The organism is Enterococcus sp. AZ194, assembly GCF_051713825.1.
Classification (GTDB): domain Bacteria; phylum Bacillota; class Bacilli; order Lactobacillales; family Enterococcaceae; genus Enterococcus_K.
This window is the reverse complement of sequence record NZ_JBIOQR010000001.1, coordinates 3935172-3992842: the sequence shown is the minus strand read 5'-3', so window position 1 is coordinate 3992842 and position 57671 is coordinate 3935172. Positions and strand designations below refer to the sequence as shown.

Annotated in this window: 36 protein-coding genes, 1 pseudogene and 1 riboswitch (2 of these 38 cut by a window edge); of the genes and pseudogenes, 26 read left to right on the top strand and 11 right to left on the bottom strand. The window is 38.9% G+C overall.

The window, feature by feature from the left end:
* From yfmH to recA, 5 genes are all read left to right on the top strand, one after another.
* Positions 1–620: the end of an EF-P 5-aminopentanol modification-associated protein YfmH gene (gene yfmH / locus IGI37_RS18510; protein WP_438763529.1), read on the top strand. It extends 673 nt beyond the left edge of the window; only the last 620 of its 1293 coding nucleotides appear in the window; its start codon lies beyond the left edge, outside the window; it ends in the stop codon at positions 618–620.
* 560 nt (positions 621–1180) lie between these two features.
* A complete protein-coding gene (locus tag IGI37_RS18505; protein WP_438763528.1) occupies positions 1181–2095 on the top strand; it encodes a RodZ domain-containing protein in 915 nt (304 codons plus the stop codon).
* Between the two features lie 135 nt (positions 2096–2230).
* Positions 2231–2809 (top strand): CDP-diacylglycerol--glycerol-3-phosphate 3-phosphatidyltransferase, encoded by a 579-nt coding sequence (gene pgsA, locus IGI37_RS18500; RefSeq protein WP_438763527.1) that lies wholly within the window; start codon positions 2231–2233, stop codon positions 2807–2809.
* A 290-nt stretch (positions 2810–3099) separates the two neighbouring features.
* Positions 3100–4347 carry a competence/damage-inducible protein A gene (locus tag IGI37_RS18495; RefSeq protein WP_438763526.1) on the top strand — a complete coding sequence of 416 codons (1248 nt, stop codon included), beginning with the start codon at positions 3100–3102 and terminating at the stop codon, positions 4345–4347.
* A gap of 111 nt (positions 4348–4458) precedes the next feature.
* Positions 4459–5502, top strand: coding sequence for a recombinase RecA (recA, locus tag IGI37_RS18490; RefSeq protein WP_438763525.1), 1044 nt, complete (start codon positions 4459–4461; stop codon positions 5500–5502).
* Positions 5503–5786: 284 nt separating this feature from the next.
* On the opposite strand, the gene IGI37_RS18485 is transcribed toward recA, so the two are convergent.
* The 3 genes from IGI37_RS18485 to IGI37_RS18475 all read right to left on the bottom strand — a co-directional run bounded on the left by IGI37_RS18485 (position 5787) and on the right by IGI37_RS18475 (position 10454).
* The gene (locus IGI37_RS18485) at positions 5787–6626 is read right to left on the bottom strand and encodes a class II fructose-bisphosphate aldolase (RefSeq protein ID WP_438763524.1); all 840 of its coding nucleotides are present in this window, start codon (positions 6624–6626) and stop codon (positions 5787–5789) included.
* Positions 6610–8523, bottom strand: a complete 1914-nt coding sequence (locus tag IGI37_RS18480; protein WP_438763523.1) for a PTS fructose transporter subunit IIABC — start codon at positions 8521–8523, stop codon at positions 6610–6612. Before IGI37_RS18480 ends, IGI37_RS18485 begins: the two co-directional genes overlap by 17 nt.
* Positions 8524–8591: 68 nt before the next feature.
* Positions 8592–10454: a BglG family transcription antiterminator gene (locus tag IGI37_RS18475; protein WP_438763521.1), complete on the bottom strand. Its 1863-nt coding sequence runs from the start codon at positions 10452–10454 to the stop codon at positions 8592–8594.
* Positions 10455–11173: 719 nt separating this feature from the next.
* On the opposite strand from IGI37_RS18475, the gene rny reads away from it, so the two are divergent.
* The gene (gene rny / locus IGI37_RS18470; protein ID WP_438763520.1) at positions 11174–12730 is read left to right on the top strand and encodes a ribonuclease Y; all 1557 of its coding nucleotides are present in this window, start codon (positions 11174–11176) and stop codon (positions 12728–12730) included.
* A gap of 126 nt (positions 12731–12856) precedes the next feature.
* On the opposite strand, the gene IGI37_RS18465 is transcribed toward rny, so the two are convergent.
* The 4 genes from IGI37_RS18465 to IGI37_RS18450 form a co-directional block, all read right to left on the bottom strand.
* Positions 12857–13183, bottom strand: coding sequence for a cupin domain-containing protein (locus tag IGI37_RS18465; RefSeq protein WP_438763519.1), 327 nt, complete (start codon positions 13181–13183; stop codon positions 12857–12859).
* Positions 13184–13199: 16 nt separating this feature from the next.
* Complete coding sequence (locus tag IGI37_RS18460) at positions 13200–15149, bottom strand: heparinase II/III domain-containing protein (RefSeq protein WP_438763518.1); 1950 nt, start codon at positions 15147–15149, stop codon at positions 13200–13202.
* 14 nt (positions 15150–15163) lie between these two features.
* A complete protein-coding gene (locus IGI37_RS18455; protein WP_438763516.1) occupies positions 15164–16474 on the bottom strand; it encodes a PTS sugar transporter subunit IIC in 1311 nt (436 codons plus the stop codon).
* Positions 16475–16797: 323 nt separating this feature from the next.
* On the bottom strand, positions 16798–17817 hold the full coding sequence (locus IGI37_RS18450) for a LacI family DNA-binding transcriptional regulator (protein WP_438763515.1): 1020 nt from the start codon (positions 17815–17817) through the stop codon (positions 16798–16800).
* Positions 17818–18085: 268 nt separating this feature from the next.
* On the opposite strand from IGI37_RS18450, the gene mprF reads away from it, so the two are divergent.
* The gene (gene mprF / locus IGI37_RS18445) at positions 18086–20668 is read left to right on the top strand and encodes a bifunctional lysylphosphatidylglycerol flippase/synthetase MprF (protein ID WP_438763514.1); all 2583 of its coding nucleotides are present in this window, start codon (positions 18086–18088) and stop codon (positions 20666–20668) included.
* A 502-nt stretch (positions 20669–21170) separates the two neighbouring features.
* Here mprF and IGI37_RS18440 read toward each other — a convergent pair.
* The gene (locus IGI37_RS18440; protein ID WP_438763513.1) at positions 21171–21989 is read right to left on the bottom strand and encodes a glycosyltransferase family 8 protein; all 819 of its coding nucleotides are present in this window, start codon (positions 21987–21989) and stop codon (positions 21171–21173) included.
* Positions 21990–22528: 539 nt separating this feature from the next.
* Between IGI37_RS18440 and IGI37_RS18435 the strand changes: the two genes are divergently transcribed.
* Genes IGI37_RS18435 through IGI37_RS18425 form a run of 3 tightly spaced genes read left to right on the top strand, consistent with a single transcriptional unit; the run spans position 22529 to position 25006 of the window.
* Positions 22529–23485, top strand: a complete 957-nt coding sequence (locus IGI37_RS18435; protein ID WP_438763512.1) for an ABC transporter substrate-binding protein — start codon at positions 22529–22531, stop codon at positions 23483–23485.
* On the top strand, positions 23469–24254 hold the full coding sequence (locus tag IGI37_RS18430; RefSeq protein ID WP_438763511.1) for an ABC transporter ATP-binding protein: 786 nt from the start codon (positions 23469–23471) through the stop codon (positions 24252–24254). Before IGI37_RS18435 ends, IGI37_RS18430 begins: the two co-directional genes overlap by 17 nt.
* The gene (locus IGI37_RS18425; RefSeq protein ID WP_438763510.1) at positions 24251–25006 is read left to right on the top strand and encodes an ABC transporter permease; all 756 of its coding nucleotides are present in this window, start codon (positions 24251–24253) and stop codon (positions 25004–25006) included. Before IGI37_RS18430 ends, IGI37_RS18425 begins: the two co-directional genes overlap by 4 nt.
* A 103-nt stretch (positions 25007–25109) precedes the next feature.
* On the opposite strand, the gene IGI37_RS18420 is transcribed toward IGI37_RS18425, so the two are convergent.
* On the bottom strand, positions 25110–25793 hold the full coding sequence (locus IGI37_RS18420; protein WP_438763509.1) for a YoaK family protein: 684 nt from the start codon (positions 25791–25793) through the stop codon (positions 25110–25112).
* Positions 25794–26203: 410 nt separating this feature from the next.
* On the opposite strand from IGI37_RS18420, the gene ispE reads away from it, so the two are divergent.
* The 9 genes from ispE to thiT all read left to right on the top strand — a co-directional run bounded on the left by ispE (position 26204) and on the right by thiT (position 36003).
* On the top strand, positions 26204–27055 hold the full coding sequence (gene ispE / locus IGI37_RS18415; protein ID WP_438763508.1) for a 4-(cytidine 5'-diphospho)-2-C-methyl-D-erythritol kinase: 852 nt from the start codon (positions 26204–26206) through the stop codon (positions 27053–27055).
* Positions 27056–27473: 418 nt separating this feature from the next.
* Positions 27474–28397 carry a DUF7916 family protein gene (locus IGI37_RS18410; RefSeq protein ID WP_438763507.1) on the top strand — a complete coding sequence of 308 codons (924 nt, stop codon included), beginning with the start codon at positions 27474–27476 and terminating at the stop codon, positions 28395–28397.
* A gap of 372 nt (positions 28398–28769) precedes the next feature.
* Positions 28770–29741 carry a metal ABC transporter substrate-binding protein gene (locus tag IGI37_RS18405; protein WP_438763506.1) on the top strand — a complete coding sequence of 324 codons (972 nt, stop codon included), beginning with the start codon at positions 28770–28772 and terminating at the stop codon, positions 29739–29741.
* A 39-nt stretch (positions 29742–29780) separates the two neighbouring features.
* Positions 29781–30461: a metal ABC transporter ATP-binding protein gene (locus IGI37_RS18400; RefSeq protein ID WP_438763505.1), complete on the top strand. Its 681-nt coding sequence runs from the start codon at positions 29781–29783 to the stop codon at positions 30459–30461.
* Positions 30434–31282: a metal ABC transporter permease gene (locus IGI37_RS18395; RefSeq protein ID WP_438763503.1), complete on the top strand. Its 849-nt coding sequence runs from the start codon at positions 30434–30436 to the stop codon at positions 31280–31282. Before IGI37_RS18400 ends, IGI37_RS18395 begins: the two co-directional genes overlap by 28 nt.
* Before the next feature lie 143 nt (positions 31283–31425).
* On the top strand, positions 31426–32250 hold the full coding sequence (gene purR, locus IGI37_RS18390; RefSeq protein WP_438763502.1) for a pur operon repressor: 825 nt from the start codon (positions 31426–31428) through the stop codon (positions 32248–32250).
* Positions 32251–32588: 338 nt separating this feature from the next.
* A complete protein-coding gene (gene glmU, locus IGI37_RS18385; RefSeq protein ID WP_438763501.1) occupies positions 32589–33962 on the top strand; it encodes a bifunctional UDP-N-acetylglucosamine diphosphorylase/glucosamine-1-phosphate N-acetyltransferase GlmU in 1374 nt (457 codons plus the stop codon).
* Between the two features lie 138 nt (positions 33963–34100).
* Positions 34101–35072: a ribose-phosphate diphosphokinase gene (locus tag IGI37_RS18380; protein WP_438763500.1), complete on the top strand. Its 972-nt coding sequence runs from the start codon at positions 34101–34103 to the stop codon at positions 35070–35072.
* A 188-nt stretch (positions 35073–35260) separates the two neighbouring features.
* Positions 35261–35361, top strand: a riboswitch (TPP riboswitch).
* A 102-nt stretch (positions 35362–35463) separates the two neighbouring features.
* Positions 35464–36003 (top strand): energy-coupled thiamine transporter ThiT, encoded by a 540-nt coding sequence (gene thiT, locus IGI37_RS18375; protein ID WP_438763692.1) that lies wholly within the window; start codon positions 35464–35466, stop codon positions 36001–36003.
* 250 nt (positions 36004–36253) lie between these two features.
* On the opposite strand, the gene IGI37_RS18370 is transcribed toward thiT, so the two are convergent.
* Positions 36254–37033, bottom strand: coding sequence for a hypothetical protein (locus tag IGI37_RS18370; RefSeq protein ID WP_438763499.1), 780 nt, complete (start codon positions 37031–37033; stop codon positions 36254–36256).
* 311 nt (positions 37034–37344) lie between these two features.
* Positions 37345–37584, bottom strand: a complete 240-nt coding sequence (relB, locus tag IGI37_RS18365) for a type II toxin-antitoxin system RelB family antitoxin (RefSeq protein ID WP_438763498.1) — start codon at positions 37582–37584, stop codon at positions 37345–37347.
* Positions 37585–37852: 268 nt separating this feature from the next.
* On the opposite strand from relB, the gene IGI37_RS18360 reads away from it, so the two are divergent.
* The 7 genes and pseudogenes from IGI37_RS18360 to IGI37_RS18330 form a co-directional block, all read left to right on the top strand.
* Entirely contained in the window at positions 37853–38593 is a 741-nt protein-coding gene (locus IGI37_RS18360) for a class A sortase (RefSeq protein ID WP_438763497.1), read from the top strand.
* Between the two features lie 561 nt (positions 38594–39154).
* Positions 39155–40252 (top strand): tyrosine-type recombinase/integrase, encoded by a 1098-nt coding sequence (locus IGI37_RS18355; RefSeq protein ID WP_438763496.1) that lies wholly within the window; start codon positions 39155–39157, stop codon positions 40250–40252.
* An 815-nt stretch (positions 40253–41067) separates the two neighbouring features.
* Positions 41068–51573 (top strand): Cna B-type domain-containing protein, encoded by a 10506-nt coding sequence (locus tag IGI37_RS18350; protein WP_438763495.1) that lies wholly within the window; start codon positions 41068–41070, stop codon positions 51571–51573.
* A gap of 104 nt (positions 51574–51677) precedes the next feature.
* Complete coding sequence (locus IGI37_RS18345) at positions 51678–55325, top strand: LPXTG cell wall anchor domain-containing protein (protein ID WP_438763494.1); 3648 nt, start codon at positions 51678–51680, stop codon at positions 55323–55325.
* 186 nt (positions 55326–55511) lie between these two features.
* Positions 55512–55835 (top strand): annotated as a pseudogene (locus IGI37_RS18340) (DUF7006 family protein); the annotation flags it as partial.
* Between the two features lie 6 nt (positions 55836–55841).
* Positions 55842–56357, top strand: a complete 516-nt coding sequence (locus IGI37_RS18335) for a TetR/AcrR family transcriptional regulator (protein ID WP_438763493.1) — start codon at positions 55842–55844, stop codon at positions 56355–56357.
* A gap of 252 nt (positions 56358–56609) precedes the next feature.
* A protein-coding gene (locus IGI37_RS18330) for a patatin-like phospholipase family protein (RefSeq protein ID WP_438763492.1) crosses the window boundary here: on the top strand, positions 56610–57671 show its 5' portion. It continues 651 nt past the right edge of the window; 1062 of the gene's 1713 nt are visible here — the first part of the coding sequence; its start codon is at positions 56610–56612; its stop codon lies beyond the right edge, outside the window.

Here is a 57671-nt window from a genome sequence, read left to right as displayed (position 1 = left end):
AGTTTGCGCCAGCCAAAGAAATTGTCCGACATTTTCCAGAAGAAGGCTCAGCTGATCTAATCAAAGAAAGTCAGTTAACTATGGCGGTGACACGTCCTAAATTTATTTTGGGGGTGAAAGGAACCGCGCCACTACCTACTGAGGGCCGCGAACTATTACGCATGAAGCTTTCAATGAGTCTCTTTATGCAATTGGTGTTGGGCAATACTTCGCAAAGTTATTTAAACCTTTATAATTCTGGGATTATTGATGATTCGTTTGGGTTTGAGTTTAATTTAGATCGCAGTTTTTACTTCGCAGATTTTAGCGGAGATGTGGAACAGCCAAAAGAAGCAGCCGATAAAGTTGAAGAGATTTTGTTAGGTTTTAAAGAAAATTCTGAGATTAACCAAGAAAACTTAACTCTTTTGAAGAAAAAAATGTTAGGGAAATATTTCCAATCCTTAAACTCATTGGAGTATATTGCCAATCAGTTTACGCAAAGCTTATTTGGGGATACGACGTTATTTGATATGCCAGAAGTAATTCAATCCATTGAGCTTTCTGATGTTGTAAATGTCGCTAACTCGTTTATTCAGCCAGAAAACTTTAGCCGCTTTTACATGTATCCAAAGGGGTAGAAAAGTTATTTACCTAGGTAAAATGAGTAGGTAAACAAAGAGATTGGAACAAAAGGAGACGCGCTAGGTAAGGATTGAAAAATAGAGAAGGCGTTCTATCAGATAATCACTGAGCGCCCTCTTTTTTATCCTTTTTAGTAGCGAGCTAGAGTGTCTTTATTTTTAAATAATTTGTAGGCTCCTGACCATTTTTTCTATAGATTCTTACAAACAACAAAAAAATGATTAAGTTTCGTTTTAGACTTGTAGAAAACCTATCCTCAGGTTGAATATTTTGTGGTATTCTTAGAGAGGTCGGAAATTAGTTCAGACCTTTTCGACACGTATAAAAAAGGCCTGTGCCTATGTGTCGCTAAATTTGTAGATCAGCGCGTATAATGGGGATAGAAACCCGAAAGCATGTGTGAATGACAGATATTCTATTATGCGCATTTTTATAAATAAGCTCGATAAATAACTGATTCAAAGCGATGAATCAGTAAAAGTATGAGCCAAAAAGTAAATGACAAACGTTGCCTTAAGTAAATATGCAATAAATTCAGACTGGAGAAGATGAGCGAGTGGCCAATGGATATATAGGAGATAAATTGCGGCAAGCCCGTTTAGATAAAAATATTTCGTTAGATGAGCTTCAACAAATGACGAAGATTCAAAAACGCTATTTAGAAGCGATTGAATCAGATAATTATGATACCTTGCCTGGTACTTTTTACGTACGTGCATTTATTCGGCAATATGCGAATGCGGTGGGCGAAGATGGCGAACATTTAGTCGCTGTATTTAATGGTGATGAGGATTTATACCCCGTAGAACGAATTAAACGCCCAGAACCTGAACTAGCGAATGGTTCCAGGAAAGACCTCTATGAAGAAGAACATACACCAAGTCGTTTTATCAGAAGTTTACCTGCAATCGCCTTAGGGTTAGTGGCATTAGCCATTTTGATTGTGGTCTTTTATTATACGTGGCAAAATCGTCAATCAGAGCCGATTATTGGTAGCCCTAGTTCTTCAATGAGTGTGGATAATGAAGTGAGTCAGACAACAGAGAGCTCAAGTCAGCCAGAGAATTCTTCTACTGAAAGCTCATCTAGCTCTTCAGAAAGTAGCACGCAAGAGTCTTCGACAAAAGAATCTGAGGAACCAAAGATGAAGGTTTCATTGGATAGTGAAGCAGGAACTGAAGTAAACATGAGTGTAACTGAAGCAAAAGGACCAATCAAACTGGATCTTGAAGGGCAAAATGCTGCTTGTTGGATTGGGGTTATGATTGATGGCGCTTATGTGTACCAATATACTTTACAGCCTGGTGAGAAACAGTCAACGACTTTACCAGAAAATGTATCGAATGCTACGTTAATTGTTGGTGCAGGCGCAAATGTAAAAATAAACGCAAATAATGAAGAAGTAAACTTTAATCCAACAAAGGCCGCGGTCAGAAAAAACGTTAACTTAACGATTACGTATCAGCAGTAAAACAATCGGGAAAAGTTAGGTGAAATTGCCTAACTTTTCTTACGTTTTGATTGAAATAAGAAAGTTTAAACGGCTTTAGTGGAAAGTTTTTGTTTCCTCACGTAAAATATAGGAAAGCATGAGAGGAGTATTTTTGTGAATTTACCAAATAAATTAACGGTTTTACGGATTTTTATGATTCCAGTGTTTATCTTGATTTTAGTTCTTAATTTGGATTGGGGAAGTCTAACAGTAGGCGACGTTTCTTTATCTGTGACCCATTTAGTCGCCGCCATTATTTTTGCGGTTGCCAGCATTACAGACTGGTTGGATGGGAAGATTGCTCGCTCACAAGGATTAGTTACAAACTTTGGGAAATTTGCGGATCCTTTAGCTGATAAAATGCTTGTTATGACGGCGTTTATTATGTTAGTTGAAGAAGGCAAAGCACCTGGTTGGGTTGTGGCAATTATTGTTTGTCGAGAATTAGCAGTGACAGGCTTACGTCTACTATTAGTAGAAGGCGGCGAGGTGATGGCGGCTGCCTTACCAGGGAAAATTAAAACGGCGACACAAATGGTAGCCATCATTTTATTGTTGATTGAAAATGTACCGTTTAACCTAATTGGTGTGCCGGTTGCAGATATCATGTTATATATCTGTCTATTATTTACCATTTATTCTGGCGTAGACTACTTTGTTAAAAACAGTGAGGTCTTTAAAGGCTCCATGTAGCAGACAAATGAGGTTTTGAGACGGTAAAATATACTTACCACCAGCAGAGAAAAAGGGGAGCATGGGACATAACTCAAAAAGTTATGTCCCATGCTCCTATTCAAACGGTGGGCACAGAAGCAACTCCTTCGGAAATAAGCTGAAATTCACAAAAATTTGAAGAGCAATTTTCGTGAATTCCTTCTTATTTCTCGGAGTTAGACACTCCTGTCCCAACCTCTTCTTTTTTTGGTAAAATAAAAGAAACAAGTTTAAAAGGCGTATATTACTTTGTGGAAGAAGGAAGACAAATGAAGGCAGAGATTATTGCAGTAGGAACAGAATTATTGTTAGGCCAAGTGGTCAATACAAACGCAACATTTTTATCTGAGCAGCTAGCAGGTCTAGGCATAGATGTGTACTATCAAACAGTGGTTGGAGATAACAGAGGGCGTATTGAGGAGCTGTTAGTTCTAGCAGATCAGAGAAGTGATTTAATCGTTTTATGTGGTGGTTTAGGGCCAACAGAGGATGATCTAACCAAAGAAGTTGTCGCCAATCATGTGGGCAAATCGCTTGTTCAAGATCCAGAAGGGTACGCACTTCTTCTAGAATTTTTCAAAAAAGTAAATCGTCCGATGACTGACAATAATTTACAACAAGCATTGACGATAGAAGACAGCATTACTTTGCAGAATCCCAATGGTTTGGCAGTCGGCTCGTTATACCAAGGAGACCATAGTACGTATTTATTATTACCAGGACCTCCTAGTGAACTAAAACCAATGTTTCGTCAAAGTGCCGTTCCTCAATTAGAAAAGGTCTTTCCAGCAACAGAGAAGCTTTATTCGACCGTTCTACGTTTCTATGGTATTGGGGAATCTCAGTTAGTGACCGACTTAGCGGATTTGATTGACGAACAGACCAATCCAACGATTGCACCGTATGCTAAAGAAAACGAAGTCACTTTAAGAATTACCGTAAAAACAGCAGATGAGTCGAAAGGGGCTCGTTTGCTCAAAGAAACCGAAGAAAAGATTATCGCTAGAGTGGGTGAGTTTTTCTACGGATATGGCGATGAGAATAGCCTCGCTGAAGTTGTAGTGGATCTGCTACGGAGCACGGGGAAAACCGTTACGGCAGCAGAAAGTTTGACGGCAGGTTTGTTCCAATCAACTTTAGGTGGGGTGCCAGGTGTCTCTGAAGTCTTCCCAGGAGGTATGGTGACCTACTCACCTCAAGCAAAGGTGACAACACTTGGCGTCAAAAAAGAAACGATTGAAAAACATGGGATGGTCAGTGAAGCCTGTGCCAAAGAGATGGCTCAAGGAATTTTGGCACTTGAACAGACGGATTTTGCCCTATCATTCACTGGTGTGGCAGGTCCGGATGAGTTAGAAGGACAGCCAGCAGGAACCGTCTGGATTGGCCTTGCCAAAAAAGACGGTTCAGTAGAAGCTCGTTGTTATCAGTTTAATCGAAACCGCGCATATGTTCAAAAAAGCGCAGTGATGAGAGGTTTAGATACAATCCGGCGAGCACTTTTAGCTGAAAAATAAAAATGCGAATATTTGTTCGGTTTTTCTTGATTTTTTGAAAAAAAAAAGCTATGATTGTTTTATCGAAAAGAAACGTAAACGTTATGTTTAACTATAAGGAGGATTATCCGATTGGCAGATGATCGTAAAGCAGCCTTAGATGCTGCACTAAAAAGAATAGAAAAGAATTATGGTAAAGGCTCTATTATGAAGCTGGGTGAAAAGATTGACCAACAGATTTCAGTGATTCCAAGTGGCTCACTAGCACTTGATGTGGCTTTAGGTGTGGGTGGTTACCCTCGAGGAAGAATTATTGAAGTTTATGGACCAGAAAGTTCTGGTAAAACAACAGTTGCGCTTCATGCGATTGCAGAAGTGCAAAAAAATGGCGGAACAGCAGCCTTTATTGATGCGGAACATGCTCTAGACCCTCAGTATGCTCAAAAACTGGGCGTAAATATTGATGAATTGCTTCTTTCTCAACCAGATACAGGTGAACAAGGGTTAGAAATCGCTGACGCACTTGTTTCAAGTGGGGCCGTTGATATTGTCGTTATTGACTCGGTGGCAGCGCTAGTTCCTCGTGCAGAGATTGATGGAGAAATGGGTGACAGTCACGTTGGGCTTCAAGCACGTTTGATGTCACAAGCATTACGTAAACTATCAGGTTCAATCAACAAGACGAAGACAATTGCTATCTTTATCAACCAAATTCGTGAAAAAGTTGGTGTAATGTTCGGGAACCCAGAGATTACTCCGGGGGGACGTGCGTTAAAATTTTACGCAACGATTCGTTTAGAAGTTCGTCGTGCAGAACAATTAAAACAAGGAACAGACATCGTCGGAAACCGTACAAAAATTAAAGTCGTAAAAAATAAAGTTGCGCCACCATTCAAAGTCGCTGAAGTGGATATGATGTATGGTCTAGGAATTTCTCAAGAAGGCGAGCTGTTAGATATGGCCGTTGAGAAGGATATCGTGGACAAGAGTGGCGCATGGTACTCTTATAAAGAAGACCGTATTGGCCAAGGGCGTGAGAACGTTAAGATCTATATGGCAGCCCATCCAGAGATGATGGCTGAAGTTTCAGCTCGTGTCCGTGAAGCTTATGGCATTGGCGATGGTTCAACACTTGTTGAAGAAGGACAAGAAGAACTACCGTTAGACGAGGAGTAGAAGGTAAGATCAATAAGCTACAGAGATAACTTTTAAAGCGATAATATTAACAGGCTGATTCACAAAAATCGTTAACGATTTTTGTGAATCAGCCTGTTTTGCTCTATAAAAATTGGCTCAATAAACTTCGCAAGCTTTCTTAAAAGGGTATTTGTAACAAGTAACGGTTTTTCGAGACCCAATAGTTTTGCTTTCTCATCGATAGCTTTTATTGCACCTTGCTCGAGAGAATTCAAACGAGGCCTTAAAAAATAGTAATTGATGTAGACATAAAATTTCCCAAATTAATCTAGATACTTGGCTGTTTGAAATACACTGAAATAATGAGTTAAGCATTTTCTCATTCCTTCATTAGCGGCTAGCTTCACGTCTAAATAGTTAGTTGGTTCAGTGCGTTTGATTTCATCCATAGCTGCATTGACTAAGTCAGAAAAGATATTTATTTTGCTGATTCCTTCTGAGGCACAACGGTTTAAGTTATCATCACCAGAAGAAGAGCCACCATGAAGGACTAAAGGTGTTTTTACGATAGCCGAGATTTCTTTCAAACGGTCAAAGTTTATTTCTGGCGTCCCTTTATACATTCCGTGAGCTGTTCCTATAGAAATAGCTAATGAATCAACATTTGTGGCTTTAATAAAATTGACTGCATCTTCAACGGTTGTATATTTTGAATCTGTCTGTTCATGGTTTTCATAATTTACGCCAGAACCAACATGGCCGATTTCAGCCTCTACCACCACACCTTTAGGATGGGCATAGGCAACAATTTCTTTTGTTTTTTCAACATTTACTTCAAAGCTATCCTGAGAAGCATCAATCATTACAGATGAGAAACCTAGATCAATCGCCCGTTTGATTATACTTGGTGTCATCCCATGATCTAAATGTAAAATTACAGGTACAGATGCCTGTTCGGCTAATCGTTTTCCGTTTAGAGCGGCTTCCTCTAATGAAATGAGATTTAAATGAGATTCTGCTAGAGCAATAAGAACAGGCAAACCAAGCTCTTCAGCTACTTCAACATAGACCTTCATTGATTCTACATCGATAAAATTGGGGGCGGGGATTGCATAACCATTTTCTCTTGCTTGTTTAAATAATTCTTTAGATGTTACTAACATTATTTATTCCTCCAGTTTGTTTATTTTCTATTATTGTTTTTTTTGTGAGTCCTACGATTAAAGCCATCACCATGCTACCAGCTAAAATGCAACCAATATATATAATTGGGTGGTTTATGGCGATTGGAATAACGAATAATCCACCATGAGGCGCCGTTAATTCGATTCCTAAAGCCATAGAAAGTCCACCGCCAACTGCTGCACCGATAATGTTTGCTGGAATCACTCGTAATGGGTCTGCAGCAGCAAATGGGATAACCCCTTCTGTAATAAAGCAAGCACCTAGTATGTAGGCTACTTTTCCAGTTTCTCTTTCTTGTGCCGTAAATTTATTTCTAAAAATGGTTGTTGCCAAACCGATTCCAATCGGAGGAATCATTCCACCGCACATTAAGGCAGCCATTGGACCATAGACGCCACTGGTAATCATTTGAATACCAAATGCATACGCAATTTTATTCAAAGGACCTCCCATGTCACTGACTAAGATTCCCCCTAAGAGAGCCCCTACTAAAATGGCATTCGAACCACTCATGTCGCTTAGCCAATTCGTTAATAAATTATTCATATTACTTACGGGTGTATTAATAACATAATGAATGACTAGAGTAGTTGCTAATGTACCTAGTACAGGGAAGAGAAGAACAGGATTAAGACCGTGTAAAGACTTGGGGAATTTTACCAAGATTTTTTTTAGTAATAGAACAGTGTAACCGGCTAAAAATCCGGCAATCAAGCCACCAAGAAAGCCTGAGCCACCAGTATAAGCGATCATACCACCTATAGCACCTGGAGCCAATCCTGGACGGTCGGCAATACTAAAAGCTACATAACCAGCAAAAATAGGAACCATTAATCCGAAAGCTGCAGTTCCTCCAACTGAATTTAGAAAAGCAGCAAATTCATTATATTGATTTGAGTCTGGGTTTGATGAATTCACACCAAACATGAATGAAATAGCAATTAATATTCCGCCAGCTACAACAAAAGGCAACATAAATGAAACGCCATTCATTAAATGTTTATAGATATCAAAAGGACTGCTTTTATCGCTATTACTATCGTCAGAGGAAGTAGCTGACGTATCACCAGACGCATAAACACTGGTTTTGTTTAAGACCTCTTCGATTAATTTGTCGGGCTCATTAATTCCTTTTTTTGTTGAGGTTTTTACGAGTTTTTTTCCATTAAATCTTGACAAATCGAGTCCGCGATCAGCGGCAATAATAACCCCTGCAGCACGTTCAATTTCTTGAGCTGTTAACATGTTTTCAGTTCCACTGGAGCCATCTGTTTGAACCTTCATTTCGATTCCTTTTTTTGCAGCTGCATCTCGTAAGGCTTGCGCTGACATATAGGTATGAGCAATTCCCGCGGTACAGGCAGTGACACCAACTAAAAAAGTTTTTTCATTATCAGGAGCGCTTGAGACATACTTATCCTCAATCTCTTCTTGTTCTTTTTCATTGATTGCTTCAAGAACCTCCTCAGCAGTGCTGGCCAAAATGAGCTTCGCACGAAATACCTCATCCATTAAGAAAGTGGATAATCGTGACAATGTTTGCAAATGTTCGTTAGAGGCTTTTTCACCAGCTGCAATCATAAAGAATAAATTGCAACGTTCATTATCATAAATAAAGCCCTCGAGACTTCTGCCAAAAGCAATCCCAGGTTTACTTACGGCGCTTGATTTTGCATGGGGTATGGCTATACCTGATCCGACCTCTGTAGAGATCATATTTTCTCTATCCCAAATATCTTCTTGATAGTTAGCTAAATCAGTCAAATTACCATTTTTTTCCAATAGTAAAGATAGTTCGTCAATCACATCTACTTTATTTTTTGCCTGTAACTTCAGTTGTATGGTTTCTTTGGTTAACATATCTGAAATGTTCATTATTTTCATCTCCTTATAGTAACAGTTGCGTAGGGTAATGCCGGCTTATTCTTTCTTACGAGAGGAACTTAAGACTCTAAAAAGGTGTCTAGCTCTTCTTTTGTTTTGATATTTGCTAAGAGTTTCAAATATTCCTTGTTAATAACGATTCGATGAATTTCCTCCATTAATTGGCTCATCTCAGCCTGTTTATCTTTTCCGGGTATCACGAGAAAGACAAGATTCACCTCGTCACTTCCCCAAAAAACAGGCTTTTCTAAAATCAAAATGCCGATTCTCATTTGACTTTGATTACTGGGACTTAATGGGTGGGGGATAGCTACACCATTTCCGACTTCAGTTGTTGATAAACGTTCTCTTTCAATCAGACTTTCATATAGATGCTCTATATTCATTTCTTGGAGCATATATTTTAAAACGCTTTCCTTTTTATTTAATGAAGTTCGATTAAAGTAATTTACTTTTAGAAGCTTTTTAGATAGTAACTTATTAACTAATTCTTTTAGATTATGAATATCTTTTTCGGTAGCTAGCTCGCAAACTTGTATAGTAGGAATAGTTGTTACTTCATTTAATTCTATAGGAGAAATTAGTAGTTGAGTTTCACTAGACAAAAAAGATATTTCTTCGAATGTGATAATATTCGAAATCTGTAAGCCGGCTACTTTTTGTTCAAGCTCTCTTTTTAATAAAACAGAGGCGGGCTTGTTGCGTCCTGAAACAATCATTGCTTGAATAACATTTTTGTTTTTTCTTTCGATAAATGAGGCAAAATGTAAGGCTAAATAGCCAATCTCATTTTCAGGTATGTTAATTTCTAACTTCTGGCTGATAAGATGGGCAAAACTGACGGAAATATAATAAGCTTGAATATATTCTTGTTTAATTGTTGTGACAAACGAATTTTCAATGTAAAAATTGAATAATAAGGGATAGATATCCCGTGATAGATGGAGAATTAAACCAGAAGATAGCTGACTGTCATTTGAAAAATCCATATGATATTCTTTTTCCAATTGAACAAGAGCCTCTGTAATATTTCGTTTGATTTCCTCCGGTATATGTGGTTCATTATCCTTTGTCGCCTCAAAAAGGAGACGTTGACTCATCAAATAGAAACTTAGATAGATTATTTCTGCTTCTGGAATATTAATGCTTCGTTGTTTCGCAATTCCATGTAGTAATTTTTTAGAAATCGAATATTCTTTTGTTTGAGTGATGTCATACTTATCAAGTAAGTGGGAAGCATCATCAATAGAATGTAACGCTTCAATTCGTTTGAGACAAATAACTAAATAAGAAATAATCGGCAGCAAATTTTCATCATTCGAGGGAATTTTTAGCTGATCAACATTTTGCTCAATATAGGAAACATAATCATTCAGTTCTTTTACCGTAGTCCAGTTTTTGAAATAGTGCGAAAGTGATTTAATAAAATTTGAGTTTGTAAGAGCAGGTGGATTAGATAAACTATCTAAAAATAAACGTTTATCTATCTCACTTCCTACGAGTTTTATTCCCTGAAAAATGATACTTTCAACTTTAATATCACGTAATTGATCATCCATTAATTGCTGAATCTTTAAGACGTCATTCCGAATAGTTTGGCTAGAAAAAAGCAAATCTTCAGCAATTTCTTCATAAGTTACCCAATCATTTTTTTCCATTAGATATTTAATAATGAAAAAAGCCCGCTCTTCAAATTCAATCTGTTGTGATCGCCGAATCTCTTTAATTTCACCAGTTAGAATATAGCCTTTATTTTTGTTATTCTTTATTTTGGCATCAATCAAGTAGTTTTCATTCAAATCTCGGATGTAACTGCGAATCGTTCGATCAGATACACGTAGTTTTTGAGCTAATTCACTTCCTTTGACAAACCCCCTTTTTTCTTGCAAAGAAACGATTAACTTTACATATTTTTCTCTCATTTTAATCACATCTCCTACTTCTTGAGCTTAGTGCATTTTAAAAACCTTTGCTATAATGAACTTCTTCCTATGTAAGCGGAAACTTTTTTGAAAGATAGAATCAGTTAATGGAAAAATTTGCTACATTTTGCTGTTTTTATTTTTTTTAATGGCTGAATCGTTTTATGTTAAGGAGTAACAATTGTAAAGAGGGGAGCTAACATAGGTATAATTATTCTAGCATGATTTAAATATATCTATCGATAGGTTGGGGAAACTGTCATCTGCCTATTTGGAATATCTAGGTAAATGAAGGGGAAAGAAAAGTATATAGAAATCATAGCCTTAATTAATAAGTAATAAATAATGAGTCAGGTGTTTTAAGAGGATACTCGGTCTGCTACTTATTAATTGAATTTACTTGTTTTTTCTGATAGCGGTTAACAAAATTGTTTAAATAACAAAAAAGTGGAAATAAATCAGTAAATGGCGACAAAAATAACATGCCTAATCGTTTGATGAGAAAAATATCTATCGTTGAACCTCTTTCTATGGAGTTGAGAGGAAAAACGGATAAGACTCTCTGTAATTAAAGTTGACACTCACCCTCACAAACATTAGAATAAAGTAGTGTGTAACCACACATATGCAAGTAGGCATATTGATAATTAAAAATAGTTTATCAAAAAACTACATTAATAGTTAAAATGAAAAAGAAAGATAGTATGGAGGTGGATTCAATGGGATTTTATATTCTCCTCGCTATCATCGGTTTAATTGTCGGCCTTGTTTTAGGTCTTTTCATCGAAAAATCTCGTCATGCAAAAGAGATTGACGGTGCAAATAATTCTGCAGCAGGTATCTTAGAAGGTGCACGCAAAGAAGCAGAAACCCTAAAAAAAGAGGCTTTGTTGGAAGCTAAGGAAGAGAACCAAAAGTATCGGTCAGAAATCGAAAGTGAGCTGAAAGAGAGCAAATTAGAAGTTAAAGCACAAGAAAATCGTTTGCTGCAAAGAGAACAATCTTTGGATCGTAAAGATGATTCTATCGGAAAACGCGAAAACTCACTGGAAGACAAAGAAGAAAAACTTGGTGCCAGACAGCAATTAATTGACGAGCGAGAACAAGAAGTTGAAAAATTAATTGAAGAACAAAAACATGAATTAGAACGAATTGCTGGGTTATCTAAGGATGACGCAAAAGAAGTCATCATGAAAGAAACAGAAGAGGAATTGAATCATGAATTAACGGTCATGGTTAAAGAATCTGAGCAACGAGCAAAAGAAGAAGCAGATCGTAAAGCGAAAAACTTACTTTCTCTAGCTATTCAACGTTGTGCAGCCGATCAAGTATCTGAAACGACAGTATCGGTGGTCACTTTACCAAATGACGAGATGAAGGGCCGTATTATTGGTCGTGAAGGTCGAAATATCCGCACCCTTGAAACATTGACAGGAATTGATTTGATTATCGATGATACGCCAGAAGCGGTAGTATTATCTGGATTTGATCCAATTCGTCGTGAAATTGCACGTATGACTTTAGAAAAATTAATTCAAGACGGGCGTATTCATCCAGCTCGTATTGAAGAGATGGTTGAGAAATCTCGTAAAGAAATGGATGAACGAATTCGTGAGTATGGAGAGCAAGCTGCTTTTGAAGTAGGCGCTCATACTTTACATCCAGATTTAATTAAGATTTTGGGTCGTTTACGTTTCCGTACAAGTTATGGTCAAAATGTCTTAAATCACTCAATCGAAGTCGCCAAGTTAACAGGTGTTTTGGCTGCTGAATTAGGCGAAGACATTCAATTAGCGAAGCGCGCTGGTTTATTGCATGATATTGGTAAGGCGTTAGACCACGAGATTGAAGGCTCTCACGTTGAGATTGGTGCTGAGCTTGCTGCGAAATACAAAGAAAACTCAGTGGTTATTAATGCCATTGCTTCTCACCATGGAGATACTGAAGCAACTTCAGTTATTTCTGTATTGGTTGCAGCCGCAGATGCCCTATCAGCTGCAAGACCAGGTGCTAGAAGCGAATCACTAGAAAACTATATTCGTCGTTTAGAAAACTTAGAGAATATTTCAAATGGGTTTGAAGGCGTTGAATCAAGTTTTGCCGTACAGGCTGGGCGTGAAGTTCGTGTGATGGTCAAACCAGATGAAATTTCAGATTTAGACACAGTACGTTTGGTGAGAGATATCCGTAAGAAAATTGAAGATGATTTGGATTACCCAGGTCATATCAAAGTTATTGTAATTCGTGAGACACGCGTCACTGATTACGCTAAATAGTCATGTGAAACAGAAGCCTTAGTAATCGGGCTTCTGTTTTTTTGGTTCATCAAATAATGAAAGAGGCTGGGACATAACTCCACAAGTTATGTCCCAACCTCAGACTGTAGGGAACATTTAGCCATATTATAAGAAGTCTTTACGGATAGGAGCAAAGGTATCTAATAATTCTGAGTGATCCTCTAAAGCAATACAACCATGTGTTTGATGACTTTCAAATCTCAAGATATCCCCCACTGTCACAATATAGACTTGCTCTTCAATCCAGAATTTAAAGGAACCTTTTAGAATATAAGTGACTTGCTCTTCTTTATGACTATGCAAATCAGGCGTTTCCGTTTTTTTAGGGAAGCGGACAATCACGCTCATAAGTTCATCTCCATAGGTAACAACGCATCGTTCAGTAGTTGAATTAATAGACTCAAAAATCATATCTTCTTTTTTTATTAACATTTGGTAGTAACTCCTTTTAATCTGAGTAGCTCATCTTTACGTGAGCAGATGGTTTATTTTTAAAACGAAAGACAAGTGTATAGCGAGACTCCTGACTAGGGTTTCCGATTGTGCGCATTAAATAAAGCGTACAAGGATCAGAAACATCAAAATTTAAAGACCCATTGTCAGGTAAATAGGCAATAAACTCTCGCTCGATTTTTAATAAATTGATTTCTTGGACAATTTTATTTGTCAGCTGTGCAGCATAAAAATCATTAGGTAAATCAATTTTTGTTCCTTCTATAGAGAAATGCACTTGAGGAAGGTCAATATGTTGAACAAAATCAATGGTAGTAGCATCTTCACAGATAGCAAATGACTCTACAGCAAATGAGTCGTCATTTAATGCGATAGAGCGGATAATCTCACTAGCAGGATAAATGTCGTTACTTTTTACAGAAAATTGCTGCTCATTTTTAGTAATGATTTCTGATTGATACAAGATATTATTGAGTTGCTCATTTACAATGACTGAGTTATGTCCTAATGGCGTGTTATACCATTGGCGAACAAGCTCACTGCCATAGCCTACGTTTGAGATATCTTTACTGACTAGCTGATTAGCTATGGTAAATTCAATCGTTAAAGGATCATAATGTGCATGAGACAAAGTTTTTACACCATATTTTAAAAATAGATTGAATTTTTTATTCCGTAGCACAATCAGTTTTGTATCCAAAAAATACTTCGAAGGCTTGTGGTTGTTCTTGGCTGAATGTGGCGTATCAGTTAAAATTAGTGCGCCTGTTGCTGAACATTTTTCAAAAAACAGTTCATCCTCTATAGGAAGTGCCACTCTATTTATAGGAAGATTAAATAATTCTTGGTAGATAGATTGAATCTCATTTTTTTTTGGGTAGCTTGCGGTTAGTAGTTCAAAAACATTTAGATAGGTTTTTAAATTAACGTTTGGCCATCCATCATTCGGATTAGGAAATACACCATTTTGGAAAGCTAGCTCATAACTAAACGTCATCATTTTCGTACAGGCCGCTTCAAGCTGGTCATCTTGGTACCCAGACCAATTCAAAAATAGCGATAAATACCCTAATGCTTCCATTACATAGTGATGATAGTGTATGGAACCTTCATACCAAAAACCATCTGTTGTTAAACCATTTGTCAGATGTTCATAAATACCATAAGGTCGTTTAAAGTCATCTTGGTTAAAAGTGCCTGAAACTAATCGCATGATTTGAATAGCCACTTCTCGCCAAAGTGTAATATTATGATCAATGAATTGTTGTTTATTTAAGAATTCAACTGCAGGAAGAAGCAGCTGTTCGTTTATTAGGATTTTCTCCTCTTCTGTGAAGTGCTCATTTAAAATGGTGTAGATAAACATCATTTTGATAAGCGCTACAGCTTCGGAAAGGCCCTGAGCCATAATTTTACCGGGGCCTTGGAAATTGATTTGGTAATCCTTAAAAGTCCAGTCACTGTCTTTCGGATCAAAATATACCTTGTTTGCTTTTAGGTCTTTTTGGACACGTTCATATTCAGACATATCTGGTAGAATAGTATTTTTGATATGAATCTCAAATGAACGATAGTTTTTCGCATAAAATAGGAGAAGCTTTTTTACGAATGCGAGGTAATGGTTCTCACCAGTTTTTAAATAAAGGATAGCTGCATTCTTCATCACAGTGAGTGAGTGGTTTCTAGTAATCGTCACCCAAGTGCCATTTTTTTTATCATCTGTATAGATTGTTCCGCAAGTAGAGCATCTATGTTCAAAGGGTTTCTGTTTATCATAAGCTAAAAATGTGCCATCTTGGTCACAGAAGTAATAATGTCGCCACCCGGAAAGCCAAGCTGGGTCATCTTTCCAAGTCTCAATAAAGGAATCGGTTGTTTCTTTTAATTCTGCAAACGAAATCTCTTTATTCTGAATATTTTTTTTAAAGTAATCTGTTTTTAACATAGTCAACTCTCTTTCTATTCCTCTTTAGTGTATTGTTTTTGAGCAATTAGATCACTTATTTTTAAGAATGGTAAGTAAATTAGTGTACCTAATGTGATTAGACAGATCTGAATAATTACTGCTCGCCAATCGCCACCTGTTGCTAGATAACCACTGACCAATGGCGGTGTCATCCAAGGAATAAAGACAACCGTTTTCGCTACCCAACCAATAGAGGTTAAGACGTAGCCAATGATTGAAAACAGGAAGGGAATCCCCACAAATGGAATCATCATTGGTAAGTTGAAGACGATAGGGAAACCATAAATTAGGGGTTCATTAATATTAAATAATCCAGGTGCCAAAGCCAGTTGTCCCATTTTTCGGCTAGCTTGATACTTAGAGAATACTAAAATAGCAATCAATAATGAAAGGGTACAGCCGGTTCCACCCATTTGAGTAAAGACCGTTACGAATGGTTTCGTTAAAATATGAGGTGGAACTTGTCCATTTGATAATGCTAAGGCATTGTCATTGATATTGGCAATCAAAAGAGGTTCAAGAACGGTTCCGAAAATCACAGCTTGATGAATCCCAAATGTAAATAATAAGTTTCCAAGGGTAAAAATTAGTAAGAACCCTGGTAAGCTAGTGTTTATTTTACGTAGGGGTTCCTGAATAGTCGTTGCAATCAAAGTAATGAGATCTTTCTCTAAAAGAACAATAAGTAGAGCAGAAATCAAGGCACAACCAGCGATAGTTAAAATAGTGGGAATCATTGCTTCAAAAGATTTTGCAACTTGCGGCGGAACATTTTCTCCCATTGAGATTTGCATTTTTTTAATATTGGCTAACTTCATAAAAATTTCGGTAACAACTAACCCAACAATTACACCAGCGAACATACTTTGAGTGCCCAGATTTTTAAATAAAACGATCCCTTGTACAGCTACGGCTTCTTCCATATTAACAGGAATAATCATATTTGTAATAGGCATGAAAGTGAATAGGGCAGAAATTGACACAGCAGCGGCCCCGATAGCATTGCTAAAGTTTTTATGACGTGCCAGAGTGTATGCACAGATAGGCGCCACCAGCAAACCACAAATATTTAGCGTAGAGTTATTTAATAAGGCTCCCCAAGATTGTATTTTGGTTAAATTGTCTCCGGAAAAGATATAAGGGAATAATACACTATTTAGTAGAGTCCCCAAACCAGCTAATACGAAAAATGGCATTAAGATGGAAAATGTGTCACGCAGTGCTTGTAAATGGATTTCACCACCAATCCTACCCGCAATTTCTGCAAATTTATCCCCAAACTGACTTTTACTTTTTGTCTTCATTTTCTTTCCTCCTAAAATATTTGCATTTGATAACTCGGTTTACTAAACCGGTTTATCAAATGGTAAAATTATCTTACTCGATAAATAATAAAAAAGCAAGAGAATTTTTGAAAGCGGTAACTAAAAAATGATGAAGAGTTTTAGAGTAGATGAGCATTAGAAATAGCTAGTTGCAAAGGAATGTGTGTGTCTGCAGTTCAGCGTTAGTCGCTGAGGAATCGTTGAAAGGAAAAGAAGAGGAAAAAAATAAAGCATGTAACAGCAGTTAGTAGGAACTTTTATTACACGCTTATCTACCATGGTCTAACAAATTTTTCTGAAAGTTAGTCTATTTGTTTAATTGATTCTCGTAAATTCAATAGAGGTTCATAAACAGTATTTGTTGGTTTTGCATTTTTTTTCTCATTATTTATTTTGTTCAATAAAAGTTCGGCGGCAGAAGTTCCCATCTCTGTAACGGGTTGTTCAACAGTCGAAATCGAGGGTGAAAAGAAATGAGCGAAAGAGACATCATCAATCCCGACTAAGGAGAGTGTATCAGGAAGTAAAATATCATTTTGTTTCGACCAAATCAAGGTTTGTTCTAAGAGCATATCATTAGTTAAAACCAGTGCAGTGGGTGGGGTAGGAAGTGCTAATAATGAATTTAGTTGACTATTCACGCTTTTTCGGTCCGTCTGAATAATGTAGTCGGAGTTAATCGCTATATTCTGCTGCGTTAAAGCAGCAATGTACCCGTTTAAGCGGTCTCTTCGGTTGGCGATACTTTCGTTTGTACCTAATGGAAAGGTCAGAATGGCTATATTTTGATGATTTTTCGTTAGGAGCGCATTAGTTGCACAAAAACCAGCTTGAAAGTTATTTAAAGTAACAGAATCAACTGCTACATTTTCAATTTTTCTATCCACAAAAACAATGGGGTACTGCTCGTCAACTAGTTTTACATAAAAATCACGGTTTTCAATTGTAGGAAAGACGATCACGCCATCGACTTGCCGAGCTTTTAGGGACTCAACGTAGTTTCGTTCTTTTTTTGAATTGTCATCGGTACTTGCTACAATGACATCGACTCCTTTTTCAGAAAAAAACTTTTCGATTGCACTAACTAGTTCGGTTGTAAATCGAGAAGAAAGGGTTGCAGCAACCACAGCAACGACATTTGTTTTCTTTTGCTTTAAACTACGTGCAATTTGATTCGGGGTATATTTTAGTTCCGAAATACTGTTTGCTATTCTTGTTTTTGTTTCCTCACTCATATATTGAAAACGATTGTTCAAATACTGTGATACGGTACTTTTCGATACCCCAGCATGTTCAGCAACATCCTTCATAGTAACTGCCATGATATTGTCTGCCTCCTACATTTTTCTGTCATTTTAAACATATCATGTTCAAAAGTAAATGGCAAAATTTTTTCAAGTATGTATGGGTAGTTTGTATCAATGAGGTGCGTGTTAAATGATGATTCTTTTGAAGTTGTAGAGCGATGGAGATAGATTGTCTTTTGTCATAATCAGTGGAAAATCTGAGTAAAGTGAGCTACTATTAAGAAATAGAAAAGGTATGTATGGAAAATATCTATATGAAAAACCTGTAAAGGGAGTCCGCGTTGTGAGAAAAAGAATGCAACAAGTTTATCAACTAGCAAAAAAACATAGTCTCCTCCTCAAGTTAATCTTTTTTGGTTCTATTTTGATTTTTGTTTCAAGCCAAGTGGCAAATATTGCCCATGGGATGAGCTGGAATGACGTTTTTGCTACCATGAAGCAACAAGATAGATTCAATTTATTTGTGATGACATTGACCGGTTTAATTGGGGTTTTACCGATGCTTTTATACGATTGGGTAACGGTCCGAGTGTTAGAAAATGAGGGGAAACCCAAGATGCCACGTAAAGACTGGTTTGTTGCAGCTTGGACGACGAATACGATTAACAATTTAGCCGGGTTTGGTGGAGTGATTGGTGCGAGTTTACGAGCAAAGTTTTATGGTGTGGGAACGGATCGTAAAAAAGTTTTAGCGACGGTTTCAAAAGTGGCGTTGTTTATGTTATCTGGGCTATCTATATGGGCGTTTCTGACCTTTTTTGATAGTTTATTTATCCATAAAAATTCCCTTTTTTTAAATTATTGGTTCTGGCTTTTAGGTGGCAGCTTGGTGACGCCAGTTTTGCTACTATTCGTTTACTTGAAACGGAAAACTTTATTTAAAGAGTTTGTTCCAAAAGGGATTATTGGGTTAGTTAGTGCTTCGTTTGGGCAATGGTCGGGTGCCCTCTTTGTCTTTTTGGTGATTGGGCATTTGATGGCAGTTCCTATTCAAATGGTCGAAATTTACCCAATGTTTATTATTGCTACGCTGATTGGGATGTTGACAATGGTCCCTGGTGGAATGGGGACGTTTGACGTTTTAATGATTTTAGGAATGAGTCAGTTAGGAATCACTCAAGGGACTGCAGTTGTTTGGTTATTATACTATCGATTGTTTTATTATCTAGTGCCTTTTTTATCAGGAATTATTTTATTTATTACACAAGCGGGGGTCAAAGTTAATCGCTTCTTTGATAATTTACCACGCTTATATTCACAAAAAGTGGCGCACAGCATCATGGTGGCAGCTGTCTACTTTGCGGGAATCATGATGGTTTTATTATCGACAATCACCAATCTATCGGCAATTAGTAAAGTTTTTCAATTCTTGTTACCGTTCTCGTTTAACTTCTTAGATCAGACCTTGAATTTATTAGTCGGGTTCTTGTTATTGGGACTAGCTAGAGGTCTTTCAATGAAGGTCAAAAAGGCGTTCTGGCCAACGATTCTTTTATTGAGCTTTGGAATTGTTAATACTATCATGCGTACAACTTCTATCCGTTTGATAGTTGTTTATCTACTAATTGTTCTAGTGGTTTTTGTTTCGAGAAAAGAATTTTATCGTGAGAAGTTCGTTTATTCTTGGGAAGCGATTATGGTGGATGGTTTTCTTTTTGGCTTTTTATTTATTGCCTATGCTATTGCTGGCTATTTCAGTAATAAAGGCTCTGGTTTTTCTGGAAAGTTGATTTCGAATAAATTTTTTCTATTTCCTGCAGATGACATTTGGTTTTCTGGGTTAATTGGATTGGCCGTTTCTTTATTGGCTTTGGTGACCTTGTACCAGTATTTAGCTACGACTGATTATTCACTAGGAGAGGGATTAGACGAAGGGCGTTTTCACAGGCTTCTTAAACGATATGGTGGGACGAATGCGAGTCATTACCTAGAGTTACCTGGGTATTTTTATTTCTATTATCAAGAAGATGGATTAGATGAAGTGGTCTTTGGTTATCAGATGAAGGGTAATAAATGTTTCATTTTAGGTAATCCAATAGGGAATCAAGAGAAGTGGAAAGAAGCGACTCTTTCCTTCATGACACAGGCAGATAAGTTAGGTTATCAATTGGCTTTTTATAAAATCTCAGAACAGTATATTGTTGCCTTACATGATTTAGGCTTCCACTTTGTCAAAGTCGGTGAAGCTGGAATCGTTGATTTACAAACAGCCAATCGTTCTTTATTTACTGAGACATTTGAATTGAAAAAATTAGCGAATGAGGGGATTCAATTTACGTTTTACCCAGAATTACCTAGTGAAATTTATAAAGAATTGATTGGCATATCAGAGGAATGGTTGGACGGTCAGTCGGAAAAATTCTTCTCGGTAGGGCGCTTTGAAGAAGCTTATCTGAAAAAAAGTGGTATCGGTGTTGCACGGGATCCTGAGAACAAAATTATTGGGTTTATTACCCAGCAGCCAATCAATAATCAATTCGCTTCATATGATCTTCTACGCGTAGCAAAAGGGCAACCTGCGACACTACCCGATTTTCTTATTGCTCATTTAATGGATGTGTACAAAAAACTGGGGGAAGAAAAGGTTGATTTGGGCATGGCCCCACTTGTTCATGTGGGTGATACGCCGTTTTCTTTCTTTGAAGAAAAAGTCATGCATATTATCTATAACTATGGCACTTCTTTTTATGGCTTCCAAGATAATTATGAAGCAAAGAATACGTATGTCGATGAGTGGCAGGGTCGTTACTTTGCGTATATGAAGGATAGTCGTTTTCTGTTAACAGCCGCTCAATTGCTTTTATTGATTGGTCGTGGCAAAACAAAAGGAGCCACGGTTGCCGAAGAAGCAATGATTGAGTTATAACTCACAGATAGTGTTGTGATCTATAATAAAAATAAACTTTCCCTCATTTGGAAAAGTTTATTTTTATAGAGCTTGGTATAGAGAAAAAGGACAGGACAAAGGTTGTTTTATGTTAGACTCGGTTCTCGCAACTTGCCCAAGAGGCGATGATTATTCTGTTTGAAAAATTGGTCATGTTAGTTGTTGCTCCGTTGTTTGTGAGCATCATCAGTGTACTGATTTCTCATTGGTTAGATGGGAAAGACTAAACCTTAGTTGCTTTTCTAACTCACACGCTTAATTATTTTAATAAGTGAAAAGAACCCCCAGCCTATTAGAGTAGGTTGGGGGTTGTGTTATTCTGCAAAAGCTGGTCATGTTCTGCATTTACATAGTAGCACAGTTTTCACCTTAAACCAAGCAGTTTGAGCTTTGAATCAGGTTACTCCTAAAAGACAGAAATTAATTTGTTTTAAATGAATATTTAGTTAGTTTTTAAAATCAGAAATGGGTTCGGATACTCTTATTGATCGAACAAATTACTATAGGAAAGGTAGAGTGCGGTGAACCGAGTATCATTTTTTTTATCCCATGGTTTTGGTCGTCCACAAAAATGAAGAATAGCTGTATGTTTCATGACCCAGTGAATGTCATGTTTTCCTAAGCTTCGAGTGAAATAGCTCGCGTACATTCGGGCATCGTAGTTCCATTGTTCTTCTGGTACCTCCAAGATATACTTGCCGTAGAGATAATTGAGGACATCTTGATCAGGCAAAATTAAATGATTTTCATATTTTTCGAGAGAAGCACTGATGTCCGCCCAGTGAACTTTGTCTCTCATCATGGTTAGATTCATCAGTAAGACGCCTGAGTTATAATACCCATGTTCTAAATCTAAGCGAACTTTGTTTAAAGGCGTTGCGACATCTACTAGACCAGTGTGAGTGCAAGCGGCAAACATGAATGAATCTAGCGGTGTTTCCCATAGCTCCGTTAGGGAATTAATGACTAAAATATCTGGATCTAAGTACAAGACCTTTGTTAAAGTAGTAGGTAAAATTTCTCCAGCTAAGAGTCGGAAATACATTTCTTTTGGGTAACGAGCCACAGTTGGTGCACTTGACCACACTGAACCGTCAACCTGTATAGCTTGTAGCGTATGGCCCAAAGACTCAACAAATGAAGTGAGGTCTTGTAGGTTTGTTTCTGGGATTTGTTCATGAATGAGCCACAAACGAAAAGTGGTTTTCGGGTTGTTATGATGGATGGATAGGAAAGCGACTTTCAATGGGTGTAAGTAGCCTTCGTTTAATGTAAAAAGTAAATCAATCGGTTCGTTCATACAGATTCTCCATTTCTTGTGGGTGAGTAAGAAGCGCTCTCTTTTTTGTTGATGGTTCGAGTTGTTTCTGTTTGGAAGTTCAGTTTTTCTATGGAAACTAGAAAAACATTCGTTGTTGTGTTGCCTAATTCAGGTGAGTAAAATCGGTCATAGATAATGTCTCTACACGAGTATTGTAGTCAGCAGTTCGAACGCTGTCAACTGGCTTCTTCTAAGTCATATAGTCGTCACAAAGAGTAAATATCTTTATTTTTGTAAGAGAGAAAGTTTTTATGGGAAGCTCTTCAGAAAAAAAGCTTTTTAAGTTTTTACAATGAGCTGAAATAGGAGTAAACTAGAGATTGTGAAAAAAGTTTCAATTGTTGAGAGTGGGACGTTCTGGGGTGTAATTGCAAGTGCAGGCGTGCTTTAAACGGGTCGTTCATTTTTCACAAGTTGAAGTTTTTTTTTGCTGGAGAATTCATGGTAGAATAGGCGATGGATTTGTTTCGTTTATTAGGAGCGAACAAAAGAGAATGAACAAAGGGAGAGTAAAGAGAATGAAAAAATTTTTAGTTGCAGCAAGCTTGTTGGCTTTATTTAGCTTATCTGCTTGTGGAAACAAAGAAGAAAAAACAAAAGATTCGGGGGCGGCAGCCAAAGACAAAGTCGAAACTTTGTCAGTTGGTGTGATGCCATCAACAGATAATATCCCATTTATCTTAGCACATCAACAAGGCTTTGATAAAAAATATGGTGTGGATATTGATATTCAAGCTTTCAAATCAGCCAAAGATCGTGATGCGGCGTTTTTGGCCGGAAAGGTGGATGCTATCAATACTGATTTAGTGGCTATGGCGATTTACCAACAGGGCGGTCAAGACGTTAAAATTACAAGCTCGACATATGGTCAGTTTGATTTGGTTACAGGAGACGATAGTGTAAAAAAATTGGCTGATATTAAAGGAAAAGAAATTGTTTTAGGGAAAAATGGTGGGACTGAGTACGCTGTGACTGAAATGCTTGATACAGTGGGTATGAAGGAATCAGATGCCAAAATCACCGATGTTCCAGCTGTTCCTAGCCGTGTTGAATTGATTAAGAGTGGTCAAGTGTCAGCGGCTATTTTGCCAGAACCATTAGTAACGATTGCTAAAGCAGAGGGTATGCGTGTCTTGGGTTCAACAAGAGATATCGGCATTAATCCATTTGTTATCGGGGCCCAACAAAAGACAATTGACGAAAAATCAGCAGCTTTTGAAGGAATGTACAAAGCCTACAATGACGCAGTGGAATACATGAAATCCCATGATAAAGAAGAATATATCCAATTATTTATTGATGAAATTGGGTTCCCTGAATCACTGAAGGATCAAATCACGATTCCTGACTATACGCCAGCAGAACAAGCGACGGATGCAGATATTACAGCAGCGTTTGCTTGGGCCAAAGAAAAAGGGTTACTAGAGAAAGACTTAACGCCTCAGGATGTGCTTAGCGATGTCTTCTTTAAATAGTAAAAACCAAGCATTAACGTTAACTTTGTCAAATATCACTGTTGAGGTCGGCAATAAGACGATTTTGAAGGATATTTCGCTGACCTTTGACCCGCAGACTATTTATACTGTGATTGGGCCCTCTGGAACTGGCAAATCAACGCTGATGAATGTTTTGAGTGGGTTAATTCCCACGCATTCAGGAACGATTCTTTATGGCGAGACACCTTATCAAGCAACCAAACACGTCTTAGGACTGGTGCCACAAAACTATGGCTTATTACCATGGGAGACAGCTTGGAAAACAGTTACCTCCAATGTGAAAATTAGTCAAAAAAAGCGTAAATTAACGAGAGAAGAGGAACAAAAGATTCAGGAGTTATTTACGGCGATGAACTTGGAAAGTGTGAAACATTCCTACCCCAGTCAAATGAGTGGCGGACAACAACAGCGTGTTTCTATCACGCGCGCGTTTGGTGTGGACGGTGATCTGTTATTAATGGATGAACCTTTTTCAGCCCTGGATGCGTTTACGCGAGAAAAAACACAGGAGCTGTTTTTAGAAACCTGGAAAAAACATCCAGTAACAACTTTTTTTATCACTCACGATATTGAAGAGGCCTTATTATTAGGGCACAAAATTGTGGTGATGAAAGGCCAACCAGGTGAGATTTATCAGGTGGTGGATGTACCAGCTTCTTTGATTGAGGCACAGTCATTGGCAGAAAAACGCCGATTGCCCGATTTTTACGAGCGAGTAAATACCTTGAGAGAGGAGATTCAATCGTGAAAAAAAATCAATTTTTACAGCGCCTGATAGGGTTACTTATAGCGGCTGTTTTGTTGCATGTGGTTTGGTATCTAGCAAGTATTTGGTTAAACCAAAGTATGTTGCCGACACCTCAAGTGGTCTATGGCAATTTTCCTAAACTGATAGAAAAAGACATTGAGATTCACTTTTTGGTAAGTTTAGGTCGTGTTCTAGCAGGTATGGGGATTGCTCTAGTAATTGGGTTTCTTTTAGGTTTATTGATGGGCTCATTTAAGACGTTGAACAAATTATTTGATCCGTTACTTTATCTGACTTATCCAATCCCTAAGATGGCGATGCTACCAATCGTCATGCTTTTGTTTGGGCTAGGGGACGCTTCGAAGATTATCATGATTGTTTTGATTGTTTTTCCACAAGTAGTCTTGGCGGTTAGAGATGCGGTGCGCAATATTCCCTCTCATTACTATGATATTTATCGGAGTATTCGTGCATCAAAAGGACAACAGTTTATTCACATTACCTTGCCGGCATCGATGTATGCCATCTTGAGTACGAGCCGAATTTCATTGGGAACGGCGATTTCGATTCTGTTTTTCACAGAAAACTACGGGACCGAATATGGGATGGGGTATTATATTATGGATGCTTGGATGCGTCTTGACTACCCTTCGATGTACGGCGCGATTTTATTGTTGAGTTTGATGGGGTTTGTTCTTTTCTTAGTGATTGACTTGATTGGTTGGGTTACGATGAGATGGGAGCGAGTCTAGTAATAGAACTGAAAGTAACTGGCTCTTTTGCTAAAGCAGCCAGTTATGCATAAAAAGGAAACGGACAGCTGATAAAAAGCGGTTCGTTTCCTTTTTTGTAGACTTATTTTAAATAGTGTTCTTGTCGATAAAACCGCCAGATGAGGTAGGTTTGTGAGAGCGCTAGATAAAGAAAAAGTCCTGAGACGAGTAAAATGGCTTTGGTTTCGATCAGACGATAAAGAAAAACAGAGCAGATGACCCCGGTAATGAAGGACAAAACGACTAAGACAAAATGAATAAATAGTTGTTGTGCTTCTTTTTTACCAGTCATTAGATAGTCGTAAAGATTGGTTGCGACACCTTTTAAATTCCCTGTAGTAAAAAGATTTGTGTAGGCGAGCCCATTTATTTTATCGAAGGAGACCCACTGAATCGCTGCAGTAAAGGCGATGATGATGGTGACAAGTGTGGTCTGATGATTTAAAAAGGACAGGCCGATTAGAAAGAAGATGAGTGCTTCGAAATAAAGGATGAATAAGCGCCAAAAATGGAGCCGTTTCTTATGGAAGTAGTCAATTAAAAATTTCGCTAAGAGGATTCCTAAGAAAAAGAAGAGTGTAGAAAGTAGCTTTTTACCAACACTGGTCCACTGACCGTCAAAGGCTTGAATGGTTGCAAGGATAATATTGCCTGTTTGTGCAGAGGCAAACGCATCATAATGAATATAGGTGTAGCTGTCCATAGCACCGCCAATAAAGCTTAACAATAAGCCAACCCAGCGATCTTCATGGAAAGAGGTTTTCATATTTTTTCACCAACACTTTTTGTTGTTTTTATTTACATAGTCAAGTTTATCACATTTTCCCCTGAAAGCCATTGAAAGCCTACTTTTAAAATAGAGAATAAGACGTAAGGAGACCTTTTTTATTTCGTCAAATTTCTTATAAAATGGCGAGAACGTTTCCCTTTATGTTTGGTTTTTGGTAGTATTTAAGTAGAAGGACTATAAGGAGAGGACAGACAGTCAGCTGACTTTCATAAAAATGAGCTGTCGCGTATTGTCTGAAAATCATAGAGAAATTTAAAGCAACATCTTTTCAAATAATCACTGTCTTCACAGAGCGTTAAGACCTAAGTCTGGCGGGGTGCTATACTTTTTCTCGCGGCTGTGATAGAATACTGACGATTATTTAGAATGAGCGAATGGGTGAGCGAATGGAAATCATAGAGAAAGCGCCGGCGAAGATTAATCTTGGACTGGATGTGTTGCATAAACGGTCGGACGGCTATCACGAGTTAGAAATGATTATGTCTAGTGTAGATTTAGCTGATCGACTAACTATTGAAGAAATCGCTGAAGATAAAATTATTATTGAAACCAATCGGGCTTTTTTGCCTGTAGATGAAAGAAATCATGTGTACCAAGCGGCCATGTTACTTAAAACACGTTACGGAATCGATCAAGGGGTAAGAGTCTCTATTAAAAAAAGTATTCCTGTCGCAGCAGGGTTAGGCGGCGGAAGTACGGACTGTGCGGCAGCCCTTCGTGGGTTAAACCGACTGTGGAATTTAGGTTTGTCTTTGGAGGAGCTGGCAGATATCGGCATGGAAGTTGGGACGGATGTACCTTACTGTGTCTACGGAAAAACAGCGCTAATTACGGGCAAAGGGGAAAAGGTAACGCCGATTCCTGATATGCCTCAATGCTGGGTTGTTTTAGTGAAGCCACGGATGAGTGTTTCAACGGGGAAAGTCTTCAAAGAGGTCAACATGGAAGAGCTGCATCATCCCGATATTGCGGAATTACAATCTGCTATTTATGACAATGATTACCAACGAATGACACAGGTGGTCGGCAATAGTTTAGAGGCTATCACCATCAAACGTCATCCGATTATTCAGCAAATTAAAGATCGTATGTTAAAATACGGCGCAGATGCAACGCTGATGAGTGGCAGTGGTCCGACTGTGTATGCTTTGTGCCAGCAGCATTCGAGAGCACAAAGAATTTATAACGGCTTAAAAGGGTTTTGCGATGAAGTTTATATCGTTCGGACGTTAAAATAAACGGTTGAATGAAGAGCGGTAGACGACTCCCTGGATTAAACACCAGATCGACAAAGACTAGTCAACCGAAATGATAGAATCAAAAAGACATCATTCTGACGAAAGTTAAAAGAGAGGCAGTGAGCATTTTTTTAACTTTCGTAGAGGAGGTCTTTTTTGTTGTATTACACGCAAAAATTAGTGTGTAGGAAAAGCAGACGCTAAGTGTGTAAAATCTGTATAGACCTATGCGGTGTGAATTGGCCGTTTTGGTCTAGTCTAATTTTGGCATGGTTCTTGCGACTAGTATGAATGTAAGAAGAGTGCGTGCACAGTTCAATTCATTTATTTTGAGGAGAAGAACGTTTATCCAATCATTATAGTGAGTGGCAGATGTTCAAGCTTAACAAAAGAATAGGATAAAACGGAGGAGTCAACTATGGTACAAAGATTAATCAGCGCAACATCAAAAGAAATCAAACAAATGACGAAAGAGGAATTATTTCAAAGCATAAAGGCTAGTGAAGGGCGCGTAGTTCTTAGTGAAAACGTCGTGGTTCAAGCCTCTGTTGCAGGAGATATCACTTGTGCTGAGTTATCGAAGGCTTATGGCGCGGACATGATTTTATTAAATGTATTTGATGTGAATCACCCAATCGTAGTAGCGGCTTATGAAGGACAAAATAGTGCGGAAACATGTATTCCAAATGATGACGTGGTTAACCGTTTGAAAGAGTTAGTGGGCTTACCAATCGGAATGAACGTTGAACCGGTCGATGAACAGGCTAAACTTGAATCAACGAAGGTAGAAATTGCTCCAGGGCGCCAAGCCTCAGTTGAAACGTTCAAAAAAGCCAACCAATTAGGCCTAGATTTCATTTTATTAACAGGAAATCCAGGAACTGGAGTGACTAACGATCTGATTGCCAAAAATGTTAAAATTGCTAAAGAACATTTTGACGGCGTAATTATTGCTGGGAAAATGCATAGTGCAGGAGTCGATGAGCCAGTTGTTAGTATTGAATCTGCTAAACAGTTTATTGAAGCCGGTGCCGATATTATTCTAGTACCAGCAGTTGGCACTGTTTGGGGAATCACAGATGAACAGGTCAAAGAAGTTGTTGATCTAGCTCATGCAAATGGAAAATTGGTGATGAGCGCAATCGGTACGTCACAAGAAAGTGCGCAGCCTGATGTTGTACGTCAGATTGGCATCAGAAATAAAGTCTTGGGTGTCGATATTCAACATATTGGGGATGCCAACATGGGCTTAGTGGGTATTGAAAATATCAAAGAGTTATCAGACGCGATTCGTGGGAAACGTCATACAGTGGCTCGCATGGCACGTTCAATTAATCGCTAGACATGTTTTTGAATAGCTCAATAGAGTGATTCAGAAGGTAGAGATGATAGTACAGAAAAAGGCTTGAGTTTGAGATTGGGACATAACTTATAAAGTTATGCTTCAATCTCTTTTTATCTAAATGAACGGTGGGTACAGAAATAACACCCTCTTATTTCTCAGAGTGAAATACGTCTATCCCAACCTCGCTTTTTTCGTAAAATGAAGGTTTTTTCATGTGTTTTCCGATTTATTAGGAAATCATTTCTCTAAATCGGAAATTTTCCGATTTCTATTGACGAAAGGGTAAGACTCTGCTAAATTAGTTTTTGTTCTTCAAATCGTAATTTTCCGATTTGCCGAATGATTGAGAGGAAAGTATGAGGAAATCAAATGAAAAAAGTGAAATTATTGGTTAGTTTATTAGCAGGTGTGCTAGTATTAACAGCTTGTGGTAATAAAGAAAAAACAGAAGCAGATTCGGATAAGCTCCAAGTGATGACGACCTTTTATCCAATGTATGAATTCACCAAAAATATTGTTGGTGACGAAGGGGAGGTAGAGTTACTGATTCCAGCAGGGACAGAACCTCACGACTACGAACCGAGCGCCAAAGATTTGGCCAAAATTAGCGATGCGGATGCGTTTGTCTACAATAGTGCTGAGTTTGAAACGTGGGTCCCAAATGTCGAAAAAAATCTAAAAGATCATTTGCTGATTGAAGCGGCAAGTACGATTGAACTTGAAAGTGGAGAGGGCAGTCATGATCATGAGGCGGAAGATCATGACCATGAGGGAGAAGAAGCCCATGACCATGAAGGAGAAGAGTCAGGCCATTCACATGAGTTAGATCCACATGTTTGGCTAGATCCTGCGTTAGCAGTCAAAGAAGTGGCGAATATTAGTCAGCAATTAAGTGAAAAATATCCAGAGAAAAAAGAAATTTTTGAAAAAAATGCGGCAGCTTACACTGCTAAGCTAGAAGAATTAGATAAGGAATTTCAAATCGCTTTTCAAACGGCCAAGAATAAAACCTTTGTCACACAGCATGCGGCGTTTGGTTATTTAGCCAAACAATATGGGTTAACTCAAGAAGCAATTTCAGGTGTTTCGCCGGACCAAGAACCTTCACCTAGTCGACTAGCTGAGCTGAAGCACTACGTAGAAGAAAATAAAGTTAAGGTCATCTATTTTGAAGAGAATGCCTCTTCTAAGGTCGCTGAAACCCTATCCAATGAAACTGGTGTTATGTTAGAAGTGCTGAATCCATTAGAAAGTTTAACGGATAAACAAATGGAACAAGGCGAAACCTATATCACGGTGATGCAAGAGAACTTAAACGCCTTGCAGAAAAGTATTCAGTAAACTATAAAGTGTTAGTAAAGTAGAAGGGAGGCCGCTAGAATGCGTTATATAGAAGTAGATGAATTAACCTTTTATTATGATGATGAACCTGTCTTAGAGAATGTTTCCTATCATGTTGATTCAGGTGAATTTGTTATTTTAACAGGTGAAAATGGCGCCGCTAAATCGACGCTCATAAAATCAACGCTCGGCCTATTAAAACCAACAAAAGGAACAATTAACATAGCTGAGAAAAACACAGAAGGACAAAAGCTTTCAATAGGTTATATTCCCCAACAAGTTGCGTCATTTAATGCCGGATTTCCTAGTACAGTCTTAGAATTAGTTCGTTCAGGGCGTTTCCCAAGAGGACGTTGGTTCAAACCCTTAACCCAAAAAGACCATTTGCATGTAGAAAAGGCGTTACAGGCTGTCGGTATGTGGGAAATGCGTCATAAACGAATCGGCGAGCTTTCAGGTGGGCAAAAACAACGAATTAGTTTGGCTAGAATTTTTGCGACAGACCCTGATTTGTTTATTCTTGATGAACCAACAACCGGAATGGATGAACAATCGCGTAAGGATTTCTATCGTCTTCTACGTCATAATGCGCATGATCATGGTAAATCAATCTTGATGATTACACATGACCATGAAGATATTAAAGAATATGCGGATCGGCAAATTCGGTTGGTTCGAAAGGAGGATTCACCATGGCGTTGTTTTCATATGAATTCCTAGACTATGGATTTATGCGTTTAGCTTTTATCGCGGCGATCTTCATTTCAGGGATTGCACCAATGTTGGGTGTTTTTCTAGTAATTCGTCGACAATCACTTATGGCTGACACCCTCTCCCATGTGTCATTAGCTGGAGTTGCTCTAGGTTTTTTTCTTAACTGGAATCCAGATGTGACAACCTTAATCGTGGTCATTATCGCAGCGATTATTTTGGAATATTTACGAATGATCTATCGAACGTATTCAGAGATTGCGATTGCTATTCTTATGTCGGGTGGATTGGCCTTAGCTTTAGTCTTAATGCAGTTTAGTGGAGGCAATTCGGCAACAAGCATCCAATCGTATCTATTTGGTTCAATCATCACGATTACTACAGGACAAGTGGTCTTTTTAGGGATATTATTTGTTTTAATTGCTGCTTTATTCTTTTTATTCAAACGACCGATGTATGTCTTAACTTTTGATGAAGATGCAGCCCATGTTGATGGGCTACCGATTCAATGGATGTCCATGATGTTTAATGTAGTGACAGGCGTAGCGATTGCGGTGATGATTCCAATTGCAGGGGCTCTTCTTATTTCTGCGATTATGGTTTTACCAGCAGCTATTGGGATGAGATTAGGTAAAAGTTTTAATGCAGTGATTGCCATTAGTGTCGTGATTGGTTTTATTGGCATGCTAAGTGGGTTAACAGGATCCTTCTATTGGGAAACACCACCTGGAGCGACAATTACGCTCGTATTCATTGGCTTATTCTTAGTTGTGAGTCTCATTCGAAAGTTAATAATCGTACTTCAACGAAAAAAACATTTGAAAAAGTAGAGAAAAGCGAAAGTTTTTCTCTTTTTTTTTGGTAATTTTAATGAATACGCCACTTTTTTGAAAAATATTCAGAAAATACTCGATATTATTCGGATAAAGCCTTATAATGAGAAACGATAAAATATGAAAAGGAGTTGAATTGTGTGAAAGTTCGTCGAAGTGAACGATTAATTGATATGACGCAATATTTACTTAATCATCCTCATGAATTGGTTTCATTAACTTATTTTGCTGCACGATATGAATCAGCAAAGTCATCAATTAGTGAAGATTTAGCAATTATTAAAAAAACATTTAGAGAAAGAGGAACAGGCCTCTTAGAAACAATTCCTGGTGCTGCAGGTGGCGTTCAATTCCTTCCTGAGACATCTTATGAGGAAGCTAAGGAGTATATTACGTCTTTAGCTGATCGCTTATCAGAGCAAGATCGTCTTTTACCTGGTGGGTACGTCTATCTTTCTGATCTTTTGGGTGAGCCAGAAATGCTTCGTCAAGTTGGACGAATTATTGCTTCAAAATACTCAGGAAAACCAATAGACGCGGTAATGACCGTTGCAACAAAAGGCGTTCCGATTGCTCAAGCTGTTTCTTATTATTTAAATGTTCCTTTTGTGATTGTTCGTAGAGATTCGAAAATTACAGAAGGCTCAACCGTTAGTGTAAATTATGTTTCGGGTTCTTCTGAACGAATCGAAAAAATGGAGCTTTCAAAACGCAGCTTAAAACGAGGCTCTCGTGTTTTAGTCGTCGATGATTTTATGAAAGGTGGCGGCACGGTCAATGGGATGAAGAGTTTGATTGAAGAGTTCGAAGCAGAATTGGTGGGTATTACTGTTTTTGCTGAATCTAAATTCCATGGCACACGAGCGATTGACGATTATACTTCGTTACTTTATGTTGAAGATGTCGATACCCAAACCAAAACCATCTCAGTGGTTCCAGGGAACTACTTTAACGAAAATAACTAATTCAAACGTATTTGTACCCAATTTTTTAGTACCTGTGAGACGAGTCTACGCGATTTTTTCACAGGTTTTTTGATTGCCTTTTTAAGCTAGAAACGATTCTGTTCTTCCAGCAGAAGAGAGTCACTGACAGGTTCAGAAATAACTTTGGTCTAGTCAATTTTTGTTTTTATTTTCAATTCTAAAGGTTCGCCGTTTTCCATATCAGAAACGCCTTTCCCCTGAGAAGAAGTAAATATTTTATTTTTGTGAAAAATAGAGGGGTCTAGTTGAAAAAATACAGTAGCTACGATACACTGAATAAGGAATAAAAGGTGAAAAAACTAATTAGGAGTGAACTCATGGAAACTCGTTATGCAATCATCCTTGCAGCTGGCAAGGGGACTCGTATGAAATCAAAATTATATAAGGTTCTTCATCCAGTAGCTGGAAAGCCAATGGTGGAGCATATTATCAACCGTGTAGTGGAAACAAAACCATCAGAAGTCATTACTATTGTGGGCCATGGGGCTGAGATGGTTAAAGAACAGCTAGGCGATCGTAGCCAATATGCGTTACAAGCAGAACAATTAGGAACAGGTCATGCAGTGCTACAAGCAGAACCTTTTCTTAAAGGGAAAAAAGGGACGACGTTAGTGATTAGTGGAGATACGCCACTGTTAACAACTGAAACATTAAACAATTTATTTGAATATCATCAAGGGAAAAAAGCTAGTGCGACTATTTTAACCGCGCATGCAGAAGATCCAACAGGGTACGGCCGTATTTTACGTGACCACGTGGGAATTGTTAAGAAAATTGTGGAACAAAAAGATGCGACAATTGAAGAAGCACGTGTCCAAGAAATTAATACAGGTACCTATTGTTTTGACAATGAAGCCTTGTTTGACGCATTAACGAGAGTTGGAACGAATAATGTTCAAGGGGAATATTACCTAACAGATATTATTGAGATTCTAAAAAACGAAGGAAAAACAGTGGCAGCTTACCAAACGGATAGTTTTGAAGAGTCGCTAGGTGTAAACGACCGTGTGGCTTTGGCAAATGCCAATAAGAGTATGCGCGCGCGAATTAACACGATGCACATGATGAATGGTGTCTCATTTATTGATCCAGCCAACACCTATATTGATGAAGGCGTTCAAATTGGTTCTGATACAATCATTGAAGCAGGCGTTCATATCAAAGGAAAAACGGTTATCGGCGAAGATTGTTTTATTGGAGCAAATTCACAAATTGTTGACAGTGTGATTGAAGATAAGGTGAAAATTTACTCTTCTTCTATCGAGGAAAGCGTTGTTCATTCAAATGCAGATATTGGTCCTTTCGCACATTTACGTCCAAAAGCAGATATCGGAGTAGGCGCTCATATCGGTAACTTTGTTGAAGTGAAGAATGCAACGGTGGGTGAAAATACCAAAGTTGGTCATTTAACGTATGTTGGTGATGCAACTTTAGGCAAAGAGATTAATGTTGGTTGTGGTGTCGTGTTTGTCAATTATGACGGCAAGAAAAAACACCGTACGAATGTCGGTGACCATAGTTTTATCGGCTCAGCAGCAAATCTAGTGGCGCCATTAGAGATTGCCAACAATACGTCAATCGCTGCGGGTTCAACCATTACAAAGGACATCCCTGAATATGCACTAGCGATTGCACGTGCCAAACAAGAGAATAAGGAAAACTATGCGAAAAGAATGCCTTTTCTAAATTAGAGTTTCCATAAATAACTTGATTTATTTGACAAAAATGACTACTATTTAAATGGAAGAATCGTTTGGAAATTTGTTGAAATAAAAAATGTTTTTTTCAGACAGTCTCGTTTATCAACAAAAAAGAAAGTGGAGGTCCCCATGTCGAAACATTACTTTGATCCAAGATTGAAAATTTTTGCACTCAATTCAAATCGTCCTTTAGCCGAAAAAATTGCTGCAGCTGTAGGTGTTGAGTTAGGAAAATCTTCAGTAAATCAATTCAGCGATGGTGAGATTCAAGTAAACATTGAAGAAAGTATACGTGGTGCTCATGTCTACGTAATTCAATCAACAAGTAGTCCTGTCAATGATAATTTGATGGAATTATTAATTATGATTGATGCCTTAAAACGTGCGAGCGCAAAAACAATTAACGTTGTCATGCCTTATTACGGTTATGCTCGTCAAGATAGAAAAGCCCGCGCGCGTGAGCCAATTACTGCAAAATTAGTTGCAAACATGATTGAGAAGGCTGGAGCTACTCGTATGTTAACGCTTGACTTACATGCGGTACAAATTCAAGGATTCTTTGATATTCCTGTTGATCATTTGATGGGAGCGCCATTGATTGCAAACTATTTCTTGGAAAAAGGAATCTCTGGTGATGACGTGGTAGTTGTTTCACCTGACCATGGTGGCGTAACCCGTGCACGTAAATTAGCAGAATTCTTAAAATCACCGATTGCAATTATCGACAAACGTCGTCCAAAAGCAAATGTAGCAGAAGTAATGAATATTATTGGGAAAGTCGATGGTAAAACATGTGTCCTAATCGATGACATGATTGATACTGCTGGAACAATTACTCTTGCAGCCAATGCCTTAAAAGAAGCTGGCGCTAAAAGTGTTTATGCTTCATGTACGCACCCTGTATTATCTGGACCTGCATTACAACGAATTGCAGATTCTGCGATTGAACGTTTAGTAGTTACAGATTCAATCAACTTACCAGAAGAACGCAAGATTGATAAAATTGACGAAGTGAGCGTGGGAGATTTGATGGGTGACGCAATCAAACGTATCCATGAAAACAAACCAGTCAGCCCACTATTTGAAACAAAAAAACAATAAAACAAATCAAATGATTAAGTGAGAATCTACGCTCGCTTAATCATTTTTTTTACATCAAAGGTTGGGGTGTCAAATGGTACGAAATGTTTCAGTGACTGTCATTAATCGCTAGGACGCAAAGCCCAAATATTTCCCAATTTTGATTGAGTGTGCTATTATCCTAATGTACCAATAAAACTAAATAGAACACTATCACAAAGGGGAGCCTTTTTGGCTGAGAATGAGGAAACTCTAAACCCTTCGTACCTGTATCGATCATTCGAGCGTAGGAATTGTGATGGAGTAATGATAAATTACTTCTCCTTTGTGACTTTTGTTCTAAAAGGAGGAGTTTTTTTTGAGTAAAAAATTAAATGTTTGGATTGAGGGGGCCATTATCGCGGCACTGGCCATGGCATTAGGGTTTATTCCAACGAGTATTGGCGCGAGTTTTTCCGTTTCATTAGGGCTGATTCCATTGACCATCTTTTCCTTACGACGAGGCTGGAAGGCTGGGATTGCAGCGGGTTTTCTATGGGGCTTACTTCATTTTCCAACGGGGCAAGTGTATTATCTATCCGTGATTCAAGTCCTAATTGAGTATCCAATTGCCTTTACATTTGGTGGTTTTGCCGGTCTTTATGCGACAAAACTTCAAAAAGCCACTTTAGCAGGTGACTATAAAAAAGGTTATGGGTACATTGTAGCAGGTGCTTTTTCTGGTGGTTTGGCTCGTTACTTTTGGCATTTTGTAGCCGGTGTTGTCTTTTGGGGAAGTTATGCGATGTGGGGATTTAGTCCATTTCTTTACTCTTTAGTCATGAATGGGCTCAGTGGTTTGGCAACAATCTTTGTGGCGATTGTAGTATCCGTGCTCATTTATCAAAAGATGCCCGAGTTATTTATTCCAAAAGAGATTCGGCGTGCGTATCAGCTCCAAAACAGTAAGTAGTTAAAAGGGATAAGAGAGAATGAGTGGTTTTTGTAGCCACATGCTCTTATTATCCGAATAAACGGTGGGCACAGAAGCAACTCCATCTTCACGTTGCTCCGCTCTCAACAACTTCTACGCATGGAGACATGCTAGAGTTGAAGGTTGTTATTGCTGTAAAACACAACGAAGCATGAGTTGATGTTGCACAGTACCTACTCGGTTCTCGGAGTTAAACGCTTCTGTCCCAACCTCCTTTATTCGTTTTTTTCTATCTTGTATACTGAGCAAAAAGTAAGTCTTCGTGACTTTTTTCCAATCGCCATCTTCGTTTGTTGGACTGATAGATCAAGGTGGCTAACAGGTTTTCATCCCGATAACGGGCACCTTTAATCTTCCAAACATAATCTTCTACGACGTAAATCGGAATCCGATATTCTTTATCAACTAATTCCATTTGGTCAAACGAGAACACGACACCTTCTTGGAGAATCCCTCGCATGTCTTTTAATAAATCACTATCTAGTTTTTCAACTGAGACGCCTTTACGAAAGAAGGTCTTTCGATCATTCAGCTTTTCTAAAACGATTCGCGTCAATTTATCCGCGAGTATTCGATAAAATTCATCCATATAACGATAGTAGACGCGCGTCAAATCTTCATTAAAGTCAAAATAAACAAAATTATTTTGTAATTTATAAAAGAAAGGTGAATGGAGATGTGTTTTGGTATGGCCAAAATAAAGAAGTTCTGAAATTTCTAAGGGTGTGAGTTCTTTCAACATGGCGATATCTGTAAAATCAATCCATTTTAAGGAGCTATTTTGGCGTTTGCGATAAATCTCGTCAAAATAAGCGGTGACTTCATCTGTCCCACGAATGACTTTGAGTCCAGAGTGCGTATCATATTCACCATAATCAGCTACAGGGTCTAATAATAACAAATTTTTTGGTTGGTGAACAATCCCACGTACAAAATCTGACGCGTGAATGCCATGAGAGACAACAGCGTTACTAATTGAATCAATGTGTATGTAAACTTTTTTTGTCATCTCACTCAACTCCCCCTTACGTAACTAGTTTCATTTTACAACACAATGAAATAAAATGCTTGTTTCTTTTACTTTAAGATTCTATTACAAAACCGTGGTTTTATGGTAAATTTATGGTTTTATTTTTGTCATTTTGACAAATTTTTTTTGAATAAAAAACAACGGTGAGGTTGGGGTATCATTCGAACCCGAGCCTCACCGTTCTTTTTTTATTTTGGGGCCTCTAAAAGTAGTTTGACAAGGTTCTGCCAATTTACCGTTCCCCTTTTTTTAGTCATTTTTGGAAGACATGAGTAAAATTCATTTATTACTTAAATTCCCCTCTTGAATTCGTCTACTATTTTTTTTACAGAGATGTTTCGTTTTCCCCCTTCAAACTGATAATTTTGTACAGTTTGAGCAGATTGAGCAGTTTGCCGATGATATTCTTTTTCCAGTTGCTCCATTGAATAATTTTTTAATAAACTTGATAAGGTGACGCCATAGAATGTTGCCATACAAGATAAATGTTGTCTTTCTGAATCACTGACGTAAACGCTAATCGCTGCCATTACTATGCACTTCCTTCTAATTCATACTGTAATACTAAAATGGTCGTTTGTCTATAGATATTAAGGGGATTGTGACTGTTTTTTTACTATTAAAATACGTACGATAAATGAATTTCGGCATCCCCTTTTACTGTAAAGACTATTCAATAGACCACGCCGTCTTCTAAATAAATAATTTAGTCAGTCTTTTTTATTAAGAAAAAGAAAATAGGTATGGTTTTTTGTACGAATTATGATAAGATAAAAACGATATAGAAAGGGAGATCGTATGGCAAATCGACGTAGAGATAGAAAGAAAAAAAAGCGTTCTAGGTTAGCTAACTGGTTAATCAATATCGGGTTACTTTTATTATTGGTAGTCGGCTTGGCTCTGGTATTTAATAACCAGATTAAAAACTTTTTAATTGAAAAAAATGGAGATAATTACGCGATATCTTCTTATACAAGTAAAGAACTAGAGGAAAATAAAAAGAAAGAAACGACCTTTGATTTTGAAGGCGTAGAATCAATCAGTACGGAAGCTGTTTTAAAAGCGCAGCTGGCTAACAAACGGTTACCAGTGATTGGTGGGATTGCCATTCCAAAAGTTGAAATTAACTTACCAATTTTTAATGGATTATCTAATGAGGCCTTGCTTTGGGGAGCGGGAACGATGAGTCCAGATCAAGTGATGGGTGAGGGCAATTATGGATTAGCTAGTCACCGAGCATATGAACCCGACTTATTATTCACACCACTTGAGAGGATGCAAGAAGGTGACCTCATTTATATTACTGATTTAAAGAATATTTATACCTATAAAACGACTATTAAGCGCCAGGTTGAGCCAACAGAAGTCGAAGTGCTTGATGTTGTCGAGGGTAAGAAGTTGATTACCTTAGTGACTTGTGCCGAAATCGAAGGAATTAATCGGATTGTGGTTCAAGGAGAGTTAGAATCAATCACACCAGTTGATAAAGCGAATGACGAGATGGTCAAAGCGTTTGAGATTGAACAAAAAACTTATTAACCCTAAACGAATAAACAAACGATAAAAAAAGATACATGAGCCTTATGAATGTAGACCATTCGAAAGGTTCAGGTATCTTTTTTGGTTATCTTAGTCAATTGATTGAAACAGCCTACCTAGCTCTATTGATTTTAAAGCAAAAAATAAAAAATGTTGTTTAATTCATTTAATAACACTACCTATTAAATACCAATAGGGCATAATTAGAAGTGAGTAAGAGCTTTAATGGAAAAATAATAGAGAGGAGGGCCGTGAAATAGAGTCCAGGAAAGGGACCAACTCTTACCACTTAAATTGTCTTGGAAGTACCAATTCCAAGAAATATCTATTAAAAAACAAATAAAATAACTATGTTTTTTTAATGGGTACCGGAAAAAGCGTGATGCATTCAATAATATGGTACGTTATTCAAATGTTTCTGTCAAGATTATTCAAATTTTTGGTCGTTTAGCAGAAAACTAGACCATTTTGAGTCGCATTTGTCCTTTTTCTTCTTAGTTTTTTTAGCCGTCAAATAAGCCGTCAAAAAATGACCGGTGAGAAAGGAAGGCTGTCTAACTTATGGCACGAAAAGGAGAAAATATTTACAAACGAAGAGATGGAAGATGGGAGGGGCGCTACATCAAAAATCGCCGTCCCGATTATTCTCCTCAATTTGGCTATGTATATGCGTATACCTATAGAGAAGCGCGACAAAAATTATTAGAAAAAAAACAAAAATACAGTTACTTACTTGCTTCATCAAAAGATACCTATCAAGGTTCTGTTGCGCAATGGATGAAGGAGTGGTTAGGTGGCCCAATTATACGTTCAGTTAAACCATCCACTTATGCCAGCTACTACCACAAACTGACGCACTATGCCTGTCCTTATTTTGAAGACATTCCTCTTTATCAATTGAGGCAAGAAACCATTCAAAGGTTTGTGGATTCTCTACGGGATAAAGGGCTCTCTGTAAGCACTACAAGGACAGTGGTTCAAATTATGAAGCGCAGTTTGCGTGAAGCGATTACTAGAGAATACCTGACAATTGACCCAATTAGAGAGATTGTCTATTCCCCTGAAGCCAAGAAAAAGATCACAGCTTTACCAGAAAAAGACCAGCTATTAATTGAAGACGAGGCCTTACGTCACCCCAAAGGATTAGCGATTTTACTCGCTCTTCATACAGGTCTTCGAATTGGTGAGATTAGTGCTTTGAAATGGGTGAATGTCAATTTGGATAAAGGAGAATTGACAGTTACCAATACCCTTCAAAGGATTCCCAATCCAACGAATGCAACAGGGACTATTGTGACAGAAGGCGTAGCTAAGAGTGGTGCTGCCCAACGTGTCATCCCTCTAAATAAAAAAATATGGCTTGTGCTGTTAGAAAGAAAAAAACAGGCCACCAGTCCATATGTCATAGGAGAAAAGAATCGTTTTTGTGAACCGCGAACGATTACGTATCATTTTAAACAAATTTTAGAAAAACTCCCTATAGAAAACTATCGATTTCATCAGCTAAGACACACGTTTGCAACCCGTCTACTCGAAAAAGGAGCAGATATTGCTTCTGTGAGTGCATTACTTGGGCATCAATCGGCAAAAATGACGTTGGATGTCTATGTTGATTCCCTTATGACGCAACGAAAAAAGTGGGTTAATCAACTGGCCTAAACAGGCACTTTTAAAACGTTCCCTACGTGATTAGGGACTTTTTTGTCAATTTAATAGCCGTCAGCTAAGCCGTCAAGCTGAATGAATTTCCTGATGTGAACGTGTTTTTTGTCCTATCTTGGAATTGGTACTTCCAAGAAAATTCTTAAGAGTTTTTTTGCGTTAGTTTTTAAGATTTATACCGTTATTTATTATAGCGTTGTTTACTGAAAAAGTCTAGTACACATGGGGAGTTTATCTAGAAGTTGATGCATTCTAATTTGTTAAGGAGGTGGCCCAAAATTAGTAAGGATCTTGGGATGGTTAGCGTAAATTACATAGGGAGACAGGTTTGATAATTATTAATAAACTGAATTGATGGTGAAGAAGCTTTTCAAATAAAAGTGACATACTGATACATAATGAGGCGCTTATCGTCAATAGAAGATTGAGAAATAAATTCGAGATGCTTTTTGGACTAGATATAGGGAAGAAAGCCATATAAAAAGGAAATGAATGAGCGTTATTTACTCACTCATTCGTCGTTCTTCAAAAAATAAATAATGTTATTGTTTGTCTGAGATTAGGTTAAATTTTAAGGGAGCTTGAATTTTTAACGGGGAACGATCTTGTAGCTGAAATACACAGGCAGATAGACAGGTCTAAGGAGAAGAAAGTTTGTAAATGCTAAACAGAAAAATGAAGACAGCCATCTATTGATGAGCGGTTTTAGAGGAGAAGATTACGAAAATAGATGACTTATTTCCTATTATATAGTCATTTTTTTATGTAGGAATATATGAGATATTTTTCTGATAGCGATAGGAGGAAAATAAATGGACAGATTGAGAAAAGTCCTGACGGTTATTGGTTTAATAGGAATATTGGCAAATATATTCCCAGTCACTGCTTTTGCTGTGACAAACAACGAAAACGGGATTCAGTTTAATGACGTAAAGCTTGTTACGAATGAAGGAAACGAAATTACTGAAACAAACACCGTGAAAAAAGATGAGGAGATCAACCTACAGATTGACTGGGCGCTTGTAACAGCTAACAAGGTGAGTCAAAATGTAACCATCACCAAACAATTACCGACCAACCTAGTCATTCCTGATCAATCAGGAACGTTAACTGGTGAGGTTGGTACCTATACAGTTAAAAATAATCAGTTGAACTTTATGCTTTCTGGTTATACAGAGGAAACAACAGAGGCTACAGATGAAGTCTTAGGCGAAAAAGTTCCTCAGATAAAGGATTACAGTGGAACCATTACGTTCACTGCACGAACGATTAACGCAGAGAATGTGACGGAAGAAATCGTTCAGTTTGAAGATCAAGTGACACGCACACTGTTTTATGAAAAACAGATGGCGCATTCAGGGACATTAGCTACGTCTGAAACAGAGACAAAGGAGACGTCTGAAAAAGGTAAAGAAGCAACAAAACAAGGAATTGCCCCTTTTTCAACGGACTTATCTTCAACCGTTTCTATCGATGGCTTGAGAGTGTATAAAAGACCGATTGGACAAGATACATGGACCCTTGTTCCTGAAGGTGGCTCAATCATGATGGGGGATGCAGTGAAGTTTGAAGTAGAGTGGTCCATCCCTAACTTAACCGCTCAAGCAGGCGATACGTTAAAAATTCCGTTATCGCCAAGTAACTTTGGTTGGAAAAACACCAATCCTCAAGATTTGATTACCGAGGGGATTGTGATTGGTACATGGCACATTCAAGACAATCATTTTGTGGTTGTTTTCAATGATAAGATTGAATCAAAAGATTTACTAAAAAATGGGACGGTTGAAGCCATTGGAGGCGCCAATAAGGTCGGAGATAATTCATCTATCGTAATCAACAATTCAGATATAATGCATGTTGATATCGTTCCCGCGCCTGTAGTTGAAATTCCTGATAAGCCATGGCCAGTTGGTTCAGATGCTATGAAAACAGGGAATGTTTCAGGTGGCAATCTGAATCAAATGGGTTGGTCAGCGGATTTAAACTTCCAATCGATGAGAGAATATTATGAAACAGGAAATTTCCCAGTCAAAAATAATTTTTTATTCATCGACGAACTGTCAGAGGGGACCAAGTTTGCAGAGGGGTCATTGTCTCTAACTTCTAGTATCAAAGCGATGTTTGATAATCAAGATGGCACATTTACCATGGGACAAATTCAAGTAGGAACAGGAGTCCCGATTACCCATCCAGGATTCTCGAAGCTTGAACAAAACCCGGGCGAATCAAAAGCAGATTTTAAAACTAGAGTTGCCGGTTCGCCACAGCTAACTTATGGGGTCTATAAAGATACGAACAGCATAGAAACAGTCATAGTTAATTTTGGCTCCATCCCGTCAGCATCTAGTCAAATTAAATACAAAAAAGATGTGGCAATGACTGGAATTGATAAACTGTACAATGAGGGCAAATTAACCGTGGCTGGTCGCCAACGATTGCTTGACTTTTTAGAAGATATTGATTATCAAGCACCGGCCTTTCGTTTGTTGTTCCGTGTCGATGTAACAGGTGGAACGAACCTTTATAAAAATAAGGCGAGTATCGAATGGGACAGTGGTTCAACGACCTCTAATGAAGCAGGTGTTAAATATGAAGATGTAAACGCGGGGGTTCAAACAGGTGAAAAAGGCAGTATCCGCGTTCTTAAAAAAGATGATTTGGGCGAAGTCCTTTCAGGAATTGAGTTTAAGCTACAGGTCAAAGATGGTTCAGGCAACTTTGTCGATTACACACCGATCGATGGAGGTGAAGCGATTCGTACAACGGATGCGTCTGGATTACTGGAATACAAAAAATTAGATCCAGGGACTTACCGTTTGGTTGAGCTAGTTGATTTTACAGATCCAGAGAGTGAATATTATGGAGCGACCATCAAAATCACCAAACCAGATGGCAGTACAACAACCACAGATGAGTTTGAAATTAAAGCTTCTGACTCAAAAGGATTTGTCGCAAATGTTGTCAATACACGACAGCTCCAAAAGAAAGTCACCAAGGTTTGGAATGATGGCAATAACCAAGATGGACTTCGTCCAACCAGTGTACAGGTTCAATTGTATGCCGATGGTGTCGCAAAAGGTTCACCTATTACACTAAATGAAGGCAACAATTGGTCGCATATATGGAAAGAGCTACCTGCAGCAAATCAGGGAACGGCGATTCAGTATACGATTCAAGAAGTTGGAACGGTGACGGGGTATACGACAGTTGTTGATGACACAGATCCGACTGATGTGACGGTTACCAATAGCCATGCACCAGAGAAAATTGAAGTAAGTGGTTCGAAAACGTGGGAAGATGCCAACAACCAAGATGGGCTTCGCCCAGCAAGTATCACGGTGAACCTATTGGCAGATGGCGTGAAGGTAGACAGCAAGACGGTTACGGCAGCAGATAATTGGGCCTATACATTTACGAATTTAGATAAGTTCATAAGTGGTCAAGAGATTGTTTATACGATTTCTGAGGAAGCTGTGACGGACTACACAACTACATATGACGGCTTTGATATCACCAATAGCTACACGCCAGGTGAAACAGGTCTGACAGTAACCAAAGCATGGGATGACGCGAACAATCAAGATGGTCTTCGTCCAACGAATATCCAAGTTCAATTATATGCAGATGGTGTGGCAAAAGGGACAGCAATTACCTTAAACCAAGGAAATAATTGGACGTACACATGGACAGGCTTACCTGAAAAATCTTCTGGTCAAACGATTGCCTATACGGTTCAAGAGGTAGGGAGTGTTACAGGATACACGAGGACGATTGACGACAGTGATCCAGGTAATGTGGTGATTACGAATAGTCATACACCAGAAGAAATTGAAGTAAGTGGGACAAAAACGTGGGATGATGCAAATAATCAAGATGGGCTTCGTCCGGCAAGTATTACAGTGAATTTATTTGCAGATGGTATAAAGATTGATAGTAAAGTAGTGAGCTCGGCCGATAGTTGGGCGTATGCCTTTTCTAATTTACCAAAATTTGCAAATGGTCAAGCGATTATTTACACCATTAGTGAAGAAGCCGTGACCGATTACACAACAACCTACAACGGGTTTGATATTACAAATAGTTATACTCCAGGTCAAACGGGACTAACTGTAACTAAAGCATGGGATGATGCCAATAACCAAGATGGTCTTCGGCCAACAAGTATTCAAGTTCAATTGTATGCAGATGGTGTGGCAAAAGGGACACCTGTTACTTTGAATACTGGTAATAACTGGAGTCAGACATGGACAGGCTTGGATGAGAAAAAAGCGGGTCAAACGATTGTTTATACTGTAAAAGAAATCGGTACTGTCACAGGGTATACGACAGTTACTGATGAAACGGATCCAGCGAATATTGTCATTACTAATACACATAAACCAGAAGAGGTTGACGTAAAGGGGTCAAAAACGTGGGATGATGCGAATAATCAAGATGGCATTCGACCAGCCAATATTATTGTAAACCTATATGCAGATGGTGTGAAAATAGATAGTCAAGTCGTAACCGCAGCAGATAGCTGGGAGTATACATTTACAAATCTACCAAAATTTGCGAATGGTCAAGAGATTGTCTACACGATCAGTGAAGATTCTGTGGCGGATTATACGACCACCTATAATGGTTTTGACATTACGAACAGTTATACGCCTAGTGAAACAGGGGTGACTGTAACCAAAGTCTGGGACGATGCAGACGACCAAGACGGTATTCGTCCAGGCAGTATTCAAGTTCAGTTGTATGCAGATGGACTAGGGAATGGTGTCCCAATAACTCTTAATGCGGGTAACAACTGGAGCTACACCTGGACAGGTCTTCCTGAAAAGTCTGCCGGTCAAACGATTGCTTATACGGTTCAAGAGGTTGGAAGTGTTACGGGATACATCACATCAATGGATGACACCGATTCGGAAAATGTAATTATTACGAATATACACAAACCTGAAGAAATAGATATCGCCGGTTCAAAAACATGGGATGATGCGAATAATCAAGATGGTCTTCGGCCAACCAGTATTACTGTGAATCTGTTGGCTGATGGTGTGAAAATCGATAGTCGTGTAGTGACTGTAGCAGATAGCTGGGATTATGCTTTCAATAATTTACCCAAATATGCCAATGGTCAAGAAATTGTCTACACGATTACAGAAGATGAGGTAACTGATTACACAACTACCTATAATGGTTTTAATGTAACAAACAGTTATACACCAGGTAAAACGAGTATCTCTGTAAGAAAATCCTGGGATGATGCAAATAATCAAGATGGTCTTCGCCCGGCAAGTATAGATGTTCAATTGTATGCTGATGGCGTAGCAAATGGCACACCAGTTACCTTAAACGCTGGTAATAACTGGGGGCATACGTGGACGGACTTAGATGAGAAAAAAGCAGGTCAAACCATTGCCTACACGGTTCAAGAAGTGGGAAGTGTGACTGGCTATACAACGGCAGTTGATGAAAGTGATCCAGCCAATGTATTGATTACCAATAGCCATACGCCAGAACAAACGGAAGTCAAAGGAACAAAAACGTGGGATGACGCCAACAATCAAGATGGCATTCGTCCAACGAGCATTGTTGTTAATCTCTATGCAGATGGCGTAAAAATCGCTAGCCAAGTGGTAACAGCCGCAGACAACTGGGCCTATACATTTACGAACCTAGATAAGTATGCATTAGGTCAAGAAATTGTTTACACGATTACAGAAGATGCCGTGACTAATTATACGACAACCTACAACAGCTTTGATATTACGAATAGCTATACACCAGGAAAGACAGGGGTGACTGTAACCAAAGTCTGGGCTGATGCCAACAACCAAGATGGTCTTCGCCCAACAAGTATTCAAGCACAATTGTATGCAGATGGTGTGTCACAAGGCGCGCCGGTTACATTGAATGCCGGAAATAACTGGGGTTATACGTGGACGGACTTAGATGAAAAACAATCAGGTCAAACGATTGTCTACACGGTTCAAGAAGTTGGAACGGTGAACGGTTATATGACAGTTGTTGATGCCAATAATCCAGGTAATGTAGTGATTACCAATACACATACGCCAGAAGAAATGGAGATCACCGGTTCGAAAACATGGAATGATGCCAACGATCAAGATGGTCTTCGTCCAACAAGTATCACGGTGAATTTATTGGCAGATGGGACAAAAATTGATAGTCAAGTGATTACCGCAGCGGAAGGCTGGGCGTATCAATTTGTTCATTTACCAAAATTTGTGAATGGACAAGAGATTGTCTATACGATTACCGAAGAGACTGTTCCAAATTACACCACGACGTATAACGGGTTTGATATTACCAATAGTTATACGCCAGGCCAAACCGGAATTTCTGTCACGAAAACATGGAATGATGCGAATAATCAGGATGGTCTTCGTCCAGCCAGTATTGAAGTTCAATTATATGCAGATGGTCTAGTAAAAGGTGCACCAGTTACGTTGACTGAAGGCAATAACTGGAGCTATACATGGACAGGCTTGGATGAACGATCTTCTGGACAAACGATTGCTTATACTGTTCAAGAAGTGGGCAGCGTATCAGAGTATACAACAGTGGCGGATGATAGTGATCCAGCTAATGTAGTGATTACCAATAGTCATATACCAGAACAAACAGAAGTAAATGGAACGAAAACGTGGAATGACGCGAACAACCAAGATGGATTACGTCCAGCAAGTATCACAGTGAATTTATTGGCAGATGGCGTGAAGGTCGCTAGTCAAGTGGTGACAGCCACAGACAATTGGACATATACGTTTACGAATTTAGATAAATTTGCGAATGGACAAGAAATTGTCTACACGATTTCTGAAGAAGCAGTCACCAATTATACGACGACATATAACGATTTTGACATTACAAATAGCTATACACCAGGCAAAACAGGCATTTCTGTAACCAAAGTCTGGGATGATGCCAATAATCAAGACGGTCTTCGTCCAACGAGCATCGATGTTCAATTATATGCAGACGGTCTGGCACAAGGTGCACCAGTTACTTTGAATACTGGTAATAATTGGGGTCATACATGGACGGACTTAGATGAGAAAAAAGCAGGACAAACGATTGTTTACACCGTTCAAGAGGTGGGTACAATCACAGATTACACTACGACTGTGGATGATAGTGATCCAGCCAATGTGATTATTACTAATAGTCATACGCCAGAAGAGCTAGATATCACAGGCTCGAAAACCTGGGATGATGCGAATGATCAGGATGGCGTTCGTCCAACAAGTATTACTGTAAATCTATGGGCAGATGGTACCAAAATCGATAGTCAAATAATTACGGCTACAGATAGCTGGGATTATGCTTTTAACAATTTACCAAAATTTGCAAACGGTCAAGAAATTGTTTATGCAATTACCGAAGAGGCCGTAACAGACTACACCACAACGTATAATGGCTTTGATATCACGAATAGTTACACACCAGGGAAAACAGGTATTTCTGTAACCAAAGTTTGGGAGGATGGCAACAATCAAGATGGCCTTCGCCCGACAAGTATCCAAGTTCAATTGTATGCAGATGGTGTGGCTAAAGAGGCGCCTGTTACTTTGAATACTGGTAATAACTGGAGTCATACGTGGACAGGTCTTGATGAGAAAAAAGCGGGCCAAACGATTGTTTATACCGTTCAAGAAGTGGGGACTGTGACAGATTATATAACAACTGTCGATGATAGTGACCCAGACAACATAGTGATTACAAATACTCATGTGCCAGAAAAAACCGAAGTATTGGGAAGTAAACAATGGAATGATGCCAATGACCAAGATGGTCTTCGTCCAACAAGCATTACAGTTAATTTATTAGCAGATGGTGTGAAAGTAGATAGTCGAGTAGTGACTGCGGCAGACAATTGGGACTATGCATTTACGAATTTAGATAAATATGCCAATGGTCAAGAAATTGTCTACACGATTACTGAAGAGATGGTCACAAATTACACCACGACGTATAACGGCTTTGATATTACTAATAATTATACGCCAGGGCAAACAAGTATCTCTGTGCTAAAAGTTTGGGAGGATGCCAATGATCAAGATGGCCTTCGCCCGACAAGCATCCAAGTTCAATTGTATGCAGATGGCTTAGCGAAAGGAACGCCAGTTACCTTGTCTACAGGAAATGGCTGGAGTCATACATGGACAGGCTTAGATGAGAAAAAAGCAGGTCAAACGATTGTTTATACTGTTCAAGAAGTAGGCAGTGTGACTGGCTATACAACGGCAGTTGAGGCAAGTGATCCAGCTAATGTGGTGATTACCAATAGTCATATACCAGAACAAATCAAAGTATCAGGAATCAAAACGTGGGAGGATGCCAACGATCAAGATGGTTTACGTCCAGAAAACATTATAGTGAACCTATTGGCGGATGGTGTGAAGGTTGATAGTAAGGTTGTGACAGCCGCAGATAACTGGGAGTATACGTTCAATAACTTGCCAAAATTTGCGAATGGTCAAGAAATTGTCTACACAATCAGTGAAGAGGCTGTGGCGGATTACACGACAACCTACAACGGCTTTGATATTACGAATAGCTATACCCCAGGAAAAACAGGTATTTCTGTAACCAAAGTTTGGGAGGATGGCAACAATCAAGACGGCCTTCGCCCGACAAGTATCCAAGTTCAATTGTATGCAGATGGTGCAGAACAAGGTGCACCCGTTACTTTGAATGCTGGCAACAATTGGCGTCATACATGGACGGACTTAGATGAGAAAAAAGCAGGACAAACGATTATTTACACCGTTCAAGAGGTTGGTACAATCACAGGTTACACTACGACTGTGGATGATAGTGATCCAGCGAATGTGGTGATTACGAATAATCATCTGCCAGAGAAAGTGGATATTGCAGGTTCAAAAACATGGGAGGATGCCAACAATCAAGATGGACTTCGCCCAACAAGTATTACTGTGAACTTATTGGCGGATGGTGTGAAGGTTGATAGCAAAGTGGTTACAGCTACAGACAGCTGGGATTATGCGTTCAATAACTTGCCCAAATTTGCGAATGGTCAAGAAATTGTCTATACAATCAGTGAAGAGGCTGTGGCGGGGTATACGACAACCTACAACGGCTTTGATATTACGAATAGTTATACTCCAGGCAAAACAGGTATTTCTGTAACCAAAGTATGGGCTGATGCCAATAATCAAGAGGGGCTACGTCCAACAAGTATTGCGGTTCAATTGTATGCCGATGGTGCAGAACAAGGTGCGCCCGTTATTTTAAATACTGGCAACAATTGGCGTCATACATGGACTGGTTTAGATGAGAAACAAGCAGGTCAAACGATTGTTTACACCGTTCAAGAAGTAGGCAGTGTGACTGGCTATACGACTGTTGTAAACGATAGTGATCCAGCGAATGTGGTGATTACGAATAATCATCTGCCAGAGAAAGTGGATATTGCAGGTTCAAAAACATGGGAGGATGCCAACAATCAAGATGGACTTCGCCCAACAAGTATTACTGTGAACTTATTGGCGGATGGTGTGAAGGTTGATAGCAAAGTGGTTACAGCTACAGACAGCTGGGATTATGCGTTCAATAACTTGCCAAAATTTGCGAATGGTCAAGAAATTGTCTACACAATCAGTGAAGAGGCTGTGGCGGATTACACGACAACCTACAACGGCTTTGATATTACGAATAGCTATACACCAGGCAAAACAGGCATTTCCGTAACCAAAGTTTGGGAGGATGGCAACAATCAAGACGGTCTTCGTCCAGCAAGTATCCAAGTTCAATTGTATGCAGATGGTGCAGAACAAGGTGCACCCGTTACTTTGAATGCTGGCAACAATTGGCGTCATACATGGACTGGTTTAGATGAGAAACAAGCAGGTCAAACGATTGTTTACACCGTTCAAGAAGTAGGCAGTGTGACTGGCTATACGACTGTTGTAAACGATAGTGATCCAGCGAATGTGGTGATTACGAATAATCATCTGCCAGAGAAAGTGGATATTGCAGGTTCAAAAACATGGGAGGATGCCAACAATCAAGATGGACTTCGCCCAACAAGTATTACTGTGAACTTATTGGCGGATGGTGTGAAGGTTGATAGCAAAGTGGTTACAGCTACAGATAGCTGGGATTATGCGTTCAATAACTTGCCAAAATTTGCGAATGGTCAAGAAATTGTCTATACAATCAGTGAAGAGGCTGTGGCGGGGTATACGACAACCTACAACGGCTTTGATATTACGAATAGTTATACTCCAGGCAAAACAGGTATTTCTGTAACCAAAGTATGGGCTGATGCCAATAATCAAGAGGGGCTACGTCCAACAAGTATTGCGGTTCAATTGTATGCCGATGGTGCAGAACAAGGTGCGCCCGTTATTTTAAATACTGGCAACAATTGGCGTCATACATGGACAGACTTAGCAGAAAGAATCAATGGAGAACTTGTTCACTATACAGTAAAAGAAATCGATGTTGCCGCGGGATACACAGCGACTGTGGATGCAAGTGACCCAGTCAATGTTGTGATTACGAATCACCATACGCCAAAAGTTGACGAGGAATTTATCCAGATTATCGGGCAAAAGACATGGGCAGATGACGAGAATAAAGCAGGGGCTCGTCCAGCAGAGATTACAGTCAATCTGTTGGCGGACGGGGTGAACGTTGCTAGTCGTAAAGTAACAGAAAAAACTAAGTGGACCTATAGCTTCGACAATCTGAAAAAAGTTGATGGGGACGGACGTAAGATTGTTTATACTATCAGCGAAGAGACGGTTGAAAACTATACGCCAACATATAACGGCTTTGACATCACCAATACCTATACACCAGAAACCACTAGTGTCAAGGTCACCAAGGTTTGGGATGACAACAACGATCAAGACAAACTTCGTGCGAAAAGCATTGAAGTCCAATTATTGGCAAACAACCAGCCAATAGGAGAGGTTGTAACCTTGTCTAAAGAAACGAACTGGCAAGCAATGTGGACCGATTTGCCTAAAGAAACAGACGGCAAAGCAATAACTTATTCTGTGAAGGAAATCAGCGAAGTCAAAGGGTATGAGTCAAGTGTGACAAACGAGGATGCCACAAACATCACTGTCACCAACAAACATGTCCCTAAAACACCTGAGGAACCAAAAGCAGAGGAACCGGAAACACCAAAAACGGAGAAGAAAACCAAAGCACCGAAGAGAGCCAAAGAATTACCAAGAACGGGTGCCAAAGAGTCTTACCTATTAAGTTATCTAGGAGCAAGTCTTCTCGCGTTAGTCGTGCTATTAAAAAAAAGAGTAAGTAAAAAAGGGTAAACAACATAGAATAGGTTGCGAGACTTGCTGTTTCTTGGTAAGTCTCGGAGCTTATTTCTATAAACAATTAATAGAAAAATAAGTCCCTATGAGAGGAGAAAAGAATGTTAAAAAAAGTTGGTATCTTCTTAAGCATTTTTATATCAGCGTTATGTTTTTCTGTAACTGGTTATGCAGCAGAGAGCGGTTCTGAATACATACTTGATAAGCAGGAATGGGGGATTGATGGTAATCCTGAACACAATAGTGAAGGAATCACAAATGCAATCAAGTGGGCCTCTGATGAAGGCTATTCGACCATCAAATTTCCATCAGAAGAGATTGCCATCAGTGCAAGTAATACAATTCTGATAAAAGATGTTTCAGATCTTACGATTGATTTAAATGGAGCCACTTTAAGTCTGGCTTCAAACGCATTAGTTCAAAGTACAGCGATTCATATGGAACTTTGTTCAAATATTCGTTTGACAAACGGAACAGTCGCTGGAGATATTGATACTCATGATTATTCCGTACCTTTTCAAGGTGAGCGAAACACGCTGATTTTACTTGAGCGAGGAGCTGTAGATTGTAAAATCGACAATGTAGTCATCAAAGATTCTACAGGCTGGGGAATTACTACCGGAAAAGGAAAAGAACTTCAACCTTCTCGTTCAGGCACTTCTTTAAAGAAGCAAAACCTTGAAAAAGGGGGCATGGATTTAAGTACGGGTGAATTGATTGAAAGTGATACAACAATTAGAACAAAAGAACCATTGAATGTTGCAAATTATGGGACATTGTATAAAAACTACTTCATCCTCGGTTATGACCTTGGTTATATGAATAATCAATTCTTGTCTACGCGAGTTTTTGATGTACTCTTTTATGACGCAGCTGGTAATTTTATCAGCACTGCAGAAAATCAACTCGTTTACAAGAAAACAACTGTTCCAGCAAATGCTTCTGTCGCTCACTTTGTTCTTCATCAACCAGAAGTTCCAACTAGAGGAGATGGAGATTTTAATGGAGCAGTCGCTTTCTTAACCTACTATGAACAGCCAAGTCGACTAACAGTTGAAGATTGTGTATTTGACAATAACAAAAGTCTTGCAATGGCTATTTGTGCAGCGGATACATTAATTGTTCGAAATAACACCTTTAAAAACACAGGACTTTTATCGCCTGGTTATGCGATTGATGTGGAAGACGGCTGGGAATACATGAATGACATTCAAATTATTGGGAATAAATTTGAGGATAATAAGGGCGATTTAGTGGTTGTTGCAGGTGATACAATCGCAATAAAAGACAATGAATTCTCAGGAAATGTCCGAATTTCAGCACGGGCAACTCGTTACTCAGTTGAAGATAATATTTTTTATAAAAACAGTAAGGACGGTGTGTTAGGAGTTGCATTTGAATATCGGACAGATACATTGATTCGTGGGAATACTTATTATGATCGAAATCTCAATGTCATCAAATCAAAAGCAGTGATTCCTAGCATGGGAACGGATCTAGTCTGGGAAAATGAAACGTTTGTTAATAGTGGGATTATGGGGATGAGTACAGGAGTCGAATTAAAGAATGCGACGTTTGACATTGAACCAGGATACACAGCTGACTTGTGGTTAGCAGGAACGATCCGCAATTCGCAATTCAATATTGCTCGTGCAAATATGCGTGGAACACAGATTTATGATTCAACGATGAATATTACGGGACGTCTAAATTGTCAAGCATATGTGAACGCTAGTGAAAATCAAAATGACCGAGATAATGGTTTTTATAATACTCAAATTAACGGAGCAACATTTGGAACAACTGGTGTTAGTGACTCGTTTACATTTAAAAACTGTACTTTAAAAGATGTGAGTCTTAATACTTCTGCTTGGGGGGCAAGGGCCAAGATTTTGATGGATTCCAACAAAATAGAAATGACAGCTGCAGCAAAGAGCCCGTTACTTGATATTAGCCAAGGCCGAATTGCGACGCTTGATTTTCTGAATAATGAAGTCAAAAATGCATCAAATAAAGCAGTTATTTCCTTCTTTGATACAACCTATAGCCCAGGGACTGATGGGGAGATTGTTGTCAAAAATACGACTGTCACTCAAAGTAACCATCCATACATTATTGACGGGAAGAACACGAACGACGGGGTCATTTATTTCACCGGTTATCATCCAGATAAGAATAACATCTTACCTGAGGGTGTGAAGATGCTGAACCCACGCTATGAAGACAATGAGCATTTTGTGATTCGTGATCCGTACACAGAAGAAAGCTCAAGTTCAACAGATGATTCAACGGATTCAACAAGTACAAGCGACTCAACGAGCACAACGGATTCAACGAGCACGACAGATTCAACAAGTACAACGGACTCAACAAGTACAACGGATTCAACGGACTCAACGGATTCGACAAGCACAACAGATTCAACGAGCACAACGGATTCGACAAGTACGACAGATTCAACGGACTCAACGGATTCGACAAGCACAACAGATTCAACGAGCACAACGGATCCGACAAGTACAACAGATTCAACGAGCACAACGGATTCGACAAGCACAACAGATTCAACGAGCACAACGGATTCGACAAGTACGACAGATTCAACGAGCACAACGGATTCGACAAGTACGACGGATTCGACAAGTACGACGGATTCGACAAGCACAACAGATTCAACGAGCACAACGGATTCGACAAGTACGACAGATTCAACAAGTACAACAGATTCAACGAGCACAACGGATTCGACAAGTACGACAGATTCAACGAGCACAACGGATCCGACAAGTACAACAGATTCAACGAGCACAACGGATTCGACAAGTACGACAGATTCAACAAGTACAACAGATTCGACAAGTACGACAGATTCAACGAGCACAACGGATTCAACGAGCACGACAGACTCGACAAGTACAACAGATTCAACGAGCACAACAGACTCAACGAGCACAACGGATTCGACAAGTACAACAGATTCAACGAGCACAACGGATTCGACAAGTACGACAGATTCAACAAGTACAACGGATTCGACAAGTACGACAGATTCAACAAGTACAACAGATTCGACGAGCACAACGGATTCGACAAACACAACGGATTCAACGAGCACGACAGACTCAACAAGTACAACAGATTCAACGAGCACGACAGACTTGACAAGTACAACAGATTCAACGAGCACGACAGACTCAACAAGTACAACAGATTCAACGAGCACGACAGACTCAACAAGTACAACAGATTCAACGAGCACGACAGACTCGACAAGTACAACAGATTCAACGAGCACGACAGATTCGACAAGTACGACAGATTCAACGAGCACAACGGATTCGACAAACACAACGGATTCAACGAGCACGACAGACTCAACAAGTACAACAGATTCAACGAGTACAATAGATTCAACAAGCACGAGCGACTCAACAAGCACAACGGATTCGACGGATTCAACAAGTACGACAGACTCAACAAGTACAAGCGATTCAACGAGCACAAGCGACTCAACAAGTACAACGGATTCAACGAGCACGAGCGATTCAACAAGCACAACCGATGTAACTGGCAAAGGGACAGGAAATGGACCAAACAACAAACCTGGTTCAGGTAATCATGGAACAGATTCTACGTATTTACCTCAAACAGGAGAAGAGAGAAACTATCTTCTGATAATCGTTGGTTTGCTACTTCTTCTTTCTGGTGGTTATGTGTCTTACCGAAAGTTTGTAAAGAATAAGAGCTAGACCTAAGAAATAAACATACGTAGGCCCAGACTAAATAATGGATAAGGTTGTGTCTGCGTGTTTTATAAAAAATAATAAAACCTTTTAGTCTATAAATATGAATCGAAGGGAGAGTGTAGAGAAGATGCAGACAAAAAATCGAGAACGTCAAGTCGTGAATGACTATTTTTTTCATATAACCAGGCCTTAAATCAAGTGTCTGGTGCTAAAGAACTGCGTCAATTAGTTGATTACTACGAAACGTTAAAAAAGGAGTTTTATCAAATTTTAACGGAGTTTCTGACTGAAGATTACTTAGCAGGTATTCACAAAGTATTATTTATTGATGCTAAGCTGCAAATTCTCTTCTTCTTTTGGTTAGAACCAGATTTACATAAGTGTACAGAACAAGAAATTATCCAAATGGCAGAGTCAGATGCAAAACGATTTTACGAAGAGAGTATGGTTTTTCAACCAAAATCGACTTTACCAAAGCCTTTCGTAATAGAAAAAACACAAGTAAAGGAGTAAATGAAAATGAGAGAAACACAATATACAGCTTCAGTTTTATTGGAAGGCGCTTATGAGCTAGCGATTCGACATGGCGTAAGCAATCTTTCAGCTCGAGCGGTGGCGCGCGAAATTGGCATATCTACCCAGCCAATTTACTTAGTTTTCAAAAATATGGAAGGACTCCGAGAAGCAATGACCAATCAAATTTTTCTCAGGGTAAAGAGAATGTGGTTTTCTCAGAACACTTCATTAGACGAGTACATAGAAAATGTTTCAAGATTTATTAGAGATGATAGCTCGGTCTATTTTTCATTAGTGACTGATCGTGGAACCTTTGCTAAAATGCAGAAGTTTCTCTATGAGTTGTTCCTTGAAGGCGTGGCAGAAGATCCATCATTAAACAAAGAAGAAGGGTCGCTCATTTATAGTCATATTGTCGGGACTTTAACGGCATGCTTAGGGATGGAGGATTCACCGACTGAAGAAAAACTAATACATAGAATCTCCGACTATGTTCAGACCAATTATTATCTAGCCTAGTCAACACTTAGTTGCTGTCACACTGTTTTAAACAAGAGCTAGCAAATCAGAAAGAAGCTAACAGTCATCAATGGCTTGTTGGCTTTTTTTGAGTCCTGATTATGTTGGGGAATTTTTTGTCAGCATAAGATCTTCAGGTGTCTCTTTTTCTTAAATTATATATTTTAGTAAAAAAGTCTGGGTTATGTTAGGTGTTAGGAGCAGGAGCCAAAGAGATTTGGTATACTTAGAAAAAAGAGGTGAGTTCTGGATATGGAATGTCAAAAAATCTATCCTTCTGAAGTCGGAAAACTAGTGCCCAAGATACAAGTGAGTCAATTGCGGTGGCCGTTTTATGCAGAACATTCTGTTGCTAGAAAAGAATTTTTGAAGGCAGTCAAAAGAGGTGAAGCTTGGCAGATAAAAACAGGTTCTCAAGGGAAATGTCTCGGCTTTGTGTCCTTTTCTGGGCGAGCGCCAGGAAAGCTTATGACTGTCACGAATGCTTTGTTTTTAGATAATCAAATACAAATTGGCTGGAAAAAGAGTTTACAATATCTTGAGAAGATTGCTAGACAACAATTTTGTTCAGAGATTGGTCTGGATCTTTCTGGTGACGCCGTTTCCCAAGAACTATTAATAGAACAAGGCTATCTACAAACAGATGCCTTGTTTAAGAAAACGCTGGTGTACAAAACGGCACTTGTTCTTGGGGGTGGAGGGGCGCATGGAAGCTATCAGATTGGTGTTTGGCAAGCTTTAAAAGAGCTGAACATTTCCTTTGAACTAGTAACTGGAACCTCTGTAGGGGCGCTGAATGGGGCCTTTGTCCTACAAGATGACTTTGAGGTGGCCAAAGAGATGTGGCAAACCTTGTCGACGGAAGCCGTGATGAGTTTTCCAGCTGCCGCCAATAGTAATCAGACGATGCGCGAGCTTATTTTACAAATTGCTTCTTTAACCACGACAGCGATTCGTAAAGGAGGTGTTTCGACACAACCGTTACGACAATTGCTTGAAAAGAATATCTCCTTGCGTAAAATAGAAGACAGCCCTATTCAATTATTTACGGTGACCACAGAGATGAGTGCGCTAAAAGAGACAGTCGTAGACATTAAACAATCCAATCCTGCTCAACTGGTTGACTGGTTGTTAGCTTCTGCATCTTTTTTTCCTGCGATGAAAGCTATTGAAATAGAAGGTTTATCGTATATGGATGGTGGGTATCGAAATAATTTGCCAATTGATGTGGCGATTCAAAAAGGGGCTACGGATTGTATTGCTGTAGATGTCAAAGGTCCTGGCTTAATAAAACGAGTGCATATCCCGGATGAA

Bases quoted from the DNA above. Each gene is read 5' to 3' on its own strand.
- IGI37_RS18380 (WP_438763500.1), top strand. From the start codon at position 34,101: ATGTCGAAACATTACTTTGATCCAAGATTGAAAATTTTTGCACTCAAT.
- glmU (WP_438763501.1), top strand. From the start codon at position 32,589: ATGGAAACTCGTTATGCAATCATCCTTGCAGCTGGCAAGGGGACTCGT.
- IGI37_RS18455 (WP_438763516.1), bottom strand. From the start codon at position 16,474: ATGAAGACAAAAAGTAAAAGTCAGTTTGGGGATAAATTTGCAGAAATT.
- IGI37_RS18420 (WP_438763509.1), bottom strand. From the start codon at position 25,793: ATGAAAACCTCTTTCCATGAAGATCGCTGGGTTGGCTTATTGTTAAGC.
- IGI37_RS18400 (WP_438763505.1), top strand. From the start codon at position 29,781: ATGCGTTATATAGAAGTAGATGAATTAACCTTTTATTATGATGATGAA.
- thiT (WP_438763692.1), top strand. From the start codon at position 35,464: ATGGCATTAGGGTTTATTCCAACGAGTATTGGCGCGAGTTTTTCCGTT.
- rny (WP_438763520.1), top strand. From the start codon at position 11,174: ATGGGATTTTATATTCTCCTCGCTATCATCGGTTTAATTGTCGGCCTT.
- IGI37_RS18450 (WP_438763515.1), bottom strand. From the start codon at position 17,817: ATGGCAGTTACTATGAAGGATGTTGCTGAACATGCTGGGGTATCGAAA.
- IGI37_RS18475 (WP_438763521.1), bottom strand. From the start codon at position 10,454: ATGAGAGAAAAATATGTAAAGTTAATCGTTTCTTTGCAAGAAAAAAGG.
- IGI37_RS18355 (WP_438763496.1), top strand. From the start codon at position 39,155: ATGGCACGAAAAGGAGAAAATATTTACAAACGAAGAGATGGAAGATGG.
- IGI37_RS18405 (WP_438763506.1), top strand. From the start codon at position 28,770: ATGAAAAAAGTGAAATTATTGGTTAGTTTATTAGCAGGTGTGCTAGTA.
- IGI37_RS18440 (WP_438763513.1), bottom strand. From the start codon at position 21,989: ATGAACGAACCGATTGATTTACTTTTTACATTAAACGAAGGCTACTTA.
- IGI37_RS18360 (WP_438763497.1), top strand. From the start codon at position 37,853: ATGGCAAATCGACGTAGAGATAGAAAGAAAAAAAAGCGTTCTAGGTTA.
- IGI37_RS18335 (WP_438763493.1), top strand. From the start codon at position 55,842: ATGAGAGAAACACAATATACAGCTTCAGTTTTATTGGAAGGCGCTTAT.
- IGI37_RS18370 (WP_438763499.1), bottom strand. From the start codon at position 37,033: ATGACAAAAAAAGTTTACATACACATTGATTCAATTAGTAACGCTGTT.
- IGI37_RS18485 (WP_438763524.1), bottom strand. From the start codon at position 6,626: ATGTTAGTAACATCTAAAGAATTATTTAAACAAGCAAGAGAAAATGGT.
- relB (WP_438763498.1), bottom strand. From the start codon at position 37,584: ATGGCAGCGATTAGCGTTTACGTCAGTGATTCAGAAAGACAACATTTA.
- IGI37_RS18460 (WP_438763518.1), bottom strand. From the start codon at position 15,149: ATGTTAAAAACAGATTACTTTAAAAAAAATATTCAGAATAAAGAGATT.
- IGI37_RS18410 (WP_438763507.1), top strand. From the start codon at position 27,474: ATGGTACAAAGATTAATCAGCGCAACATCAAAAGAAATCAAACAAATG.
- IGI37_RS18350 (WP_438763495.1), top strand. From the start codon at position 41,068: ATGGACAGATTGAGAAAAGTCCTGACGGTTATTGGTTTAATAGGAATA.
- IGI37_RS18345 (WP_438763494.1), top strand. From the start codon at position 51,678: ATGTTAAAAAAAGTTGGTATCTTCTTAAGCATTTTTATATCAGCGTTA.
- IGI37_RS18480 (WP_438763523.1), bottom strand. From the start codon at position 8,523: ATGAACATTTCAGATATGTTAACCAAAGAAACCATACAACTGAAGTTA.
- IGI37_RS18395 (WP_438763503.1), top strand. From the start codon at position 30,434: ATGGCGTTGTTTTCATATGAATTCCTAGACTATGGATTTATGCGTTTA.
- IGI37_RS18435 (WP_438763512.1), top strand. From the start codon at position 22,529: ATGAAAAAATTTTTAGTTGCAGCAAGCTTGTTGGCTTTATTTAGCTTA.
- IGI37_RS18465 (WP_438763519.1), bottom strand. From the start codon at position 13,183: ATGTTAATAAAAAAAGAAGATATGATTTTTGAGTCTATTAATTCAACT.
- IGI37_RS18430 (WP_438763511.1), top strand. From the start codon at position 23,469: ATGTCTTCTTTAAATAGTAAAAACCAAGCATTAACGTTAACTTTGTCA.
- ispE (WP_438763508.1), top strand. From the start codon at position 26,204: ATGGAAATCATAGAGAAAGCGCCGGCGAAGATTAATCTTGGACTGGAT.
- IGI37_RS18495 (WP_438763526.1), top strand. From the start codon at position 3,100: ATGAAGGCAGAGATTATTGCAGTAGGAACAGAATTATTGTTAGGCCAA.